General features: G+C 63.5%; 55 protein-coding genes and 1 riboswitch (1 of these 56 cut by a window edge). Of the genes, 30 read left to right on the forward strand and 25 right to left on the reverse strand.

Annotated features, from left to right (window positions below; genetic code table 11):
• The 5 genes from ACNQOP_RS07540 to ACNQOP_RS07560 all read left to right on the forward strand — a co-directional run.
• On the forward strand, nucleotides 1-77 hold the 3' portion of the coding sequence (locus tag ACNQOP_RS07540; RefSeq protein WP_284986728.1) for a LamB/YcsF family protein. The gene continues 712 nt to the left of window position 1, outside the view; only the last 77 of its 789 coding nucleotides appear in the window; its start codon lies off the left edge, out of view; it ends in the stop codon at nucleotides 75-77.
• A 1-nt stretch (nucleotide 78) separates the two neighbouring features.
• Nucleotides 79-891, forward strand: a complete 813-nt coding sequence (locus tag ACNQOP_RS07545) for a 5-oxoprolinase subunit B family protein (RefSeq protein WP_416403899.1) — start codon at nucleotides 79-81, stop codon at nucleotides 889-891.
• Nucleotides 888-1901 (forward strand): biotin-dependent carboxyltransferase family protein, encoded by a 1014-nt coding sequence (locus ACNQOP_RS07550; RefSeq protein ID WP_416403901.1) that lies wholly within the window; start codon nucleotides 888-890, stop codon nucleotides 1899-1901. The genes ACNQOP_RS07545 and ACNQOP_RS07550 overlap by 4 nt, the downstream gene beginning before the upstream one ends.
• A 56-nt stretch (nucleotides 1902-1957) precedes the next feature.
• A complete protein-coding gene (locus tag ACNQOP_RS07555; protein WP_284986725.1) occupies nucleotides 1958-3298 on the forward strand; it encodes an MFS transporter in 1341 nt (446 codons plus the stop codon).
• Nucleotides 3299-3374: 76 nt separating this feature from the next.
• Nucleotides 3375-4124, forward strand: a complete 750-nt coding sequence (locus ACNQOP_RS07560) for an SDR family oxidoreductase (RefSeq protein ID WP_416403904.1) — start codon at nucleotides 3375-3377, stop codon at nucleotides 4122-4124.
• 130 nt (nucleotides 4125-4254) lie between these two features.
• Here the strand turns inward: ACNQOP_RS07560 and ACNQOP_RS07565 are convergent, their stop codons facing one another.
• The 4 genes from ACNQOP_RS07565 to purB all read right to left on the reverse strand — a co-directional run bounded on the left by ACNQOP_RS07565 (nucleotide 4255) and on the right by purB (nucleotide 7781).
• Complete coding sequence (locus ACNQOP_RS07565) at nucleotides 4255-4689, reverse strand: acyl-CoA thioesterase (RefSeq protein WP_159706417.1); 435 nt, start codon at nucleotides 4687-4689, stop codon at nucleotides 4255-4257.
• A gap of 59 nt (nucleotides 4690-4748) precedes the next feature.
• Nucleotides 4749-5252, reverse strand: a complete 504-nt coding sequence (locus tag ACNQOP_RS07570) for a GNAT family N-acetyltransferase (RefSeq protein ID WP_211710764.1) — start codon at nucleotides 5250-5252, stop codon at nucleotides 4749-4751.
• A gap of 185 nt (nucleotides 5253-5437) precedes the next feature.
• Complete coding sequence (locus tag ACNQOP_RS07575; protein ID WP_416403906.1) at nucleotides 5438-6100, reverse strand: histidine phosphatase family protein; 663 nt, start codon at nucleotides 6098-6100, stop codon at nucleotides 5438-5440.
• 274 nt (nucleotides 6101-6374) lie between these two features.
• Nucleotides 6375-7781: an adenylosuccinate lyase gene (gene purB / locus ACNQOP_RS07580; RefSeq protein WP_416403908.1), complete on the reverse strand. Its 1407-nt coding sequence runs from the start codon at nucleotides 7779-7781 to the stop codon at nucleotides 6375-6377.
• A gap of 168 nt (nucleotides 7782-7949) precedes the next feature.
• Here purB and ACNQOP_RS07585 point away from each other — a divergent pair, with 168 nt between their 5' ends.
• Both ACNQOP_RS07585 and ACNQOP_RS07590 read left to right on the forward strand, forming a co-directional pair.
• Nucleotides 7950-8261: a hypothetical protein gene (locus ACNQOP_RS07585; RefSeq protein WP_416403910.1), complete on the forward strand. Its 312-nt coding sequence runs from the start codon at nucleotides 7950-7952 to the stop codon at nucleotides 8259-8261.
• A complete protein-coding gene (locus ACNQOP_RS07590; protein ID WP_416403912.1) occupies nucleotides 8261-9610 on the forward strand; it encodes a hypothetical protein in 1350 nt (449 codons plus the stop codon). The genes ACNQOP_RS07585 and ACNQOP_RS07590 overlap by 1 nt, the downstream gene beginning before the upstream one ends.
• A gap of 12 nt (nucleotides 9611-9622) precedes the next feature.
• Here ACNQOP_RS07590 and ACNQOP_RS07595 read toward each other — a convergent pair whose 3' ends face one another.
• A complete protein-coding gene (locus ACNQOP_RS07595; RefSeq protein WP_257370741.1) occupies nucleotides 9623-10051 on the reverse strand; it encodes a phage holin family protein in 429 nt (142 codons plus the stop codon).
• Between the two features lie 72 nt (nucleotides 10052-10123).
• Between ACNQOP_RS07595 and ACNQOP_RS07600 the strand changes: the two genes are divergently transcribed.
• The 5 genes from ACNQOP_RS07600 to ACNQOP_RS07620 all read left to right on the forward strand — a co-directional run bounded on the left by ACNQOP_RS07600 (nucleotide 10124) and on the right by ACNQOP_RS07620 (nucleotide 15911).
• Nucleotides 10124-11242, forward strand: coding sequence for a histidinol-phosphate transaminase (locus tag ACNQOP_RS07600; protein ID WP_284986720.1), 1119 nt, complete (start codon nucleotides 10124-10126; stop codon nucleotides 11240-11242).
• A 151-nt stretch (nucleotides 11243-11393) separates the two neighbouring features.
• Nucleotides 11394-12587, forward strand: a complete 1194-nt coding sequence (gene pdhA, locus ACNQOP_RS07605) for a pyruvate dehydrogenase (acetyl-transferring) E1 component subunit alpha (RefSeq protein WP_416403914.1) — start codon at nucleotides 11394-11396, stop codon at nucleotides 12585-12587.
• A complete protein-coding gene (locus tag ACNQOP_RS07610; RefSeq protein ID WP_235521133.1) occupies nucleotides 12587-13567 on the forward strand; it encodes an alpha-ketoacid dehydrogenase subunit beta in 981 nt (326 codons plus the stop codon). The genes pdhA and ACNQOP_RS07610 overlap by 1 nt, the downstream gene beginning before the upstream one ends.
• A 54-nt stretch (nucleotides 13568-13621) precedes the next feature.
• Nucleotides 13622-15235 carry a dihydrolipoamide acetyltransferase family protein gene (locus ACNQOP_RS07615; RefSeq protein WP_416403917.1) on the forward strand — a complete coding sequence of 538 codons (1614 nt, stop codon included), beginning with the start codon at nucleotides 13622-13624 and terminating at the stop codon, nucleotides 15233-15235.
• A gap of 79 nt (nucleotides 15236-15314) precedes the next feature.
• Complete coding sequence (locus tag ACNQOP_RS07620) at nucleotides 15315-15911, forward strand: phosphatase PAP2 family protein (RefSeq protein ID WP_284986769.1); 597 nt, start codon at nucleotides 15315-15317, stop codon at nucleotides 15909-15911.
• Here the strand turns inward: ACNQOP_RS07620 and ACNQOP_RS07625 are convergent.
• Nucleotides 15908-17008: an amidohydrolase gene (locus ACNQOP_RS07625; RefSeq protein ID WP_416403919.1), complete on the reverse strand. Its 1101-nt coding sequence runs from the start codon at nucleotides 17006-17008 to the stop codon at nucleotides 15908-15910. The genes ACNQOP_RS07620 and ACNQOP_RS07625 overlap by 4 nt on opposite strands.
• 222 nt (nucleotides 17009-17230) lie before the next feature.
• Here ACNQOP_RS07625 and ACNQOP_RS07630 point away from each other — a divergent pair, with 222 nt between their 5' ends.
• Nucleotides 17231-18715, forward strand: coding sequence for an APC family permease (locus ACNQOP_RS07630; RefSeq protein ID WP_416403921.1), 1485 nt, complete (start codon nucleotides 17231-17233; stop codon nucleotides 18713-18715).
• On the opposite strand, the gene ACNQOP_RS07635 is transcribed toward ACNQOP_RS07630, so the two are convergent.
• The 3 genes from ACNQOP_RS07635 to ACNQOP_RS07645 form a co-directional block, all read right to left on the reverse strand.
• Entirely contained in the window at nucleotides 18712-19023 is a 312-nt protein-coding gene (locus ACNQOP_RS07635; protein ID WP_235521227.1) for a hypothetical protein, read from the reverse strand. The two genes, ACNQOP_RS07630 and ACNQOP_RS07635, sit on opposite strands and share 4 nt — an antisense overlap.
• A 171-nt stretch (nucleotides 19024-19194) precedes the next feature.
• Nucleotides 19195-19623, reverse strand: a complete 429-nt coding sequence (locus ACNQOP_RS07640; protein WP_235521129.1) for a universal stress protein — start codon at nucleotides 19621-19623, stop codon at nucleotides 19195-19197.
• Nucleotides 19620-20927, reverse strand: a complete 1308-nt coding sequence (locus ACNQOP_RS07645; protein WP_416403923.1) for a PLP-dependent aminotransferase family protein — start codon at nucleotides 20925-20927, stop codon at nucleotides 19620-19622. Before ACNQOP_RS07645 ends, ACNQOP_RS07640 begins: the two co-directional genes overlap by 4 nt.
• Nucleotides 20928-21038: 111 nt before the next feature.
• Between ACNQOP_RS07645 and ACNQOP_RS07650 the strand changes: the two genes are divergently transcribed.
• The 3 genes from ACNQOP_RS07650 (at nucleotide 21039) to ACNQOP_RS07660 (ending at nucleotide 23537) form a co-directional block, all read left to right on the forward strand.
• On the forward strand, nucleotides 21039-21887 hold the full coding sequence (locus ACNQOP_RS07650; RefSeq protein WP_416403925.1) for an isocitrate lyase/PEP mutase family protein: 849 nt from the start codon (nucleotides 21039-21041) through the stop codon (nucleotides 21885-21887).
• A gap of 95 nt (nucleotides 21888-21982) precedes the next feature.
• Complete coding sequence (locus ACNQOP_RS07655) at nucleotides 21983-23017, forward strand: hypothetical protein (protein WP_416403927.1); 1035 nt, start codon at nucleotides 21983-21985, stop codon at nucleotides 23015-23017.
• A gap of 55 nt (nucleotides 23018-23072) precedes the next feature.
• Nucleotides 23073-23537 carry a hypothetical protein gene (locus ACNQOP_RS07660; protein ID WP_416403929.1) on the forward strand — a complete coding sequence of 155 codons (465 nt, stop codon included), beginning with the start codon at nucleotides 23073-23075 and terminating at the stop codon, nucleotides 23535-23537.
• Here the strand turns inward: ACNQOP_RS07660 and ACNQOP_RS07665 are convergent.
• Nucleotides 23534-24382, reverse strand: coding sequence for a GerMN domain-containing protein (locus ACNQOP_RS07665; RefSeq protein ID WP_416403931.1), 849 nt, complete (start codon nucleotides 24380-24382; stop codon nucleotides 23534-23536). The genes ACNQOP_RS07660 and ACNQOP_RS07665 overlap by 4 nt on opposite strands.
• Before the next feature lie 162 nt (nucleotides 24383-24544).
• Nucleotides 24545-25111, reverse strand: coding sequence for an NAD(P)H-dependent oxidoreductase (locus ACNQOP_RS07670; RefSeq protein WP_235521117.1), 567 nt, complete (start codon nucleotides 25109-25111; stop codon nucleotides 24545-24547).
• 96 nt (nucleotides 25112-25207) lie between these two features.
• On the opposite strand from ACNQOP_RS07670, the gene ACNQOP_RS07675 reads away from it, so the two are divergent.
• The 6 genes from ACNQOP_RS07675 (at nucleotide 25208) to ACNQOP_RS07700 (ending at nucleotide 33315) form a co-directional block, all read left to right on the forward strand.
• Nucleotides 25208-25813, forward strand: a complete 606-nt coding sequence (locus ACNQOP_RS07675) for a TetR/AcrR family transcriptional regulator (protein ID WP_235521115.1) — start codon at nucleotides 25208-25210, stop codon at nucleotides 25811-25813.
• Nucleotides 25814-26147: 334 nt separating this feature from the next.
• Nucleotides 26148-27131, forward strand: coding sequence for an ABC transporter permease (locus tag ACNQOP_RS07680; RefSeq protein WP_257370756.1), 984 nt, complete (start codon nucleotides 26148-26150; stop codon nucleotides 27129-27131).
• A complete protein-coding gene (locus ACNQOP_RS07685) occupies nucleotides 27131-28093 on the forward strand; it encodes an ABC transporter permease (RefSeq protein ID WP_416403934.1) in 963 nt (320 codons plus the stop codon). The genes ACNQOP_RS07680 and ACNQOP_RS07685 overlap by 1 nt, the downstream gene beginning before the upstream one ends.
• Entirely contained in the window at nucleotides 28090-30249 is a 2160-nt protein-coding gene (locus tag ACNQOP_RS07690) for a dipeptide ABC transporter ATP-binding protein (protein ID WP_416403936.1), read from the forward strand. The genes ACNQOP_RS07685 and ACNQOP_RS07690 overlap by 4 nt, the downstream gene beginning before the upstream one ends.
• Before the next feature lie 78 nt (nucleotides 30250-30327).
• On the forward strand, nucleotides 30328-32055 hold the full coding sequence (locus tag ACNQOP_RS07695) for an ABC transporter family substrate-binding protein (protein ID WP_349469244.1): 1728 nt from the start codon (nucleotides 30328-30330) through the stop codon (nucleotides 32053-32055).
• Nucleotides 32056-32268: 213 nt separating this feature from the next.
• Nucleotides 32269-33315, forward strand: a complete 1047-nt coding sequence (locus ACNQOP_RS07700) for a Gfo/Idh/MocA family oxidoreductase (protein ID WP_416403939.1) — start codon at nucleotides 32269-32271, stop codon at nucleotides 33313-33315.
• Here the strand turns inward: ACNQOP_RS07700 and ACNQOP_RS07705 are convergent.
• Together ACNQOP_RS07705 and ACNQOP_RS07710 are read right to left on the reverse strand one after the other, a co-directional pair.
• Nucleotides 33281-33781, reverse strand: a complete 501-nt coding sequence (locus tag ACNQOP_RS07705) for a hypothetical protein (RefSeq protein ID WP_416403941.1) — start codon at nucleotides 33779-33781, stop codon at nucleotides 33281-33283. The genes ACNQOP_RS07700 and ACNQOP_RS07705 overlap by 35 nt on opposite strands.
• Nucleotides 33782-33799: 18 nt before the next feature.
• Nucleotides 33800-34993 (reverse strand): WXG100 family type VII secretion target, encoded by a 1194-nt coding sequence (locus tag ACNQOP_RS07710; RefSeq protein WP_416403943.1) that lies wholly within the window; start codon nucleotides 34991-34993, stop codon nucleotides 33800-33802.
• A 282-nt stretch (nucleotides 34994-35275) separates the two neighbouring features.
• Between ACNQOP_RS07710 and ACNQOP_RS07715 the strand changes: the two genes are divergently transcribed.
• The 3 genes from ACNQOP_RS07715 to ACNQOP_RS07725 all read left to right on the forward strand — a co-directional run bounded on the left by ACNQOP_RS07715 (nucleotide 35276) and on the right by ACNQOP_RS07725 (nucleotide 37434).
• Nucleotides 35276-35965 carry a hypothetical protein gene (locus tag ACNQOP_RS07715; RefSeq protein WP_416403945.1) on the forward strand — a complete coding sequence of 230 codons (690 nt, stop codon included), beginning with the start codon at nucleotides 35276-35278 and terminating at the stop codon, nucleotides 35963-35965.
• Nucleotides 35966-36052: 87 nt separating this feature from the next.
• Nucleotides 36053-36604: an RNA polymerase sigma factor gene (locus ACNQOP_RS07720; protein WP_416403947.1), complete on the forward strand. Its 552-nt coding sequence runs from the start codon at nucleotides 36053-36055 to the stop codon at nucleotides 36602-36604.
• The gene (locus ACNQOP_RS07725) at nucleotides 36601-37434 is read left to right on the forward strand and encodes a hypothetical protein (RefSeq protein WP_416403949.1); all 834 of its coding nucleotides are present in this window, start codon (nucleotides 36601-36603) and stop codon (nucleotides 37432-37434) included. Before ACNQOP_RS07720 ends, ACNQOP_RS07725 begins: the two co-directional genes overlap by 4 nt.
• Nucleotides 37435-37563: 129 nt before the next feature.
• Here ACNQOP_RS07725 and ald read toward each other — a convergent pair whose 3' ends face one another.
• Entirely contained in the window at nucleotides 37564-38682 is a 1119-nt protein-coding gene (ald, locus tag ACNQOP_RS07730) for an alanine dehydrogenase (protein ID WP_257370766.1), read from the reverse strand.
• 209 nt (nucleotides 38683-38891) lie between these two features.
• On the opposite strand from ald, the gene ACNQOP_RS07735 reads away from it, so the two are divergent.
• Nucleotides 38892-40106 carry a PucR family transcriptional regulator gene (locus ACNQOP_RS07735; protein WP_416403951.1) on the forward strand — a complete coding sequence of 405 codons (1215 nt, stop codon included), beginning with the start codon at nucleotides 38892-38894 and terminating at the stop codon, nucleotides 40104-40106.
• Between the two features lie 159 nt (nucleotides 40107-40265).
• Here ACNQOP_RS07735 and ACNQOP_RS07740 read toward each other — a convergent pair whose 3' ends face one another.
• Nucleotides 40266-41405 carry a hypothetical protein gene (locus tag ACNQOP_RS07740; protein WP_416403953.1) on the reverse strand — a complete coding sequence of 380 codons (1140 nt, stop codon included), beginning with the start codon at nucleotides 41403-41405 and terminating at the stop codon, nucleotides 40266-40268.
• A gap of 2 nt (nucleotides 41406-41407) precedes the next feature.
• Nucleotides 41408-41553: riboswitch (cyclic di-AMP (ydaO/yuaA leader) on the reverse strand.
• A gap of 263 nt (nucleotides 41554-41816) precedes the next feature.
• Between ACNQOP_RS07740 and ACNQOP_RS07745 the strand changes: the two genes are divergently transcribed.
• Nucleotides 41817-42881, forward strand: coding sequence for an ATP-dependent DNA ligase (locus ACNQOP_RS07745; protein ID WP_416403954.1), 1065 nt, complete (start codon nucleotides 41817-41819; stop codon nucleotides 42879-42881).
• Nucleotides 42882-42942: 61 nt separating this feature from the next.
• On the opposite strand, the gene ACNQOP_RS07750 is transcribed toward ACNQOP_RS07745, so the two are convergent.
• From ACNQOP_RS07750 to ptsP, 5 genes are all read right to left on the reverse strand, one after another.
• On the reverse strand, nucleotides 42943-43206 hold the full coding sequence (locus tag ACNQOP_RS07750) for a DUF6480 family protein (protein WP_235521087.1): 264 nt from the start codon (nucleotides 43204-43206) through the stop codon (nucleotides 42943-42945).
• A 132-nt stretch (nucleotides 43207-43338) separates the two neighbouring features.
• Nucleotides 43339-44142 (reverse strand): alpha/beta fold hydrolase, encoded by an 804-nt coding sequence (locus tag ACNQOP_RS07755; RefSeq protein WP_416403956.1) that lies wholly within the window; start codon nucleotides 44140-44142, stop codon nucleotides 43339-43341.
• Complete coding sequence (locus ACNQOP_RS07760; RefSeq protein WP_284986700.1) at nucleotides 44123-44524, reverse strand: helix-turn-helix domain-containing protein; 402 nt, start codon at nucleotides 44522-44524, stop codon at nucleotides 44123-44125. Before ACNQOP_RS07760 ends, ACNQOP_RS07755 begins: the two co-directional genes overlap by 20 nt.
• 24 nt (nucleotides 44525-44548) lie before the next feature.
• Nucleotides 44549-44827 (reverse strand): HPr family phosphocarrier protein, encoded by a 279-nt coding sequence (locus tag ACNQOP_RS07765; RefSeq protein WP_235521081.1) that lies wholly within the window; start codon nucleotides 44825-44827, stop codon nucleotides 44549-44551.
• Between the two features lie 32 nt (nucleotides 44828-44859).
• On the reverse strand, nucleotides 44860-46545 hold the full coding sequence (ptsP, locus tag ACNQOP_RS07770) for a phosphoenolpyruvate--protein phosphotransferase (RefSeq protein ID WP_416403958.1): 1686 nt from the start codon (nucleotides 46543-46545) through the stop codon (nucleotides 44860-44862).
• Nucleotides 46546-46662: 117 nt separating this feature from the next.
• Here ptsP and ACNQOP_RS07775 point away from each other — a divergent pair, with 117 nt between their 5' ends.
• The 3 genes from ACNQOP_RS07775 (at nucleotide 46663) to ACNQOP_RS07785 (ending at nucleotide 50636) form a co-directional block, all read left to right on the forward strand.
• Nucleotides 46663-47385, forward strand: coding sequence for a TetR/AcrR family transcriptional regulator (locus ACNQOP_RS07775; RefSeq protein ID WP_235521078.1), 723 nt, complete (start codon nucleotides 46663-46665; stop codon nucleotides 47383-47385).
• A 66-nt stretch (nucleotides 47386-47451) separates the two neighbouring features.
• A complete protein-coding gene (locus ACNQOP_RS07780; RefSeq protein ID WP_416403960.1) occupies nucleotides 47452-49488 on the forward strand; it encodes a PTS mannitol transporter subunit IICBA in 2037 nt (678 codons plus the stop codon).
• Nucleotides 49488-50636: a mannitol-1-phosphate 5-dehydrogenase gene (locus tag ACNQOP_RS07785; RefSeq protein WP_416403962.1), complete on the forward strand. Its 1149-nt coding sequence runs from the start codon at nucleotides 49488-49490 to the stop codon at nucleotides 50634-50636. The genes ACNQOP_RS07780 and ACNQOP_RS07785 overlap by 1 nt, the downstream gene beginning before the upstream one ends.
• 335 nt (nucleotides 50637-50971) lie before the next feature.
• Here the strand turns inward: ACNQOP_RS07785 and cycA are convergent, their stop codons facing one another.
• The 5 genes from cycA to ACNQOP_RS07810 form a co-directional block, all read right to left on the reverse strand.
• Nucleotides 50972-52414, reverse strand: coding sequence for a D-serine/D-alanine/glycine transporter (gene cycA / locus ACNQOP_RS07790; RefSeq protein WP_416403964.1), 1443 nt, complete (start codon nucleotides 52412-52414; stop codon nucleotides 50972-50974).
• 161 nt (nucleotides 52415-52575) lie between these two features.
• The gene (locus tag ACNQOP_RS07795) at nucleotides 52576-53337 is read right to left on the reverse strand and encodes an ABC transporter permease (protein WP_284986695.1); all 762 of its coding nucleotides are present in this window, start codon (nucleotides 53335-53337) and stop codon (nucleotides 52576-52578) included.
• On the reverse strand, nucleotides 53334-54107 hold the full coding sequence (locus ACNQOP_RS07800) for an ABC transporter ATP-binding protein (protein WP_416403965.1): 774 nt from the start codon (nucleotides 54105-54107) through the stop codon (nucleotides 53334-53336). The genes ACNQOP_RS07795 and ACNQOP_RS07800 overlap by 4 nt, the downstream gene beginning before the upstream one ends.
• Nucleotides 54104-54469 carry a DUF1048 domain-containing protein gene (locus ACNQOP_RS07805; RefSeq protein ID WP_416403967.1) on the reverse strand — a complete coding sequence of 122 codons (366 nt, stop codon included), beginning with the start codon at nucleotides 54467-54469 and terminating at the stop codon, nucleotides 54104-54106. Before ACNQOP_RS07805 ends, ACNQOP_RS07800 begins: the two co-directional genes overlap by 4 nt.
• A 1-nt stretch (nucleotide 54470) precedes the next feature.
• The gene (locus ACNQOP_RS07810) at nucleotides 54471-54800 is read right to left on the reverse strand and encodes a PadR family transcriptional regulator (protein WP_309992658.1); all 330 of its coding nucleotides are present in this window, start codon (nucleotides 54798-54800) and stop codon (nucleotides 54471-54473) included.
• Nucleotides 54801-54904 lie beyond the last annotated feature (104 nt).

Genomic DNA, 54904 nt, shown 5'->3' on the forward strand with positions numbered 1-54904 from the left:
GCACGGAGCTGCTTGCAGCAGGCGTCCGGATTGCACCCCTTGCCGAGGTCATGGAATCCCGGGCGAAGGTGGCCTGACATGTCGCTATCCGTTGCCTCGCCCACCGAGATCCACGAATCCGGTGATTCCGCTTTGCGCGTCGTTGCCATCTCTGCGGACAGCGAAGAGAACTGGCTGACCGTCCACAGCCTGGCCCACTGGCTGGAAGGATGCGGCGCCGAAGGGCTTCATGGAGCCGTCCCCACGTACGACTCCGTGCTGGTGGAATTCGACCCGCTTTTGGTCTCTGCCCGGCAGATGCGCGCTTTCGTCAAGCTCGGCCTCACTGAGCTGGGCCGCGCAGGGGAAGCGTCAGTTGCTCCCCGATACTTCGATGTTCCCGTTGTTTACGGCGGTGAATATGGCCCGGACCTGGAAAAGGTTGCATCCCACCAGGGCCTCAGCACAGATGACGTGATCCGCCTCCACACCGGGAAGACCTACACCATCCGGTGCCTGGGAGCGCCGGCAGGATCACCCATGATGGACGGCCCGGACTTCCCCAAGCCAGTACCGCGCTTGAAGGACCCCCGGTTGAGCGTTCCCGCCGGCGCAGTATCGGTTGCTGGGCGCCAAGCCGTCATCGCGCCAGCCGTCGCTCCCGGCGGATGGTGCGTCATCGGACAGACACCCTTCTCCGTGTTGAACATCCGCCGCGAACCACTGGTGCCTTACCGTCCCGGCGACATTCTCAGGTTCAGGCAGATCAGGGCGGAAGACTTCGGCGACTTCGACGGCATGGAGCTTCAGCCCAGCACCCTTCAGCCCGGCATCCTTCAGCCCGGCGCTCTTCAGCCCAGCATCCTTCAGCCCGGCGCTCTTCAGCCCGGCGCTCTGGAGGCAAGGCCATGAGCGGCGGAATCCTGATCCAGCAGCCCGGCAACTCCGTCGTCACGGACCTTGGCCGGACCCGTGGCCCCCGCTACGGACTCCCAGTCAACGGGGCCCTGGACCAGTACTCGGCCCGGGCCGCCAACATCCTCGCCGGCAACCTGGACAACGATCCACTGGTGGAGATCACGGCCCTGGACTTCCGGATGAAAGCCACCACAGACATCCTGATCTCCGTTACCGGCGCCCCGCTCACGCTCACCGTTGGCGGACGACCGGCCAGCCAATGGGAACCGGTCTCCGTCCGTTCCGGGGAGTCCGTGTCCGTTCGCGGGATCCACCGCGGACTGCGCGCCTACCTGGCCATCCACGGTTCAATCGAGGCAGATAGCCTGTTGGGCAGCGTAGCGCCGGACACCGTCGTTGGCTTCGGCCATCAGCTCAAGGAAGGAACCAGCCTGTCCACCCGCAGGAGCGTCGGCCCGGTACGCCAGCCGTACTTCGACCTTCCGCTGTTCCGCCTCGGCTTGGAACGGCCAAGCATGAATTCAGACTTGTTGGTCGATGTGACGGACGGGCCGGACGTCGTCGATTTCGGCCGCTCCGGTGAGCTCCTCTTCACCTCCGAATACGCCGTCAGTGGCCGCAGCAACCACATCGGCCTGAGGCTGGGTGGGGAGCTACCGGAAAGAACCTCAAGCGGCGAGGTCCTTTCCCGCGGTGTGCCAGTGGGCGCCGTCGAGGTTCCTTCCCGGGACGAACTGCTGGTACTGCACAGGGGCCGCGGCGTGACCGCCGGGTATCCCGTGCTCGCAGTTGTCACCAGTACCGGACTGGATGTCCTGGCCCAGGCGAGGCCAGGGGACAAAGTCCGTTTTCGGAAAACCACAGTGGCAGATGCAACTGCCGCCCTTAGGCGCTCGCGGGCCCAACTTGAAACCCTCCGCGAATCCGTCAACACCGTCTTCGGACTCCTCGGCATCGGATGCCGTCCCCAGTGGCAGGACCTGCCAGTTGCCGCATGCAGCTAAAAGGCCTGTCGCCACACCAGTAGGCGTTGCTACGCTCATCCCAGTAAGGAAAAGTCATGACCGCAAGCACCAACGCTGCGCCAGTGCAGCATGAGCGGCTCACGGGCCGCCAAACCCGCAAGGTTGTCACCGCAGGTTGTGTTGGCATCTTCGTGGAACTGTACGACAACGGCATTTTCGCCTTCATGGCGGGAACGCTGGCGCTCGTCTTCCTCGCGCCGGGCAACCCTGACAACGCACTGCTTTTCGTGTTTGCAGGCTACGCGGTCTCGTTCTTCGTCCGGCCGCTCGGGGCAGTGGTCTGCGGCTATCTCGGCGACCGGATCGGCAGGCAAAAACTACTGGTCTTCGTGATCCTCCTGATCAGCGTGGCCACCGCGGGCATCGGGCTGCTGCCTCCGTATGCGGCGATCGGCGTTGCGGCCCCGATTCTTCTGGTCCTCCTCCGGCTCCTGCAGGGCTTCTCCGTCGGTGGCGAAGCCGCAGGCGCCATGACCTTCCTCGCTGAGCATGCCCCCGAGGGCAAACGCGGCATCATCACCTCCTACGCACAGATAGCCTCGTTCGCGGCACTGCTGACCGGTACTTTGGTGGCGTACTCCATGTCGCCGTGGCTCACCCAGTCAGCGATCGACGGCGGCGGCTTCGGTTCGTTCGCATGGCGCATCCCGTTCCTGGTCGCCATCCCCATGGGCATCATCGGGTGGTACATCCGCAAGGCCATCAGCGACACCCCCAACTTCGAGAAGCTCAAGGAAGAGGGCGGACTCTCAAAGAACCCGCTCAAGGAAGCATTCCAGTCCAAGGAACACCGCCGTGCCATGCTCCTGGCGCTCTTCATCCCCCTGATGAACGGCTCCGGCTACTACGTCCTGTTCTCCTACATGCCCACGTTCCTCAAGGGCAAGCAACTGAACTTCACGATTGGCGAGGCCCTCCTGGTGACAGCCTGCAGCCTGGTGGTCATCTGTGTCGCCATCCCGTTCATGGGTGCCCTGTCCGACCGTGTTGGCCGCAAGAAGGTCATCGCAGGATCAGCAATTGCCATGGCCATCCTCGGAATCCCGTCGTACGCACTGATCGCGACCGGCCAGATGGGCCTGGCTATCCTTGGTGCCTGCATCATGGCCGTCGTCTTCGCCGGTCACACCGCAGTAATCCACATCCTCATCGTCGAACTGTTCCCCACCCGCGTCCGCTACTCCGCTTACGGCCTGGGCTACAACATTTCCTCGGCCCTCTTTGGCGGCACGGCACCCCTGCTCATGACCTGGCTCATCGGCAGCACGGGCAACATCTACATGCCGGCCTTCTACGCAGTCATTACCGCCCTCGGCACCCTCATCGCCGTGAGTACGGTCAAGGACCGCGCCCACGAACCGCTGCGCGACGCCTAGCCCCCACGCCATTCCGGGCAGCGCGCCGGGCTTCCGGGCCCGGCGCGCTTCGCCCCACGCTTTCTTTGGAGATCCAATGTCTTTTTCTGACTACACCACAGCCCTCGTCACCGGCGCGTCGACCGGCATGGGGGCAGCAATTACCGAGCGGCTCGCCAAGCGGGGCCTGACTGTCCACGCCGTTGCGCGCAACGAGGAACGCCTCGCCGATTTGGCTGACCGCACCGGAGCCATCCCGCACGTAGTGGACCTGACCGACACAGCCGCGCTGGCCGCCGTCGTTGGTGAGCTCAAGGTGGACGTCCTGGTGAACTGTGCAGGCGTTTCCCGCCCCGGCAACATCCTGGACTCTTCCGAAGAGGACATCGACGAACTTGTGGATGTGAACCTTCGTGGTCTCCTGCAGCTCACCCGCCTGGTTCTCCCAGGCATGGTGGAACGGGATCTGGGCCACGTCATCAACATCAGCTCAATCGCCGGCGTGTACAACTTCTACGGACACACGGTTTACCACGCCACCAAGGCCGCCGTGCACCAGATCTCCCGGCAACTCCGGAACGACACCGTGGGCAAGCGTATCCGGGTCACCGAGATCTGCCCGGGACGAGTGGAAACCGAAATCTTCGGACGGAACATGGGCGGCACGCCAGAAGCCATGGAAGAGGCCTGGAAGACCTACTACGAAGGCTACGAGTCACTCACTACGGATGACATCGTCAACGCCTTGGACTACGCGATCGAGACGCCACGCCACGTTAATGTGGGCATGCTTGAACTCATGCCCACGTTCCAGGTGCCCGGTGGGTTGACGTTCGACAGGCGCTGACGCTTGTAGCCCAGTTCCCCCAGATTCCGGTGGCAAACCACTCCCGTCACCGGAAATACAAGCTGGCGGCCGCATCACCGCGGCCGCCAGCACCCGTTTAAGTCAGGACTTAAGTCACGACGCCGGCCCGTCAGTCTTCGTCGAGCGTCTCCGTCAGGTGGTGGGTTGGGATGCGGTCCCGGTCGTAGGTGATTTCGGTGTAACCGTGCGGCTGGGGACGGCCATCGGCGCCAAGGTTCACGAAGACTATTTCCTCGATGGTCAAGATGGCCTGGCGGGTGATCATGTTGCGGACTTCCGCGCGCATGGTCAGCGAGGTACGGCCGAAACGCTTCGCCGTCAGGCCCATCTCGATGAGGTCACCCTGCACCGCGGAGCTCACAAAGTTGATCTCCGAAATGTACTTCGTGACCGCCCGGCCGTTGCCCAGCTGGAGGATGGCGTAGATCGCTGCCTCTTCATCGATCCACTTCAGCAGGCTGCCACCGAAGAGTGTGCCGTTGGCGTTGAGATCCTCGGGCCGCACCCATTTGCGGGTGCGGAAGGTGATGTCTGCTTTTTCCATATCCCGAGATTATCGAACTGCCGCCGACTCCGCTTGATGTTTCGGGTCATCCGTCCCGGCTAGGCCATCGCCGTGTGCGAGGCACTGTGCGAATCAAGCCGCTTGGAGTAGCAGTAGGACTCGTCGACGCCCACATACGGACCAAAATTGGGCACGGCCGCGAACCCGGCGCTTTCATAGAAGCTCCGGCCATCCGATTGGGCCGACCCCGCCTCCGCCGCGATCACGGTGAATCCGTGGGAGTGTGCTTGGGCTTCGAGAGCTGCCAGGATGGAGCTCGCCACTCCCGAACCCCGGGCATAGGGGACCACGTACAACCTCTTGATTTCGGCTGTGTTCTCGTCCAGCATCCTGAGCCCACCGCAGCCCAAGGGCTGGCCTGAGCATTTCTCATAAGCCACGACGAACACCGCAGTGTCCGCTTCCGACGGCGGTGGTCCTGGCTCATGGTCGGTGCTACCGAAACGGGAGTCCAATTCGGCTTGCTGTGCGGCCCGGAGGTCGGCGCCCACGGGGTTGGCCCACGTGACCTGCCGGATGTTGAGCCGTGGGTTGGTCTGCATTTCTGCCTCAATTCGCCGGGTTTCGTCGGAGGTGTCTATGCGTCTCAAGCCTAAGGAGCGGTGGTTACCACGGTGTTTCCTGCGCGTAAGCGTCGGGAGAAATGCTGGGCCTTCCCGCGTTGCGGGGCCCGGTCTGCACCTTTCGGAGTGGTTTTAGGGTGAAGAGCAGGCCTCGCAGTTTCAGATCAGGGTTGGAGAGCTTCGCCCGTGGGGTCCTCGGCGGTTTGGTCCGAGAGGGCCATACCGCCCACCGGCATCTGGTCCCAGTGCAGCACCTTCCAGCCGTTCTCCGGGTCGCCTTCGAGGGCCACAATCCCGGTGTTTGGGAGCTGGTGGGTTTCGGCGAACACGGTGTCGATGTCCGTGGCCCGTCGGCCAGCCCAGCAGCGAATCGCGGCACCGTGGCTGACGATCACAGCTGTCGAATGCCCTGCGCCGGCAACTTTTTCCACCGAAGCATCGAAGCGGGCGAAGAAGTCATGGCCGTTGGAAGCTCCCGGCATGCGCACGTCCAGGTCGCCGTCCGCCCAGGCGAAAACTGTGCCCATGTAGCGCATGTGCGATTCGTGGTCGGTCTTCTTCTCAAGTGCGCCGGCCTCGATTTCGTGGACGCCCTCCAAGATCTCCGGCTCCAAGCCAGTAGCCTTCGCCAAGGGTGCCACGGTCCGCTGGGTCCGCAACAGGGTGGAGGTGTAAAGGGCCTCAATGCCTTCGCCCGCCAACGCCTCCGGCAACGCAGCCGCCTGTCGCTCCCCAAGTTCGGTCAGGCCAGGGCCCGGGAAGGCGGTATCCAACTGGCCCGCAACGTTTCCCGGGGTCTGTCCGTGCCTGATCAACAGGAGCTTCATGGCCGCTCCGCTCCTCTGCGTCTAGCTGTTCGGGTGTGGACTGGCTGCGCTCCTGCCCGGTTGCTTCAAGCCAATCAGCTGCATGAGCCCGGCCAAAGCCCGACACGCCGTGTCTCGAACCCTTGGACGGGATGCTGAGGAAAACAACTGGGAAGGAGCGCTCTTCCGCCTGCCCACTGATACGCCCCCGATGCGTTAAACGCCGACGGCGGGCCGAGGCACCCAGCCCCGGCCCGCCGTCGTCGAGCGTTCCGCTTTGCCGCAAGTGATCCACTTACTGCAGGTGGTCCACGAGTTTGTCGGCGATGCCGGTGTACTTACCCGGGGTAAGTGCCAGCAGGCGTGCTTCGGCGTCGGCTGAGAGGCCCAGGCCCTGCACGAATTCCTGCATGCGGGCACCGTCCACGCGCTGGCCGCGGGTGAGGTCCTTGAGGCGTTCATACGGGTTTTCCATGCCTTCAACACCGGCAATGGCCTCTGCACGCATGACCATCTGGATGGCTTCGCCGAGCACTTCCCAGTTGGTGTCGAGGTCGCCTGCGAGGACTTCCTCGGCCACGTCGAGTGCCTTGAGGCCCTTGGCCACGTTGGAGATCGCAAGCAGCGAGTGCCCGAAGGCCACCCCGATGTTGCGCTGGGAGGAGGAATCCGTGAGGTCGCGCTGCCAGCGGGAAGTAACCAGCGTTGCTGCCAGGGTGTCCAAAAGGCCGTTGGAGATCTCCAGGTTGGCTTCGGCGTTCTCGAAGCGGATCGGGTTGACCTTGTGCGGCATGGTCGAGGAACCTGTGGCGCCCGCAACCGGGATCTGGCGGAAGTAGCCGATGGAGATGTAGCTCCAGATGTCCGTGCAGACGTTGTGCAGGATGCGGTTGAACCGTGCAATGTCTGCGTAGAGCTCAGCCTGCCAGTCGTGGCTTTCGATCTGGGTGGTCAGCGGGTTCCAGGTGAGCCCGAGGCCTTCCACGAAGGACTTGGCGACGCCTTCCCAGTCCGCACCCGGGACGGAGGCGACGTGGGCGGCGTAGGTGCCGGTAGCGCCGTTGATCTTGCCGAGGTATTCGGTCTTGGCGATACGTGCCAGCTGGCGTTTCAGGCGGTGCGCAATGACGGCCAGTTCCTTGCCGAGCGTGGTGGGCGTAGCTGGCTGGCCGTGGGTGCGCGACAGCATGGGAACCGAGCGGTTCGCTTCCGCCATGGCCTCGATCTGCTGGACGAGGGCGGTGGCATTGGGCAGCCACACGTTCTCCACTGCACCCTTGATGCCGACGGCGTAGGAGAGATTGTTGACGTCCTCGGACGTGCAGCCGAAGTGCACCATGGCCGTCAGGTGCTCAATGCCGATGGCGGGCAGGCGGCGGGCGATGTAGTACTCGACAGCCTTGACGTCGTGGACAGTGACGGCCTCGATTTCGGCAAGCTCGTTGACCGAGGCGGCGTCGAAGTCGCTAACGATGGCGCGCAGCTTGGCGTTCTGCTCGTCCGACAGGGGACCGGCGCCCGGCAATACCGACTGGCTGGTCAGGTGGATCAGCCACTCGACTTCGACGTGAACGCGATCGCGGTTCAGGGCCGCCTCGGACAGGTAGTCGACGAGGGGCGCGACGGCGGCACGGTAGCGGCCGTCAAGGGGGCCAAGGGCGAGGGGTTCGGAAGCGAGGGACACGCGAGGGGATTCAGCCATGATGCCTATTCTTTCATGCCCGGCGCGGAGGCCGGGAGTTGGTGACGGGGCTATGTGGACGGCCCTTCGGGTTATCCACATACACGACGGCGGCGCTTCCGCCAGCTGATGGCGGTCCGTAGCGTCGTACCAACCGATCAGCCCAACAAATCAAGGGAGTACAAGGACATGAGCGTCGGCTTGATGCCTGCAGCCCAACCGCCAGTTTTCGATTCCCTGGAATGCGCGTCCCGTAGCCATGAAGTCCAGAGACTCGCATGGCGAATCAAGGCTTGCGTTGACCAGGCAGATGCTGTCCTGGCAACACTGCGACGGGCGCAGCTGGACCACTGGCTGTCCCCGGCAGGACGCGCCTACCGGACCACTATTGCGGTGCACGCGTCTGCGCTCATGCGCGCCCGGGAGTCGTTGGATTCCGCGGTGGCCCTGGTTCTCCGGCACTCGCAGAACGTGTCCGTCTCGGGCGAGAGGGGTCCTTGATGTCCGACGCAGCTCCGGTCGGTGCCGGTGAAGCTCCGAGGCCCGTGCCGCCGGCTCCCGACGGACCCCTCGCCATCAGGGGCGGTGTAGGTGGGGTGTCGTTCCAACTGGAGGAACTGCTGAGGGGCGCCAGCCAGCTTGATGATTTGGTACAACAACTTCTTCGGATCGAGGAGGAGACGCGTCGTGTCCAGGATGATTTGGAGCCCTTCCTCTACGACTCTTATGGTTCCGGCTGCGAGGCCATCAATGCGGTGGCCGATAGCCGAAAGGACGTGGGGCGAGTGCGCCAGGAACTGGTGGATGTCAGTTCCGATGTGAGGGCCAGCCACCGGGACTATGTCGAGGCGGAAGCCAAGGCTGCGCTTCCGCGGATCCTCAGCATTGACGAAATGCGTTTGTCCAGCCCGCCCTGGCCCCCGGGCCGGGAAATGACGAGCGATATCGCATCAGCCATTGTGCCGTTTTGGCTTGGAACGCGTGGGGCTGTGCGGAATGTCCTGGAGTCGCCGTTCGGTCCTGACATGCGGCCGAGGCCTGTGAGTGTGGAAAGAACCACCGAAACTGTGGAGAACGTGGAGCCGACCATGGGGGCGAGCCTCCGCCGGCTGGAGCAGCTCCATGCCCGGGGAGACGGCGAGATCGAGGTCATCCGCCTTGGGAACAATGGCCAGACAACATGGATGGTCCTGATTCCCGGCACCCAGCCCGATTCCGCGGTCACCAACCCTTTCGATATGCAGGGAATCGGGGAAGGGCTGGGTTACGACTCCGAAGCGATCATCCCGGCCGTAAGCCAAGCACTCCGCGAAGCTGGTGCCGGGACTGGAGACCAAGTCGTCGCTGTAGGGCACAGCCAAGGAGGTATCCATGCCATGAACCTCGGCCAGAACAAGGCGTTCCTCAGTGAATTTGACCTCAAGTACGTACTGACGGCCGGAGCGCCCGTTGGGGGGATCACAGCTGAACCTGGAATCAGTTCGCTGCATTTGGAACATGCCCAGGACTGGGTTCCCGGCACTGACGGCCGGATGAATCCGGACACGAAGGACAGGGTGACAGTGACGCTCAACAACGAGGTCAGGACGCCCGTAGGGGAGGGGCTCGGACTGGGGCCAGGGCACAACCAGGAGTACTACGCGGAAGGAGCGGATTTGGTGGGTGCAAGCCATGACGCATCCCTGATGGCGTCCACCGCGGTATTCGCCAGCGTCGTAGGGGCCGGCGGAGCAGCCAAGGTCACCCGCTACAAACTGACAAGGGCGCCCCTGCCGTTACCGTCATCGGACACAAACCCGGACGCGCCACCAACGGTCCGGGAGGCGAAAACGGCGGCCGGGGCACGGTAGGCCGGCCTGTATTTAGCGTTTCCGGGCTCCAGGGATGAGCCCGGCCACCATGGAAATGATGCTGATGATGATTGAGGCCAGAATGGCGGTCCAGAAGAAGGAGTCAAGGGTGAGGTGTACTGGGGTGAAGCTGCTAAGCCAAGCCGTCAGGTACAGCATCGCGGCATTGATGACGATGGTGAACAGGCCAAGTGTCAGGATGGTCACCGGGAGGGACAGCAGCCTCACCAGGGGCCGGACAAAGGCGTTCACCACACCGAATATCAGTCCGATGAACAAATACGCCAAGACGATGCCTGCTGTGTCTGCCCCTTGGGTCAGTCCGGCGTTCGTGGCGGCCTTCTCGGTGGCGTTGGTGGTGATGTCCATGCCATCCAACAACCACGTGGCTACCCAGAGGGCGAGCCCGTTGATCAGGACGCGAATGATGAATGAACCCATGGCCCTATGCTTTCACACGGACCTGTTAAAGGGCTCGGCAACTCCCACGGTTGGGCAAGTAGGCTTGAGGCCATGACTACTACTGACAACGCACCGGAAGGCGTAATCCCTCGTCCGGTCGTAGACAGGCTCCCTAAATACGCGGCAGGTAAACCACCAGCCCCGATTGAGGGCCTCACCAGCTACAAATTGTCGTCCAACGAAAACCCGCTGCCGCCGATTCCTGCAGTGTTGCAGGCCATTGCCGACCAGTCCGATATCAACCGCTACCCGGATCCGCTGGCCACAAAGCTCCGTAACGCCCTGGCCGGATTCCTTGACGTCCCCGCTGACGATGTTGTCACGGGTGCGGGCAGCCTTGGCGCACTGAACCAGATCCTCGCCACCTTTGCCGGACAAAACGACGACGGGAAGCCGGACGAAGTCATCTACGCGTGGCGTTCCTTTGAGGCCTACCCCATTTGCGTAGGTCTCGCCGGCGCCGCCAGTGTCCAGATACCGTTGCTGGCAGATGGTCGGCACGATCTCGACACCATGGCTTCGGCGGTTACAGTGCGCACAAAAGTCATCCTGCTTTGTACCCCGAACAACCCCACTGGACCGATCCTCACCGCAGAGGAAACGGAGCGCTTCATTCAATCCGTTCCCTCAAACGTGGTGGTGGTGATCGATGAGGCCTACCAGGAGTTCGTCCGCAACGGTGATGCGGTGGACGGAATCAAGCTGTACCGGAAATACCCGAATGTCGTAGTGCTGAGGACCTTCTCCAAAGCGCACGGTTTGGCTGGATTGCGTGTGGGATACAGCGTTTCAGGTCCCTCGCTGACCCAGCACCTCAGGGTTACCGCGACTCCTTTCGCTGTTTCGCAAATCGCGGAACGCGCAGCCGTGACGTCGATCGAGCATTTCGACCAGGTTGTGGAAAGGGTACAAAGCCTTGTAGAGGAGCGCGACCGCGTTTCTGCCGGGCTGAAGGAACTGGGCTGGTTCGTGCCTGAAGCCCAAGGCAACTTCGTTTGGCTGAATCTCGGCGAAAATAGTGCTGATTTTGCGGCGTTGGCGGCCGAACAGGCACTGTCGGTCCGAGCCTTTGCCAATGAAGGAGTCCGCGTAAGCATTGGCGAGGTTGAGGCCAATACCCGATTCCTGAATCTCTGTGCGAGTTATACAAAGGCGCCGCACGGTTCCTAGCGGTTAACAAATGCGCCTCCGTTACTTACTGCGGATAAAGTAAGGGACGAAAGCCAAAAGTATGCCCGTTCCGGAATGCATTCCGGAACGGGCATATATCCCAGCGACAGACATTGCCTGGCGCCCCGCCAACGGCAAGCAAGGAGACGGAATGGGCTCGACACAACTGCCCCCCGGGACGGAAGAAACTCTCGCGGCAACCACCGCGGCAGCGGCCGCGCCAGGCGAACCAGTCGAAATGGTTCAGTTGCTCGGGCCCGACGGAAAGCTCGGCACTGACCCGGTTTTCTCCGACTACGCCAAGCGAATTGATCCTGAGAAACTTCGCGTTTTCTACACGGACATGGCCAGAATCCGGCGTTTCGACCAGGAGGCCACCGCACTTCAGCGCCAGGGCGAACTTGCCCTGTGGGTTCCATTGACGGGGCAGGAAGCCGCGCAGATTGGGTCCGGCCACGCAAGCCAGGCGCAGGATTACATCTTCCCGACCTACCGCGAGCACGGCGTCGCGCTGGTCCGAAACGTGGATCTTGCCGAACTGCTTAAGCAATTCCGCGGTGTGTCGAACGGTGGCTGGGATCCGCGGGAGAACAACTTCCACCTCTACACCCTGGTCTTGGCCGCGCAAACGCTTCATGCGGTGGGGTACGCCATGGGTATCCAGCGGGACCAGAAGCTCGCGGCCGCACAGGACTCCACCGATTCCAAAGCAGCCGTGATCGCCTACTTCGGGGATGGCGCCAGTTCCGAGGGTGACGTCCACGAGTCCATGGTCTTTGCTGCGTCCTATAACGCTCCCGTGGTCTTCTTCTGCCAGAACAACCATTGGGCAATCTCCGTGCCCACGGAGGTCCAGACCAAGGTGCCCCTGGCCAACCGCGCCAAGGGATACGGCTTCCCGGGCATCCGGGTGGACGGCAACGACGTCATCGCCGTCCATGCCGTCACCGAGTGGGCACTCGAGCACGCCCGCGAAGGACGCGGCCCCGTGCTGATCGAGGCCTACACCTACCGGGTGGGAGCGCACACCACCGCAGACGACCCCACCAAGTACCGGGAAGCCGCGGAAGAAGCGGCCTGGCGTGAGAAGGATCCGCTGGAGCGCCTGGAGAAGTACCTGCGTGCCGAGGGCCTCGCGGACGAAGCATTCTTTGACCAAGTGGATGCCGACGGCGACGAGCTGGCCAAGTACGTCCGCAGCACCACCCACGGCCTGGAAGTACCGGACATCCGAGAAGCCTTTGCCAACGTCTATGCGGAGCAGCACCCGCTGATTGCGGAAGAACTTGCCTGGTTCGAGGAATACTCGGCAGGCTTCGAAAGCGATGAGGAGACAGCTAACTGATGGCTACCATGACCATTGCGAAGGCCATCAACGAGGGCCTCCGGGCGTCGCTGACGAAGAATCCGAAATCGCTTCTGATGGGCGAGGACATCGGCCACTTGGGCGGCGTCTACCGCGTGACCGACGGTCTCATCAAGGAATTCGGCGATGATCGTGTCCTGGATACCCCCCTGGCCGAGTCCGGCATCGTCGGCACCGCCATCGGCTTGGCGCTCCGCGGCTACTCTCCGGTCTGCGAGATCCAGTTTGACGGGTTCGTTTATCCGGCCTTCAACCAGATCACCACCCAGCTGGCCAAGATCCATTCCCGCAGCTTGGGCAAGCTCACCGTTCCCGTCGTTATCCGCATTCCGTACGGCGGCGGCATCGGCTCGATTGAACACCACTCCGAGTCTCCGGAGGCACTGTTCGCCCACACCGCCGGTCTGCGGATCATTTCGCCGTCCAACGCCCATGACGCCTACTGGATGATCCAGAAAGCCATCGAATGCCAAGACCCGGTGATCTTCTTTGAACCCAAGCGCCGCTACTGGCTCAAGGGCGAGGTGGACGTGGAGAACGCCGGCCTGTCCGAGGATCCCTTCAAAGCGCACGTGGTTCGTGAAGGAACCGACGCCACGATCGTGGCCTACGGACCGTTGGTTCCTGTTGCCCTCGCAGCTGCCAACGCTGCCTTGGAGGACGGTCGAAGCGTGGAAGTTATCGATCTGCGTTCCATTTCGCCCCTGGACTTTGACACCGTCGAAGCTTCCGTCAAGAAGACCGGGCGCCTGATTGTTGCCCACGAGGCGCCCACCTTTGGAGGCATCGGCGGGGAGATCGCTGCGCGGATCGGCGAACGGGCCTTCCTGCATCTCGAAGCCCCGGTGATCCGGGTCGGCGGATTCCACATGCCGTATCCCGTTGCCAAGGTGGAAGAGGATTACTTGCCGGACATCGACAAGATCCTCGAAGCGCTCGACCGCTCCCTGGCTTACTAAACCGCCCTGATCCAGCCCGGCTCGCCGCTGGGTAACCGGAAATCGAGGACCACTGTGACTGTAAAGAAATTCAACCTGCCGGACGTCGGTGAAGGCCTGACCGAGGCCGAGGTCGTGGCTTGGAAGGTCAAGCCCGGCGACACCGTTGCGATCAACGATGTCCTATGCGAGATCGAAACCGCCAAGTCCTTGGTGGAACTCCCTTCGCCCTTCGCCGGTACCGTCACTGAGTTGCTGGTGGAGGAAGGCATCACTGTGGAGGTCGGGACTGCGATCATCGCTGTCTCGGAAGGCGCTGGAACGGATGATGCCACCATTGACGGCGCTGCGCCCCAGGGGCAGCCGACCGATGCGGTAGCGGCTGCCCAGGCCCCCGCCGCCGAGGAAGTTTTCACGCCCACGTACGGAAAGCTTGTGGCGGACGACAGTTCCGACTCGGGGCTCGCGGGCGGACCGTTGGTAGGGTCCGGGCCCAAGGCCGACGCCGTCAAACGTCGTGCGCGCAAACGCCCGGCAGGGTCCGTGGTTCCGGCCGTAACGGTTGCCGAGAACGCGGAAGGTACCGTTCAGGACAACCAGGCACTGCTGGCCGCCAAAGCAGCCGAAGCACCGGTCGCGCACCGTACGACGCCGGCACGCGCCGCCGTCGAACCTGTCACGCAGGTGCCGGCATCTTCGGCGCCGCAGACGCCTGCCTCCCAACCGGCCGTTTCCCAGCCCGCCGCCTCGCGGGGTGCGGCCATCGGCGGAACCATCAGCGGTTTGGTCAGCAGGGTTCTGGCGAAGCCGCCTGTCCGTAAGTTCGCGCGTGATCTTGGTATTGACCTCGCTGATGTCGTCGCAACCGGACAACGCGGAGAAGTGACCCGTGAGGACCTGGTGAGCTATCAGGCGCAACGCGATGCCGAGCACGATCAGGCCGATTCGTTCTGGGGCGCATCGAAGAAACCGCAGGACCAGCGCATAGAACGTGTGGCCGTCAAGGGTGTGCGCAAGGCCACCGCCAAAGCCATGGTGGATTCGGCGTTCTCGGCACCCCACGTGAGCATTTTCGTGGATGTGGATGCCAGCCGCACCATGGAGTTCGTCAAGAGGCTCAAGGTTTCGCGCGACTTTGAAGGCATCAAGGTGTCTCCACTGCTCATCCTGGCCAAGGCTGTCATCTGGGCCGCCGCGCGCAACCCCAGCGTGAATGCCACGTGGGTGGAGAACGCTGACGGCAAGGGTGGTGCTGAGATCCATGTCAAGCACTTCATGAACCTCGGCATCGCTGCTGCGACGCCGCGCGGGCTCATGGTTCCCAACATCAAAGATGCCCAGGACCTCTCCCTCAAGGAGCTGGCGCTGGCGCTGAACGAGTTGGCCACCAAGGCGCGTGCGGGAAAGACTCAACCAGCGGAGATGCAGGGCGGAAGCCTGACGGTCACCAACATCGGCGCGCTCGGCATTGATACCGGCACTCCGATCATCAACCCGGGCGAAGTGGCAATCATCGCGTTCGGAACCATCAAGCAGAAGCCATGGGTCCTGGACGGCGAAGTGATTCCGCGCTGGATCACGACGCTTGGCGGATCCTTCGACCACCGGGTGGTGGACGGCGACCTGTCGGCTCGTTTCATGGCAGATGTCGCGGCCATCCTGGAAGAACCGGCGCTGCTGCTTGACTGATCGGAAAAGTGTGCCTGAAACGGCTACCCGCACGGCCACGACCACTGGCGGCGAGCCCGGCCACGTTCATCCCCAGCTGGTGGCGGGACCGTGGCGGACCGTGGCGCGGGTGCTGACGGAAGTCTTCCAACCCCCGGTCGTTGTCCTGGTACTTCTGCTGATCAGTCCAGCGGTGGAGCCCGGCTTCCCCGGGACCATATGGTTTGGCCTGCTCGGGGCTTTCTTCGTGTGTGTCCTGCCGCTGGCCTATGTTCTGGTGATGGTCAAGCTGGGCCGGATCACCGACCACCACGTCAGCGACCGGCGTCAACGACCTGCCCTGCTGCTGATGGCCTTGGTATCGGTCGTTGCGGGCCTGGTCGTGCTCCAGCTCCTGAACGGTCCGGCCAGTGTTTCCGTGATGATCATTTCACTGATCGGCGGCATCGCAGTTTTGGCGGTGGTCAGCGCTTTTTGGAAGATGAGCGGGCACGCCTCAGCCTTGTCGGCCGCGGTCGTTATCGCCATCCTGATGTTCGGACCAGCGTGGCTGCCGCTTCTCCTGCTGGTACCGGCAGTGGGGTGGTCCCGTTTGGTGTTGCGTGCGCACACGTTGGCGCAGGTCGTTGTGGGTTCTCTGTTTGGTGCCGTTGTTATTGCGGGCCTGTGGTGGCTGTTGCGTGGGTTGATGCTTTAGTCGACCGACTCCCGGGTCACCGCCTTGCCGTTCCTGATGACGGCCAGCGGAGAAGGCCGGTCAACAACCAATTCGGGGATGGATTCTGCAGGGAACTCGAGTCGGTCTGCGGATCCGGTTCCGGTAAATTCCTTGATGGCAGGCGTATCCAACAGCTCCGCCCCGGACGTGGTGGCAATCCGGAAGCACCGCTCCAAATCGGAGTCGGTCAAGGCTCCTGTCCGGTAGCCCAGCAGATGCATCCGGTCCACCATGCTGCCCGTGCCAAACGGTGACCACGCATCCCGTACTCCGTCCGACCCGAGCGCAACCCTGACGCCATGGTGCTCCAGCACATCAAGGACAGGCACGGGGTCGGCCCCGAGGGCGCACGTCGCCATCCACATTCCGGCCTCAGCCATCACATCCAAGGTAGCCCCGAGCTCCGGCTGGTTGCTGTCGCAGAGGGCAAAGGCGTGCCCCACCGTGACTTGACCCTGCATGCCCTCCGCCATGGTCCGCTGTGCAATGAGCCGCAGCTGGGCCAAACCTGCAGCTCCTGTGTCGTGCAGGTGGATGTCCACGTCCCTGCTGTGCCTTCCCGCCAGGCCGAAGACAGCATCCAGATGACCGTGGACGTCGCCGTCGAGTGATTCCGGGTCGATGCCGCCTACTATGTCGGCCCCTTCTCCCAGCGAAGCCTCCATGAGTTCCACAGTGCCGGGATTGCTCAGTAAACCGAACTGAGGGAACGCGACGATCTGTACATCCATGACTGACGACAGCCGGTCCGCTGCTGCCCTGACGCCATGGATGTTCTTCAGGCCAATCTGCGAACCGACGTCAACGTGAGCCCGCATGGCCATTGTCCCGTTGAGTACGGCTTGCCGCATCAAGGCGAAGGCGCGTTCCTCCACGCTGTCCCCGGCAGCAAGCTGTGCTTGCAGGTCATTGCGGATCAGGGTTGCCAGATCGTTCGCCGGTTGACGGGATAACCAGCCCGATCCCCAGGCAGTTTTGTCGGGGTGAATGTGTGCGTCGACAAACCCCGGCGTGGCCAGGAGGGGACCGCCGGTGGAACGGGCAGGCGACTCCGATTGAAGAGAAAGTGTGTTCATGGGACTCCTGTCGGTTGAATCCATGATGGTATACCGAAAGCTCCCAAATAAACACGTTGGCAGTCAACACCGGCATATTTCCGCGCTTGATGGCCGTGGCTGCTCCCGTTTTGCGCCCTCCGTGAGATTTGGCATACCAAAACCTGTACAAGTCGAGGCTGGGCGCCTACTCTAATGAACAACATTCATTTATGTGGCGCGGATCGCATCGAGGAGAGCGCCATGAACACCAAACCTAAGCCTGCAGCGGAAGGGTCCTCCGGGGGACCGACGCTCAAGCGTGTCCTGGGGCTGCCATCTTTGGTGGCCTTTGGCCTGACGTCCATGGGGATACTGTCCGTCGTGGCGGTTTACGGGGCCGGAACCGAGATCAGCGACGGGCACTTGCCCGCAGCGTACCTCGCGGCGTTGGTTGCCATGTTGTTCACTGCCCATAGTTACGGCCAGATGGCCCGTCACGTCCCCGTCACCGGAGGGGCGTATGCGTACGCTTCGCGGGCGTTTGGCCACCCTGTGGGGTTCTTGGTGGGTTGGGCGATGATGCTGGATTACCTGTTTCTGCCAATGGTGAATTTCCTGCTATTCGGCCTCTACCTCAACAGCCTGTTGCCCGGTATACCCCCTCAGCTCGCCGTCCTGCTCTGCCTTCTGGCGGTGGGCCTCTTTAGCGTGATCGGAGTCGGCTGGATCAAGAGGATGAACTTCGTGGTGGTGTCCGCTTCCGTTGCGGTGATCCTGGTCTTCGTTGTCCTGGCGATCCTGAATGCGCCGAAGTTATCGCTGGAAAGCGTGGTTCGTCCCCTTAGCCTTGGCGACGGCGGGATAGCGCCGGTCATGGCGGCGGCAGCAATTGTGGCTTTTGCCTTCCTCGGCTTCGATGGCGTGTCCACTTTGTCTGAAGAAGCCCGGAACCCCAGGAGGGATATTCCTCGGGGCATCATCCTCTCCACGCTCTTCGCTGGCCTGGGCTACACCCTGTTTTCCGTGGCCGGCAGCCATATCGCACCGGAGTGGCGGACGATTCAGAACCTGGATGCCGCGGGAACTGAACTCATGCAGGCTGCCGGCGGGGATGTGCTGATGGTTGTGTTCGTGGTGGTGAATCTCGGCGGCCTGGTCCTGTGTGGAACTGCGGCCCAGATGAGCGTCTCCCGTGTCATCTATGCCATGGGAAGGGACCGGATCCTGCCCTCCGTCCTTGCCCGGCTCCAGCCGCGTTTCCGCACTCCGTATGTTGCTGCTTTGGCGGTTTCGGCCGTCTCGCTGGTTGCCCTCTTCATCACTTTGGAGCAGGCCGTGTTCATGATCAACTTCGGGGCACTGATTGCTTTCGCAGTGGTGAACCTGGCAACCATCAAGGTGCTGTTCTTTGACCTGCGGAAGCGGGGAGGCGTGGGGATCCTGCGGAATTTGGTGCTGCCGCTGCTGGGGTTCGCCTCCATTGCCTGGCTGTGGACATCGCTTGCCTGGTTTACATACCTGCTGGGCGCGGCCTGGCTTGCCGTGGGAGTGGTTGTGCTGGTGCTTCGCCGCAGCAAGGCCGGGAATCAGATGGCACTGGACTTCGACGACGCCATCACCAGCGATGCCATTGCCGACGACGCCATCACCAGCCACGCCGTCACCGACGGCGACCCCACTCCCGCCAGCGGCGAAACTGGCGGCAGCACGCCGTCGCAGTCGGCCGAGGGCGCAGGAATCCGCTAGAACGCCGGGTAGTTGACCAGCAAGGCCTGGAGTTCCGTAGTGGACATGTGGTTCGCCATTTCCACGCTGATGCCCATGGCGACGGCGGCGACGGTGAGCATGGCCACGCATGCCACAGACAGGAAGCGCCAGTCCTTGCGGAAAACGCTACGAATGGTCTCCGGCATTTCCAGGCTGGGCGAGATCATGTTGGGCGCGCTGTCCCAGGAGCCGTCGTCCAGCATCGCGATGATGCGGTCGTTGGCGCGGTCGAAGCGCATGGTGCTGATGTTGTTGCCGTGGCGGGCAAGCAGGATGTCATGTCCCACGCGTTGGCGCGGCTGCAAGGTAAGCAAGAAAAATCCCCTGAAAATCGAGAAGTGAAGGTGGCACGCGCCATTGGGGGCATCTCGATTTTATAACGGTTCAGTCAGCTGCCAGGCCGAAAAGACGCCAAACGCCGGGTGAGGCTCCCCACCCGGCGGCGTGATCCAGCTCGCTTACGGCTGGTCAGTCTTGGCGATGTAGACATCGCAGGGCGCCGTGTGGGCGACAGTGTTGGCGACGCTTCCCAGCACCCGGCCCAAGCCCTGCATGCGACGGTTTCCGACGACGATCAACCGGGCGTCCTGCATCTCGGCTTCCTTGACGAGTGCCTCGCCCGGCTTGCCGCGGGCGGCTGAATAAGTCACTTCAAGGCGTTCGTCCTTGAGCCGCTCTGCTACGTCGCGGGCTACAGCCTCAGCTTCGGCGGCGTCGGAAACGATCCACCTGTCGGTGCCGATCTCCACAACTTCTGTCCGGTTGCTGTCGAAGGCGCTCACGACGCGCAGGCTCGCCCCCAAGCCGATGGCCAATTGCTGGGCTGCCTGGGCCGCCCTCATTGCCGTTTCGCTGCCGTCTACTCCTACAATCACAACTCCGGTCATTGTGCTGCTCCTTCAGTGGTGGCTTCGATGGCTTCCGCCAGGACGGGGGCCAGGCGGCGGACGCCTTCGGCTATCGTATCCGGAGGCACGGCGCTGAAGGCGAGCCGAAGCTTGTTGGATGGTCCGTCGGCGGGTGAGAAGGCTGCGCCGGGGATGAAGACAACGCCGGCGTCGATCGCTTTGCCCAGCAGCGGGTAGGTGTCCACGCCGTCGGGCAGGGTGACCCAAACGAAGAACCCGCCGTCGGGCCGCGTCCATGAGAGTCCGGACGGCATGTAGGTGTCCAGCGCCGACAGCAGGGCCTCGCAGCGTTCTGCGTACAACGACCGGTACGTGTCGATTTGGCCTTTCCAGTCGTAGTCCCGAAGGTAGGCCGAGACGAGCATCTGGTTCAACGGCGGTGGGCACAGTGTTACAGCCTCGGAGGCGAGGTAGAAGCGGCGTTGGAGGTGCGCGGGTACCAGCGCCCAACCGATACGCAGGCCCGGGGCGAAGATCTTGGAGAATGAGCCCAAATAGATGACGTCGTCGGGGTTGGCTGCGCGTATCGGCGCAATCGGATGGCCGTCGAACCGCAGCAGTCCATAGGGGTTGTCCTCAAGAACGATAATATTCGAACTGCGGCATATATCGACGATGCGCTGCCTGCGTGCTTCTGCCAGCGTGATCCCGGAAGGATTGTTGAAGTTGGGGATCGTGTAGAGGAACTTGATGTTCTTGCCCTCTGCCTGGAGCGCCGCGATCCTGGCCTCCAGAAGCTCCGGTACCAGACCGTCGTCGTCCATTTCGATCGGTTCCACCTGCACCTGGTACGCCTCGAAGGTGTTCAGCGCGCCAACGTAGGTGGGGTTCTCAACCAGGACGACGTCGCCGGGGTTGCAAAAGACCTTCGTGGCGACGTCCTGGGCGGACTGGGAGCCTGCAGTGATCACCACGTTCTCGGGTAGTGCATCAGTGATGCCTTCAGCTGCCATGATCTCGCAGATTTGCGCGCGCAGTTCCTCGGTACCCTGGCCGCCACCGTACTGCAGGGCGGTCATGCCTTCTTCTGCGATGATGCGGGCGGCGGTCTGTCCAAGCTGCTCCAAGGGCAGCGATTGCAGGTACGGGTTGCCGCCTGCAAGGGACACAAGCCCGGGCCTCATCGAGATGTCGAAGACATCGCGGACTGCGGACTGCTTAATGTTGGCGGCCCGCGCGGAGAACAGTTCCTCGTGCGGGTGGGCGGCCGTGGCGGCCCGCTCAATGGCGTCGATGGCTTCAGCGGGCAGTGTTGCGCCGGCATCCAATGTTTCGTGGGTCACAGTGAAAGGATACTCCTCGAGGTTGCTAATTAGGCAACATTTGTTTTCGCCTGCCGTGCCATTTTGACGGTCGCGCTTTACGACGCGGACGTGAGGGGCTGGAATGTAGCTATGACAGCACATCGGGCATCCGTGACCAAAGCCGAACACTTCCACAAGCTCCACGACGCAGGCCCCGCGCCCTTGGTGTTGGTGAATGTGTGGGACGCCGCTTCCGCCCGCGTGGTCCAGGAAGCCGGTGCTGCGGCCATTGCCACCTCAAGCTCGGCAGTCTCCTGGAGTTTGGGATATCGGGACGGCGACCACGTGCCGTGGGGGCTGGCGATGGCAGCCCTCGGCCGCGTGGTTGCGGCCACCACGCTGCCCGTGACGGCGGATATAGAGACAGGCTATGGACGTACCGATGACGAGCTCCGGGCAACGGTCCACGCCGTTTTGGATGCCGGTGCCGTTGGCATCAACATCGAAGACTCCGGTGCCGAGCCGCTCACCGACATCAACGAGCAGTCCCGCCGCATCGCCTTGATCCGTGCAACGGCGGACGACCGCGCCATCCCTTTGTTCATCAATGCCCGCACTGACACGTACCTTTCGGGGCGTTTCAACGAGGCCGCCTACGAGGAAACCCTGCGCCGCGCCGAGACCTACCTGACCGCCGGGGCGGACGGAATTTTTGTCCCCGGAGTCGTGGATTTGCATGTTCTGCACCAGCTTTCCAGCCGGATTCCGGCGCCCCTCAACGCGCTGGCAGGGGTCGGGGCGCCGTCGCCTTTGGAATTGCACGACGCCGGCGTCCGCCGTGTCAGTATTGGCGGCAACACCGCCAAGGCGGCGTACGCCAAGGTGGCCAAGGTCGCCACGGAAATTCTGGGTGACGGAAACTGGGCCGGCCTGGCAGGGACGCGCAGCCACGACCAAATGGACGCGTTGTTCGCGGAGGGCCCCAAGTACAGCCTGTAGTTCCGGTAGGGCAGTTGGGGCACGACGGCGGCCCCTGGCTTTAATGTCGGTCCTCGCCGGTAGCTTTGGTTCCGTGGAGGACGAGGGGAGGGTCCATGGCGCGACGCAGCGTGCAGTTCTGGCGGATCGAGCAACTGAATGGTGACGAGCTCAACCGGCCGTTTCCCGCCCGGCGGGTTGCCGAGGTCTTGAAGAATGCCCAGGACGCCGGGACTGACAGGCACTTCACCAGTGCGGATGGCACGGTGTTGCTTGCCCAGGCGGCGTCGATGGCACCCCATCCCGTCCTTCTCCTGGACCGGGTCCGCGACACCAACCTGCCGAGCGTGGGTGACGTGCTGGGGCGCCGCAAACCGCTTCCCCTGGCACCAGGCGACCACCTTTTGGAGACCACATATTTCGCATTCCTCAAACGGAATGTCATCGCAGTCCTGACCAGTGGCAACGGTCCGCGGGCGTCCCGGATGGCCGAGTACCTGGAGGGCATGCTGGGGTTGGAACCCGGCCTTGTCCCGGTGGTCAGGGAGGATATCGAGGAAATCCTTGCCCGGCTGGAGGTGAGCCGGTTCGAGTTTGCCCTTCCCGCGGAACGGTTGTCCGGAAAGCTCATGGAAGGTGAATGGGCTGAGGTGCTGGACAGCGCCTCGCGCCTCATGAATGAGGGCACGTTCCGGATTTCCCTGAGCGTCGGCAGGTCAGGCAAGGCTGAGGATAAGCAGAGGATCCGCGACCGCATTCAGCAACTGATCGACCTCTTCCGCAGGGCTGGATCAGTGGAGCACTTCGATTATGTGGTGGCTGAGGGCAAGGATTCGCTGACGGGAGACCGGGAAGTGGTGGACCTCTTGAAGGAAAGGTTCATCTCGCATGTCGAGGTGGACCCGGATGTGTTCAACGATCCCCAAAAGTCGGTGGCGGAAGCTATCGCCATCCTCAACAAGCAGGCACGGGACAACGAGCCGTTCTTCGCAAGGACGTTGCCTGACCTCAAAGGGCCGGCGGACGCAGGCCTCGTCCCTGACCTTGTCAGTGGGGGCCTGTCGGCGATGCGGGCTGCCCTCGCCGACGCCGAAAGCCCGGACGCCGAGGAAGAGGCGGGCGGTGCCGGCCATGAGCTTGTTCGGGGTTGAGGTGGAGTCAACCGGTCCTCGGCGAACCGCCTGGCGATGGTTTCTGTTGCATCCCATGGCCGACTATCTTTGGGCGGCCGGGGCGGTGTCGCTGTGGTTGGGCGTAGCCCTGACCGCGGCTCACCCGCTGATGCTGGAAGATGTCGACGCCGGTGCGCGCCGGGCACTGTTCCAAACCCTGGCCACCTTGGCGGGTGCGACGGCGGGCCTGACGCTCACCAGTGTTTCCATGCTGATCAACGTGCTTGGCAAGAAGTCCGCCCCGGGGCAACGGGAGCTGCCCCTCGAGAGGCTCTCACCCCTTCATCGTCGCCAGATTGGTGAAGTGTTCCTTTTCGCCATTCCCGGACTGGGCCTGTTGGTGGTTGGTGCGCTGGTCACCGTCGTCCTTGAGGGTGATGGGCCCACGGGGCTGTGGATTCCGGAAGCGGTGGTGTTCGTCCTGGCGTTTGCCTCGGTCCTGGCCCTTCTGCGGGTGGCATGGGCACTCCGCCGGGTGTTGGCAATCGCCACTGGCTAGCGCACGCTCAGCGCCTCCGTGAGTGTCCTGCCGTTCACGTAGATCTCAGCTCGCGAAGCCCCGCTGGCCGCGACGGCGGTGTGTGTCAGTTGCGCCTGGATGCGGGGCACGTCGCAGACACCTCCGGGCCGCAGCGCTCCGCTGAGGTTCACCACGACGGTTGAGCCGCTCATATAGCCGGACAGGAAATGCAGCGATGAGCCAGCGAGTGCGTCGTACAGGGCTGCGTCACCGTCCACGGGCAGGCCCCCTTCAAGCAGCCGTCCCAGCGCCACGGACAGCGGGTCGCCTGGGGTGGTTGCTCCACGCACCGGAACCAGGCTGTCGTTGCAGCCGAACCGCACGCCGTGGGCGCCGCCGTCGTTTATTGCAACGTAGTAGACCGCGGGACCCGCAGCGTCGACGTCGTCCGGCACGCGGGGGGTGCGGTTCGAGGGGAGGGGGACCGGCGGTGGGGTCGCCGGGTCGGTGGAAGGCGCGACGGCGGAGCCCGGCCCGGTCGCGGCCGGCGCGGGAGTGTTGGCGGCAGGAGTGGGTGACGGGGGAGTGGCGGTGACCGGGCTGGCAGGAGCTAGCGAGGCTGATGGGATGGCAACTGAAGGCATGGCGGGCACCGACGAAAATGACGGGCCCGGCGAGGCAGGGGCCGCAGGACTGACCGGCCGGGGAGGTGGTGTCACGGAAACTGTGGGCAGCGGCTCGGCGCTTTGCTGAGGGAGGGTGCCGGGACCCGTCGTGCAGCCAGCCACCCACAGGGCCAGCGCCACGCAGGCAGCCGCGATCGTCGTCGTACCTTTGAGTCCCCGTCCGGCATGCATGACAGCCCCGCGCTCCTGTCCGTCCACCTGTACATCCAACGTTAGGGCCGCAGGCCGCACCGCAACATGCCGTAACGGTGACGGTTCGGACAAGAGTTGATCACGCCTGCCGGGTCGTGGGCAGGTGGCCAGGTACGCAAATGCCCCCACGCCACAAGCTGCGGCGCGGGGGCATTGAAAGCGGAAAGACTAAGCGGCTGCTTCTTCGTCCTGGGCAGCTGTCAGGGGCTCGAAGATGCCCTTGATCTGCTCAACGATCTCGGCGTCGTCCTTGGGGTGGAGTTCCGCGAAGCGGATCATGGAACCCGGCACGGCGAGCTTGACGTCTTCGAGGACCTTGGCACCGGCGATGCCGACAGCCTTGCGGGCCTCGTCCTGCGCCCACACGCCACCGTACTGGCCAAAAGCGGTTCCGACGACGGCGGTCGGCTTGCCGGAGAGGGCACCGGCGCCGAACGGGCGGGACAGCCAGTCAATGGCGTTCTTCAGGGAAGCGGGAACGGTGCCGTTGTGCTCGGGGGTGACCAGCAGGATGGTGTCGGCGTCGGCTGCCGCTGCGCGCAGGGCGGCGGCTTCGGCGGGGACCTGGCCTTCGACGTCGATGTCTTCGTTGTAGAAGGGGATGTTGCCCAAGGAGTCGTGGATCTGGACGTCCACGTTCTCCGGTGCGTTCAGCTGGATGGCCTCGGCGAGCTTCTTGTTGTGGGAATCGGCGCGGAGGCTGCCGACGAGGGTAAGAACGGTGCTCTTGGACATGGTGTCTCCTTTGGGAAGCGATGTAAGCGTTGGTGCCTTCATCGATACTAAACGGACCGCAGTCCGCTTTCTATTCCCGGGTCTAGAATATTTCTTGTGAGCTTCGTCCCCCTGCAGCCGGACCTGCCTCTCGGTTCACCGCATGAGCGCAGCGATGCCGCACGGAACCGTGAGCGGCTCCTCTGTGCTGCACGCGAGTTGGTGGACGAGTTCGGGGCTGAGGCATTAACCATGGATGCCCTGGCGTGCAAGGCGAAGGTTGGCAAAGGGACGGTCTTCCGCCGCTTCGGCAGTCGCGCGGGCCTCATGATGACCCTGCTGAGCGATGCGGAGTCCGACTTCCAGCGGGCTTTCATGTTCGGGCCGCCGCCCTTGGGCCCCGGAGCCTCGCCAGCGGAGCGACTGACGGCATTCGGTGAGGGCCGCATCTACTTCGTTCTCGAAAACGGCGAACTTCTGAAGGCGGCTGGTGCTGCCACCCGGAACAGGTTCGACGTCCCCGCGACGAAGCTCTCGCATCGGCATATGGAGGTCCTGCTGCGCGAAGCCGGTATCGCCGACCCCTGGGTCATGGCCATGTCCCTGACCTATGCCTTGGACCCTGAGCGAATTGTCGATGACGTGCGGGTGCGTGGCATTTCCCCCAAGCGGCTCACCGATTCGTGGCGCGATGTCGTGGCCCGCTTGATGCGCCCTGCCTAAAGCGCCCTGCCTAATGCGCCCTGCCTAAAGCGTCCTGCCTTGTAGCCGGCATCGCGGCGCCGCAAAGAAACACTAACGGTCCAATTCGTGACGCAGCCTGTACATAACAATCTGGCAGCAGGCGGGAAACTGGCCCCGCCGAAGCAAAACGTGAAGCAGTTATTGTGGTAGTTTCCTCTTGAATGTGACGCATGCCATACATGGCTGGTGATCACTGAAGGGGTGTGGGGGCTCAACAAACCACTACGCCAATTCGTAGCTGACGCCGGCCACAGCCGGGAACCGCGGAAGGACGAGCTTTGAGTTTTGCCACGATTCGGGGCAGCAACCCGACATGCTGAAATATCTGATGAAGCGGTCGGGAATCTACCTGATCATGATCTTCCTGACCACAAGCGCCGGCTACTTCCTGGCCGTCTCGTCGCTTAAACCAGCGGTCCTCGAGCAGGAAAAGATTCCCCGGCCCACCCCCGAACAGGTGGCAGCATCCTTCAGGGGTCTCGGCCTTGACCCCGACAAGAATGCGTGGGAACGCTACGTCGAATGGCTCGGCGGCATCGTCACCAGGTGGGACTGGGGACGAAGCCCGAACGGCGCATACGTTAACGCCGAATTCGCGGATCGCGTGCTGGTTTCCACCCGGCTCTTCATTGCCTCGATCATCCTGACGCTGATCATCGGCGTCGCACTTGGCGTCTACTCCGCAGCACGCCAGTACAAATTCCAGGACCGTGTCATCACGTCCTACAGCTATCTGGTCCACATTCTCCCGGCGCCCATCGCTTACTTCCTGGTCCAGCTTGGTGCCATCAGCATCAACGAAACCGTTGGGCAGCGCATCTTCTTCGTGACGGGAATTTCGACGCCGGGAATCGACCCCGGTTGGCCCGCTTTCGTTGACCTTGTGGCCCACTACGCCGTGCCCACCTTCGCGATGACCATCTTCGGTTGGGCCGGCTACCAGATCGCCCAGCGGCAATACCTGCTGGACAACGTCAACGCCGACTTCGTCCGCACCGCCCGCGCCAAAGGCCTCACCCGTAACCAGGCCATCACCCGCCACGCCCTGCGTGTCTCCTTCATTCCCGTGGCTCAGAGCATCGCGTTCACCATCCCGGCGATCTTCACCGGCGGCTTCTTCGCCGAAGCCATCTTCGCGTGGCCAGGCATTGGTTTGTGGAGCATCCAGTCGATCGGTCTGCAGGACGTGAACGTAGCCACAGCCACGTTGGCTTACGGCTCGGTGATCTTCGCGATCGGCGCTATCCTGGCCGACTTCGCCACAACGCTGGTTGATCCACGAGTGAGGGTCCAGTAATGACGAACATCATCGATCCCATCGCGGAAATCGACGAGTCCCGGGTTGCCGACCAGGACGTCGTCATTGGGAAATCCCGCATCATTTTCCGCCGGTTCATGCGGAACCGGACCGCCGTCGCAGGTTTGTTCATTTTTCTGGCACTGTTCCTGTTTTCCATTTTTGGCGGGTTCCTGACCCCGTGGGACAAGGAAACCCTGGATCCGTTCAACATCGGGATGCCGCCGTCCCCGGACCACCTGCTCGGTACGACGCAGGCCGGCATCGACCTCATGGCGCTGATCGTTGATGGCACCAGGACCTCCATCCTCATTGGCCTGATTGTGGGTGGTCTGTCCGTCCTGATCTCCGCCGTGTATGGATGCACCATGGCTTTCTTTGGCGGCAAGGTGGATGCCACCATGCTGTTCATCCTGGAAGCACTCATCATGATGCCCGCCATCCTGGTGGTTGCCGTGGCGACCAGTGGCAGCGGAGGACTCAAGAACCTCCCCAGTTGGCTTCTGCTGGTGATCGTCCTGCTCTTCTTCAGCTGGATGGGTACTGCCCGCCTGGTGCGCTCGCTGTCCATGTCGCTCATGCAACGCGACTACGTCAAAGCCGCCAAGTACATGGGCGTCCCCTCCCGCCGCATTGTGTGGCGGCACCTGGTTCCGAACATCGGCTCGCTGCTGGTGCTGGACTTCACCCGCGGCATCACCGGCGCCATTTTGGCTGAAGTGGCGTTCTCGTTCATCGGCATCGGCATCAAGCTCCCCGACGTCAGCCTCGGTGTCCTGATCGGCCAGGCCACAGGCCAGGTCTCGTCGTTCCCCTGGATGTTCTGGGTTCCCTTGACCGTCATGTTCCTGCTGACAGGCTCTCTGGCCATGATGAACGACGGACTCCGTGACGCTTTCGATCCCAGCTCCAGTTCCATTGGCCGGGCGAAGACCAAGACTGCGAAGAAGATCACCAAATGAGCACGAACATCTCCCAGAACCCCGCCGAACGCCTCCGCGATGCCGGACTGTACGCTCCGGGTGACGCCGTCCTCAGCGTCCGTGACCTCAACGTCCGCTTCAACTCGGAGAACGGGGTGGTCCACGCGGTCCGCGGCGTGGACTTCGACCTCATGCCCGGCAAAACCCTGGGCATCGTGGGTGAGTCCGGCTCCGGCAAGTCCGTCACGTCCATGGCCATCATGGGGCTCCTCCCCGAGACCGCGGACATCACCGGTTCCGTCCGGTACAAGGGCAAGGAACTGCTGGGCCTGAGCGATAAGGCCATGTGCAAGCACCGCGGCAGCGACATCGCCATGGTCTTCCAGGACCCGCTGTCCTCGCTGACCCCCGTCTACACGGTGGGCCACCAGATCATCGAGGCGCTCACGGTCCACAATCCCACCATGACCAAGCAGGCAAAAGAAGCCCGCGCCGTCGACCTCTTGCGGATGGTGGGCATCCCCAGCCCGAAGGACCGGCTCAAGGCGTTCCCGCACGAGTTCTCCGGCGGCATGCGCCAGCGCGTCATGATCGCCATCGCGATTGCCAACGACCCCCGCGTCCTCATCGCCGATGAACCCACGACGGCGTTGGACGTCACCATCCAGGCGCAGGTGCTCGAAGTCCTGCACACCGCGCAAGAGGAAACCGGCGCCGCCGTCGTCATGATCACGCACGACCTCGGCGTCGTGGCCGGCATGGCGGACGACATCATGGTGATGTACGCGGGCAAGCCCGTGGAAACCGGCACCGTCGAGGACATCTACTACAACCCGCGCATGCCCTACACGCTGGGCCTGCTGGGAGCCGTGCCACGCGTGGACTCCTCGGACAAGCAATCGCTGGTGCCCATCGAAGGGACGCCGCCCAACCTGGCGCAGCCCGTCATCGGATGCTCTTTCGCGGCCCGCTGCCCGATGGTCAGCGACGCCTGCCTGCACGGCGAACCGGAGCTGCTCGCGGTACCGGGTGTGCAGGGGCAGACACTTGGACACAAGGCAGCCTGCATCAAGGCCGATGAACTTTCCGGCGACGCCGATGCGCACAAGATCTTCCAGGCACCGCCCAAGCCCGTTTCAAAGTTCGACGGCGTAGCGCGCCTTGAGCGCGCAAAGGTCCTGGAACTCAAGGACGTGAAGAAGCACTTCCCGCTGCTCAAGGGTGCACTCATCAAGAAGCGCATTGGCACGGTCAAGGCCGTTGACGGGCTGAGCTTCGACATCCGCGAGGGCGAGTGCGTCTCGATCGTGGGCGAGTCCGGCTGCGGTAAGACCACCACTTTGCTTGAAATCATGGAGTTCCACCCGGACCAGGTGGGCGAGGTGGTCATTGGAGGCGTCAGCAACAAGGTAGCCACCGACCACAAAACCAAGATGGCCATGCGCAAGGAAATGCAGATGGTGTTCCAGGACCCCACGGGCGCCCTGGATCCGCGCTTCACTGTTTACGAAGTCCTGGCCGAGCCCCTGGAAAACCTGGGGATGCCCAAGGCCGCCATCAGGAAACGCATCATGGAGCTCATGAAGCTGGTGGGCCTGCAGCCGGATCACGTGAACCGCTTCCCCAACCAGTTCTCCGGCGGCCAGCGCCAACGCATCGGCATTGCCCGGGCGCTCGCCGTCAATCCCAAGTTGGTGGTCCTGGACGAGCCGGTCTCTGCTTTGGACGTTTCAGTTCAGGCTGGCGTGATCAACCTGCTGGACAAGCTCCGTGCCGAACTGGGCCTGAGCTACCTCATGGTGGCCCACGACCTCTCTGTGGTCCGGCACATCTCGGACCGTGTGGCCGTGATGTACCTGGGCAAGATCGTGGAAACCGGCCACGTGGACGACGTCTTCGACAACCCTCGCCACCCGTACACACGGGCGCTCCTGTCCGCTATCCCTGTTCCGGACCCGAACCTGGAACGTACCCGCGAGCGCATCATCCTGCAAGGCGACCTGCCCAGTCCGCTTGACGCACCCAAGGGATGTAACTTCGCTACACGTTGCCCGGTGTTCGCCGCGCTTCCCGCAGGGAAGCGGGAGAAGTGCCTTACTCTGGAGCCGCCACTGGCTTCTGAAGGTGCACAGGACTTCGCATGCTTCTACCCGGACGGAGAAATTGATGCCGACATGCTGGTGGTGCATGCCTGACAACACATGACGCATTGACATATATCCCTGGTCTCAACTCGCAAAAATATTCCAAGTCGTAAACATGAAGGGCAAACCATGAAGAAGTACACGACGATCGGTGGCGTAGCACTCGCAGCAGCGCTCATGCTCACCGCTTGCGGCGGGGGAACGCCGTCGGGTCCTGCCTCCCAGAAGGCAGAAGAAAGTGGCGGTGACATCAGTAAGCTGATCAGCGTCAACGCCAAGGAAACGAAGGACCTGGACCAGGGCGGCACGGTCACCCTGGCGACAGGCAGCATCGGCCCAGACTTCAATAACAACTCCAATGTGGGCAACAGCGCAGACACGTCGGCCCTGCTGACTCCGGTCAATCCGGTAGGCATGAGCAGCGGCGGAATCGGTGGTTGCTGGAAGCTGGACTTTGACGGCAAGGCTTCGCCCAACAAGGACTTCTGCGAGGACGTCAAGAGCGAAGTCAAGGACGGCAAGCAGACCATCACCATCAAGGTCAATGACAAGGCAACCTGGAACGACGGTACGCCGATCGACGTCAAGACCTTCCAGAACACCTGGAACATGCTCAAAGGCGAGGACAAGTCCATCGACATCGTCACCGCCGGCGCTTACGCCTTCGTTGATTCCGTCAAGGCTGGTGCCAACGACAAGGAAGTCATCGTCACCACCACTCAGCCCGTCTACCCCCTGGAAAGCCTGTTCTTCGGCCTGATCCACCCCGCGATCAACACCGCCGACATCTTCAACAAGGGCTTCGCCGGCGAGATGCACCCGGAGTGGATGGCCGGTCCGTTCAAGGTGGAGAAGTACGACTCGACGGCGAAGACCGTCACCATGGTTCCCAATGACAAGTGGTGGGGCCAGAAGCCGGTCCTGGACAAGATCATCTGGCGCCAGATGGAACCGAGTGCAACCATCGCGGCGTTCAAGAACGGCGAAATCGACGCAACCAGCGGCCGTACCCTGGGCCGCTACAAGCAGCTCGAAGGCACCAAGGACTCCGACGTCCGCCGCGGCCAGCGCCTCTTCGCCGGCGGCTTGAACCTCAACGCCAAGAAGCCCGCGCTGACTGACGTGGCCGTGCGCAAGGCGATCTTCACCGCCGTCGACCGCAAAGCCATCCGCGACGTCCGTTTCAACGGCTTGAACTGGTCGGAAGAGAGCTCGGGCTCCATGATGCTGATGCCGTTCTCCCAGTACTACCAGGACAACTACCCGGTGAAGGACACCGGCGCCGACGCCGCCAAGAAGGTCCTGACCGATGCCGGCTACACGGCCAACGACAAGGGCATCATGGCGAAGGATGGTGTTCCTGTTGCTTTCAAGATCACCAACTTCGGCGATGACCCCACTACCGCTGCAACTTCACAAACCCTGCAGAAGCAGCTCCAGGCTGCCGGCATGGACGTGACCATTGACCAGCGCGGCGACGCCGACTTCGGCAAGGTCATTGGTACCCGCGACTTCGATGTCACCATTTCCGGGTACACCGTTGGTTCGGATGCCACTGATGGTGTGAAGCAGTTCTACGATTCCTCCACGAACGAGAACGGTCTGGGCGACGCCGAGCTGGATGCTGAAATCAAGCGCCTGGCCTCCATTGCCGACGACAAAGAGCGCAACAAGGCAGCCATGGACGTGGAAAAGAAGCACATGGAGAAGTACTTCTCCATGGGTACGGTGCTGAATGGCCCGGAGATCCAGTTCGTGCACAAGGGCCTGGCCAACTACGGCCCGGCCCTGTTCAAGAGCAACTCCAACGTTCCGGACTGGACCACCATCGGTTGGGAAAAGGGCACCAAGAAGTAGCCCGCCCGCTGTAGTTTCCTGAAGGCCGGGAACCACCCCCAACCTGTTGATCGGTTTATCCGGTTCGATCGGTTCGGGGTTGGTTCCCGGCCTTCGCCATACCCCGATCCCTCTCTCACATCCCTCCCGTTTGGGCCGATTCCTCTCTCACCCGGTGAGAGAGGGATCGCGGGAAGGGGCGGTTACGTGAGCGAGGGTCGGTAGCCTAGGGGCATGACTTCCACGCCTATCCGCACAGCCGTTGCCGGTTTCGGGCTCTCCGGCAGTGTTTTCCATGCTCCGTTCATCGCCGCCAGCCCCGCGTATGAGCTCGCCGTCATTGCAACATCGGACGCGGCACGCCAAGCCAAAGCGAAGGACCGGTACCCGCAGGCAAAGATCGTCGACACTCCCGATGGCATCCTGGCCCTCGCGGACCACCTGGACCTCCTGGTTATCGGCACACCTCCCGCAACCCACTACCCGCTCGCCAAAGCGGCGCTGGAAGCCGGCCTCGACGTCGTCGTGGATAAACCGTTCGTGGTCCACAGCAACCAAGGCGAGGAACTGATCCGGCTCACGGCGAAGCTGGGTCGGGTGCTCACTGTCTACCAAAACCGGCGCTGGGACGCCGACGCCCTTACCGTGCAGAAACTGCTCGACGCCGGCACGCTGGGGACGGTGACCCGTTTCGAAGCGGGGATGGAGCGGTGGGCGCCGGCAATCGCGAAGGAATGGAAAGCCAGTGCGACGGCGGAGGACGGGGGCGGGGTGCTGTTCGACCTCGGCACCCATGTGCTGGACCTGGCTTTACGGTTCTTCGGGCCGGCGGAAGTGACTCACGCGGAGATCCGGGCCCGCCGCCCCCAGGAGAGCGCCGACGACGACGTATTCCTGGTCCTCGACCACAGATCGGGAGTGGTCAGCCACGTGACTATCAACCTCAACAGCCAGCTTCCCGGTCCACGCTTCCGGATTCTGGGTACCCGCGGCGGTTTCGTGAAGTTCGGGGCGGACCCGCAGGAACCCTACTTGTCCGAAGGCGGGCTCCCCACCGACCCGGAGTACGGCGTCGAGCCCGCGCAAAACCATGGGACCCTGGCAGTAGACGGCGAGCGCACCACGGTCCCCACCGAACGTGGGGCGTATCCGGAGTTCTACCGGTTGCTGGCGGACAAGATCGACGACGGCGGTACGGCGTCGTCGCGTCCGTTGCCTGTTGATCCGGCTGATTCGGTGGCCGTGCTCAAGCTGATTGAGCAGGCCCGGGGGCTGGTGTGATGTCGGCGCTCGCAACCACCGAGTAGATCGCTTTCAGGTCAGCATTGCCCTCGCGCGGCTGGCAGCTTCCCGTCAGCTGGATGACATCCGCCGCAGCGTTTTGCTCAACCACGGTGACCGCGGTGAACTGCGCCAGGGATCCAGCCTGGGGGTGGGTGTAACGGGCTTCCCGCACGTGCCAATCCCGGCCGTTGATGGTCACCGGCTCTGTACCCAGGAGGACAGCCTCGGGCAAGGAACCCAGGAACTGGTCTACCGATGCGGCAATGTCCTGCAGCCCGTACCCGGGGCGGCGGCGCGAGACGGAGATGACGACGTTCGCGGTGTAATTTCTTTCCACGGCCGGTGCCATCAACGCTCCCACCGCTTCGGGCACAACGTGCTGGGTCCAACCGGCCGGTGGGTTGAGTTTGATGGTGGGGTACGCGGGGAATGCTTCGGACGGGAAAACCTGCTGCGATGTCACGGAGAGCCCTTTCGGAGCCTAGTTGTTGACGAAGTCGATGAAACCGGTGACGGAGTCCATGAAGCCTTTGGGGCTGAGCGTAATCTGGCCGCCTGCGCCCAGGCCCAGCTCTGCGGTGATCTTGGCACCTGCGCCGAGCGTAAGCCCGTCCTCGTCCAAGGAGACGGTGTAGTAGTGACTCTCACCTGCGCCCGCAGCGACTGTGCCGTTGAGCGTTATCTTCTGCCCCAGCACTTCCACGTATTGGCTCCCGGTCAGTTCAGCACCCGCACCGGCGCTGAACGCGCTGCCTGTGACGTCCTTGTTCTTGACGCTGACTTCGCCTTCACCTGCGCTGGCCCATGCCCCGGCCCGCAGCTCTCCGCCTTGGCCCACACTGAACAGGCCTCCGGCAAACTCGGTCTCATTGTCCGTGGTGATCTTTTGACCGGCGAACCCCTCACCGCCGCCGGAAAAGAGGAAGGGGCTGCTTGCGTTGGCATGGGCGCTGGCCTCTACCCCGGTCATGGCCCGGGTTGTGGAGGTGTTGGTAATCCAACCGTCAAAGAACTCAGAGCGAACCGTGGTGGTGTTCTCGGCCCCTGCAAACGCTTCACCGTTGGCGCTGGCGTGGGGGAGTCCGAGCCCGAACGGCACGCTGGCCTCAAACTCGCCGTTGGCGCGGGCTCCCACGAACGTTTCGTTGGTGACAGTGGTGTCCATGGGCCCGTATCCGCCCTTGGCCGTCCACGTCATCTGCCCGCCGGTGGATGCTTCGCCGGAGCCGCCCACTGTGATCCCGCCCGGTCCCATGGAGCCATGCGTTTCACCCGTTGCCTGGCTGTCGAAAGAACCCTCACCTTCAACTGTGACGGGGCCGTAGGTTGTTGGATCAAACGTGAAACCCAGTGTCCCTGAGCCGCTCCTGCCCTTTCCATCACCCAGCCCACGCCCCGGCCCGCCCAGGGAGGCTTGCTCCTGCTGTTCGGCATTGAGTTTCAAGGCCCGGGCGTTCTCCTTGAGGCATGCTGCTGCGGCGCCCAGCCGGCCCTGGAGATCACTGTGCCAGGCACTGCGGAAGCGGTCGGCGTCGTTGCCCCGCCAGTAGTTGCCTTGCTGGATCAATGCGTTGAGCTGCTGCCGCAGGCCACTGATCTTTTGTGCCTCAGAGTCCATTACTGCCGAAAGCCGCCGGAGATCTCCGACGTCGGCGCCCACCAATCCCTGCGCCATTACCAAACCAGTCCCATCACGTATCCCCTGAACGTAGCGACATTTGAAAACCTGCAGGCCAGTTTGGCGCCAGGCGTCTCCCGAGCATAACCAGTGCCAGGCAGGGCTGCCATGGGGAGAACTGCCGGTGTGAATAAAGCCCGCCAAAAAAACTTTCAGCAGGTGCGTAACCTCGTCGCGGTCCCCAGCGATGTAGGGGGTGTACGGGTCATGCCCGTGCATTGATCATCCGGCAGCGACCCAACAGCTGCCGGGGCAATCCCAAGTTTTTCGGAGGGTTTCATGTCCTTGTTCACTGTCCTTGCCACCAGCAAAGTCGCCGCGGGCGTCCTGGCCGCCGGAGCCGTGGCCGCCGGCGGAACAGGCGTAGCTGCCTTCAACGGCGCGCTTCCCCACGGTTTCCAGCAGACGGCGCATGATTTTGTTGGCGCTCCGGCCCCGGTCGACGGGAACACCGCCAAAGCAGTCACGTCTGAAGCAGCCGCCGCGACCGAAACGGCCAAGTCCAAGGTGACTGACGCCGTCGGGACCGCGCAGTCCAAGGCCGCCGACGCTGTATCCGACGCGAAGGCCACAGCCCAGCGCGCCCTCGCCACCTCACCGGAGGCCTTCGGCCTCTGCACGTCATTCCTCAATGGCGGACTGAGGTCCGACACCACGGTCCAGGGCTTCAAGTCCCTGGCGATTGCCGCCGGCGGCGAGGCAAAGGTTGAGGCGCACTGCCATGCCGTCGTCGACGCCGGTAAGGCTGCCGGTCTGAAGGTGGACGGCTCCGCGAAGGCAAACGCCGACGTCGATGCTGCCGCCACGTCCGGACTGCCGGCAACGCCCGCGGTCCCTGCCGTCCCCGCGGTTCCGGCTGTTCCTGGTGTCCCCGCGGTCCCCGCCACCCCGGCTGCCCCCGCAGTCCCGGTGCAGGTTCCCAGCCACGTTCCGGCCGTTCCAGGAGCTTCCCTCGATTCTGTCCGCTAAGCGGGCAGGGGCTACGGTTTAAAGGCGGGGCTCCTTGGCTTAGGACAAGGAGCCCCGCTACGTAACGTGGGATGGAGGCGTCCACGGGTGCTTGACCCTTTGGCTGATGAATATGTGCAGGCGGATCAGGACGACCCCGCGCTGCTCTTCACGGCTGCCTACAACAGCTACGCGGGGCCGGTCTTCGGCTACCTCCGTGCCCGGGGCGTGGACGACCCCGAAGCCGTCACGCAGGACGTCTTCCTGGCCCTCCATCCGCAACTCGAAACACTGCAAGGCGGGCTGCAAGGGGCAAAATCCCTGCTGTTCTCCATTGCCCACGCCCGCATGGTGGACTACTACCGCAAACGTGCACGAACACCCGCTTCCACGCCCTACGAACAGGACCTGGATGGCCGGCGCGCCCCCTCGGCTGAGGACCAGGCGTTCGGGCGGGACGCTGGCCTGGGGGTCTCGGACCTCCTGGAGGGCCTCGCGGACGACTACAGGGAAGTGCTGGCGCTGAGGGTCGTTGCCGATCTTTCCGTTGAGGAGACAGCGGCCATCATGGGCAAGTCGCAAGGAGCGGTGAAGCAGTTGCAGCGCAGGGCATTGGGCGCACTGAAGAAACGGGCACAACAAACGAACGGCACATCATGAGCGAACATTTTCCGCCCCGCGGGCGGCACGACGCGGAAGCGATCGACCACCTGTTGGCCGGTTCCGGGTTGGAGGGCGATGCCGGGGTCCGCGCCGAACTGCTCGAACTCCGCTCACTGGCGGCCACGGCGCCTCTGCCGTCTGAAGCCGTCCGGGCGCTGATGGTCCCGGCCCCCGCGGTGCGCGACCAACCTGCCGCGCACAACGAACTTGCCGCACACGACGAACTTGCCGCGCACAACGAACTTGCCGCACACGACGAACTTGCCGCGCACAACGAACCTGCCGCACACGACGAACTTGCCGCGCGGAGACGGAAGAAGCGCCGCGCCGCCATTGCCGGCCTGGCCGTTGTTGTCTCCCTGGCTGGCGGTGCTACGGCTGCGGCCGCGTCCGAGGGTGGCATCCCGGGCGCCTTCCAGCATCTTGGGGCAGCCATCGGTTCGGTGGTTTCACAGCTGGCGCCCGGCGCGGGATCCGCTCCGAAACAGGGCGGACCGGCGGGTTCGACCACTGAGTCGCCTTCCGGGGACGTCAGGCCCACTCCTGTGCAGAGCCAACCCGGCCAGGCGCCCGCTTTGCCGGAGCCAAGCGCCCATGAACGCGGTTCCCAGGCGCAACCCGGCGGGAGCGCAGCAACAAAAGCACCCAAGGTTCCCTCGCGGGGCGAGCCCGGCAACGGAGTCATTCCCACACCCCCGGCAGTACCCGTGACGCCTCCGGCCGTGGTTCCTCCCACCATCGACCCGGGAAAGCTTCGCCCATCGGACCTCCCGGTACCCGTTCCCATCCGCCTGGAACCCTCACCGCCCGTCATCCCCTCGAAGTGACGGAAAATGCCAATGTTCGTCAGGAATATTGGCATTTTCTGCCATCTCGGCACGCCTTAAACCACGACGGCGGGGTGCGGCGTCGGGTGGGAGCCGCCCCCCGCCCGCGGGCGGGTGTGGTTTTGCCCGTTAGGCGGAAACCAGGCTGTGCCAGTCGTTGACGAGGGGCAGGTTGTGCGCCTCGGAAACGGAGTGGTGTGCCACGTGGCCGGCGGCGATGTTGAGGCCGGCTGCCAGGGCGGGGTCGCGGTCGAAGGCGGCCTTGACGCCCAGGTTGGCCAGTGCCACGGCGTAGCGCAGGGTGACGTTGGTCAGTGCGTACGTGGAGGTGTTCGGAACGGCGCCAGGCATGTTGGCAACGCAGTAGAAGATCGAGTTGTGGACCTTGTACGTCGGTTCCTGGTGGGTGGTGGGGTGCGTGTCCTCGAAGCAGCCGCCCTGGTCCACGGCGATGTCCACCAGGACCGAGCCCGGCTTCATGCGGGCAACGAGCTCGTTGGTCACCAGCTTGGGAGCCTTGGCGCCCGGGATCAGGACGGAGCCGATCACGAGATCTGCATCGATAACTGACTTCTCGATCTCGTAGGCGTTGGAGGCAACGGTCTTCAGGCGGCCCTGGTAGAGGGCGTCGAGTTCGCGCAGCCGGTTGATGTTGATGTCCATGATGGTGACATCAGCACCGAGGCCCAGCGCCATGGCAGCGGCGTTGGTTCCAGCAACGCCGGCACCCAGGACAACAACCTTGGCCGGACGGACGCCCGGTACGCCGCCCAGCAGGACGCCCTTGCCGCCGGCCGGAGCCATCAGCGAGGAAGCGCCGACCACGACGGAGAGGCGGCCTGCGACCTCGGACATCGGTGCCAGCAGCGGAAGGGCGCGGCCTTCCTGCACGGTTTCGTAGGCGATGGCCGTGACGCCGGAGTTGATGAGCTCTGCAGTGAGTTCGGGCTCTGCGGCAAGGTGCAGGTAGGTGAAGAGGATCAGGCCCTTGCGGAAGCGGTGGTACTCGGCCGCGATGGGTTCCTTGACCTTCATGACCATGTCCGCACGGCCCCAGACGTCATCGGCTTCGTTGACGATTTCGGCGCCGGCGATCGAGTATTCCTCATCGGTGATGCCCGAGCCGAGGCCTGCGCCGCGCTCAACCAGAACGGTGTGTCCGTGCGTGCGGAATTCGTGGACACCTGCGGCCGTGATGGCTACGCGGAATTCGTTGTTCTTGATTTCTTTGGGGACGCCGATGATCATTTGTGGGCTCCATCGTTAGCGGCCTCTTCGGCCGAAAATGTGTTGCGGGCTGTGGTTCCAGAATAAATCCGGCTGTGAGGCAGGCGACATGGAAGCCCAGGGCTACCAGTCAGCAAAAGGCCGGAAATTCAACGATCTTCTTCATATGGACTCGACATTTGTCGAGCACTCAAGCGTCAGGTGTCGCCTCCTGTTGGTACGCTTTCCAGATGCAGCAGGACGTGGAACAGATCGTAGAACGCGTCGCGTTGAAGCTCGGCCGCGGCTTGTCACTGGAAGACCTCGATGGCGTGCTCCTCGCCTACAGCTCCAACCAGTCGCACGCCGACCGCGTCCGCGTGAACTTCCTGCTCAGCAAGCGCGTCCCCACCGACGTCAGCGCCTGGCAGCTGTCCCACGGCATCTCCACGGCAGTACGCCCGGTGGTGGTTCCCGCCAACGACGAACTCGGGATGTTGGGCCGGGTCTGCGTCCCGCTACTGGTCCGCGGATTCCGGGTCGGCTACCTGTGGGTGCAGTTGGACGTTGAAGAGCAAAGCGCGACGGCGATACTCGCCGAACTGCCCGGCGTACGGGACGAACTGGACCTGTTGGCGGGACTGCTCCTCGACTCCAACACGGCCGAATCAGAGTTTCGGCGCCGCCGCGAGCAGGAATTCCTTTCGGCCTGCAACGGCGAATCCAACGCGGTGGCTGCCGTAGCCGGGTGGAAGGAAATCCAGGGGCGGGGTCCATGGCAGCTGGTGACCATCCTCGACCCGGACGGTGCCGGGTCCGCCGTCGACCCCATCGCAGCAACCCTCACCCACCGCTCAGCGGCGCTGCAGTCCACGATCGGTGTCAACGCCGCCTTGTTCAGTGCCGGAACCGAGACGCATTCGGTGGTCCTGTTCCGGGAATCAGGCGGGAGGGCAGACCACGCACAGGTACTGGTGCACTACCAACTGGAACTCGCCAAGCGCGCCGGAAGGACGGTGGACCGCGTCATCCTTGGCATCAGTGAACCATTCCAGGTGATCCGGCAGATCTCCAGCGCCTACCGCCAGTCCAAAGTAGCGGCCCAGGCTGCCGCGGTTGACCTGCCGCTCGGCGAGCTCGTGGAAAGCCGGGCGGTAGGGGTTTACCAACTCTTTGATCGCCTTTTGGCGCCCGGTGGCTGGGATGACACCGGATCGGTCCACTACCGGACGCTGGAGGATCAGGACAGGAACGGCGAGCTCCTCCCGGTCCTGGAGTTGCTCTACGACAATGACGGTTCCGTCCAGGACGTCGCAGCGAAGCTCCATCTCCACAGGAGCAGCATCTACAACCGGCTGGGCCGGATCCGCCAGCTCATCGGGGCTGACCCGTTGAGCGGCGCGATCCGGCTTGAACTGCATGCGGCCCTGAAAGCACACCGCTGGGCACGGCGACCCAGGATCTAGGCGGCCTGTGCTCCCTGTTTTGGGGATCCGAGGACTAGGAACGCCTCAACCGCTGGCAGCTCCAGCGGCCCATCCTTCGCCTGAACGTGGCGGTCCGGCTGCTGGTGCAGTACCGGCCATGCCATCCGATCGGCGTTGCCGTACGGGGTAGCCGGGTGCTCACTTCACGGCCTTCTTGGCGGCGTCCAGGATCGCGTCGAGGGCGGTCCCAGTGGATTGCGGGTTCGTTCCGGCGGTGGGGTTCCCGGTGGGGCGCGGCTTGGGAGTGGCGGTCGACGTCGACGTGGGTGTCGGCGCGGGCGTCGGGGTGGTGGTCGGCGTCGGCGTGGTTGTCGGGGCCGGAGACGGCGCCGTCGTGACTGTATCGGTGGGGGCCGGGGCAGGCTGCGTCGGGACGGCCGCGGAGGCACCCGGCGCTGGGTTAGCCGCCGACGGCGCCGCCGAAGGAACCCAAACCGGGGCCGCAAGCGAGACGTGCGGGGCCGGAACCGACGACGGCGACACTTCAGAAGGTGCCTCGGGGACGGTCGCCGGCTGACCGGCTGCCGATGAGGATGACGCTGTTGGCGCTGCCGACGAGGCCGACGGTGAGGACGCGGTGGAATAGGAAGCCCGAGGCCCGGGCGCAGCCGAGCCCGACTCCCTGTCCCCATGGGCGCTCGCATCCTGGGCGGGGGTTTCATGGCCGAAGAACGGCAGCTCAAGGGCCTGGCCGAGGCCTCCCGCCGTGAGCACCAGCCCGACGGCGCCGGCGACCACGGCCATGCGCTGGCTCATGTGCTTGACCGATGCGGCCTTTCGAAGCACGGCTTGGGGTTCGCGGTTGAACGACGACGACGAGCCAAAGCCGGTCCTGGCGGGGACGGGAATAGGTGCCGGCCCGGCAACGTCGACGATGGGGATGGCTGCCGTGGCGGGCTCCGATGGTGTGGACTGCTGCGTGTCCGGCTTGGGTGCCGGCTTGGCAACGTCGACGATGGGGATGGCTGCAGTGGGAGGGCCCGGTGTGGTCGACCGCGGTGCCGCGGCTTGGGCTGCCCGTACTGCCGGGATCGCGGCGGTGGCCGGTTCTGCGGGTTCGGCTTCAGCCCGGGCTGCCCTTTCCCGCTCCGCTGCACGGGCGGCCGCGCGCGTGGTGGGCCTGGCAGCAGCGGTGGGTTCCGGCGTCGTGCTTGGTGCCTCAGGCGCCGTTGCTGGTTCTGTGGCGGATCCGCTGGCTTCGGCCCGACGGCGTCCGGTTGGCTTGGTGCGCTCGCGTTCGATGAGGGCGCGGCGCGGCTGATCCATGGTTGGGGACATGGTGGTTGCCTCTCAACGCCTTCGAGGTTAGCTGTCGGGTTCGGACGAGGCCGTCCGGCCGCCTCAGCGGCTTCACCCCGAGGGCTTGGAAACAAGCCCGGGAACTGTGGGTCCCCCGCCTCTGCCGCGGGTCTGGCGGATCCCGGATTGCGGCAGAGCTCGGCGTCAATCCGGAAGCGGCCCAGCGGAGATACGGGTCGCCCTACGACGGTACATGAGCCGGAAAGTAAAGTCACATTAATGTAACGGACGGTAGGTCGGGCTAAACCGGAGGCTCCGGGCGCCTACGCTTCGGGGCCGGTGCGGGAGCCGGCAGCTGGTGCTGGATCTCCGAGTACTGCCCCCAACACGGCCAAGATATCCACCGCCTAAGACTAGCTTCGGCGTCCGACGGCAGGGTAGACATTTCCTATGGACCTGCCAGTGATGCCGCCCGTCTCGCCCATGCTTGCCAAATCAGTTCCGGACATCCCCGATGTGGGTCACTACGAGCCGAAGTGGGATGGCTTCCGGACCATCGTTTTCAAGGATGGGGACGAGGTCATCCTGGGCAGCCGCAACGAGAAGCCCATGACGCGCTACTTTCCCGAGCTGGTTGAGGCGCTGAGGAAGAACCTCCCGGAGAAGTGTGTGATCGACGGTGAGATCGTCCTGATCGAGGGCAACAGGTTGGAATTCGAGGTCCTCCAGCAACGGATCCACCCCGCGGACAGCCGGGTCAGGATGCTCGCCGAGAAAACGCCGGCTTCCATGGTCGCGTTCGACATTCTTGCCCTGGGCGAGGAAGACCTGATGGGCAGGCCGTTCTCAGAGCGCCGGGCCATCCTGGAATCGGCCTTGGCCAAGGCCGAACCGCCCGTCTATGTGACTCCGGCGGTAACAGACCTCGAGCGGGCCAAGGAATGGTTCGTGCAGTTGGAGGGCGCCGGCCTGGACGGGGTTCTCTCCAAGCCGCTGGATGGAACCTACCAACCCAATAAGCGCGTGATGTTCAAGACCAAGCATGTTCGGACCGCGGACTGTGTGGTGGCCGGGTTCCGCTGGCACAAAACTGCGAAGGTGGTGGGTTCCATGTTGTTGGGGCTCTACGACGACGCCGGTCGGCTGCACCACGTGGGGGTGGTGGCATCGTTCCCCATGGCCAAGCGGGAAGCACTGGTTGCCGAGCTTGAGCCCTACCAGGTGGATCTCGCTGATCACCCGTGGGGCGAGTGGGCCAAGCAGGACGAGGTTGCCGGTGGTTCGCGGATGCCTGGTGCGCAAAGCAGGTGGAGCGGGGGCAAGGACTTTTCGTTTGTGCCACTGCGCCCCGAGCTTGTGATCGAAGTGGCGTACGACTACATGGAGGGCGACAGGTTCCGCCACACCACGCAGTTCCGCCGCTGGAGGCCGGACCGGACTCCGGAGAGCTGCGCGTACGCGCAACTGGAGGAGCCTGCCGATTACGATCTCGGGGAGATCCTGAGCCTGCCGTAGAACGTTGCCGGCCCGCTGTCACGTTGTCGGCCCGCAACGTAACAGCGGGGTAGCGACGAAATTACTCTTCGTGTCCCTGGTCGCTGCTCATGCTGCCTTCGGCCGGCGGTGTTTCGCCCGGGGGTACCCCTCCGCCTGGCTCCAATCCCGTGACGTTGCCGTCCAGGGGATCAGGGTTGGCCGAAGCCGCGGGATCGTCGTCCTCGTCCTGGCGCATGTCCGGATCTTCGTGGATGCTGTCCGCATCGGCGGTGGTGTCGAAGGGTCCGGTCGCGCCGCTCACGCCGAAGGTTTGGGGATCGTCTTCCGGGTCATAGCTGGTCATGGTCAAACCCTTTCGTAAGCAGACTTACTATTCACTTGCCTGGCCAGCCTAGCGTGATCCCGCCGGAGCCAACAAGGGCACCCAACCCAGGCTCCGGCGTCGTGCCCCCGGCGCCTAACTGCGGTGGGTGGCCTAACTGTGCTGCGTGGTCGCGGCGACGAAGCTGCGGATGGCGTCCGCCACCGCTTGCGGCCGCATATGCTGCGCTACGTGCCCCACCCCGGGAATCTCCACCAAGCGCCCTTGGTCCACGGTTCGGGAGAGCCGGAGCGACCAGTCGGGGCCTGCCACCTGGTCCCGGCTTCCGCGCAGGACCAGCACGGGCACCTTGATGCCGGCCAGCCGCTTTTCGGTGGGATAGCCCATCATCACCGGGAGTTCGGTGAGGTACCAGCGGAGCCCGCAGCGGAAGTAGTCGGAGATGACGATCCAATTGGACGAGGGACTCTCGCGCAGGACGCCGTCCAAGGTAAGCGCCAGCGATTGCCGGAGGATACTCTTGTGCCTCGAATCCACCACCGGCCCCATCAACACCAGGCGCTGGACCTGCTCGGGCGCATGCAATGCCGCTTCGATGGCAAACTGCACACCCATGGAATGACCCACCAGGACGTACCGATCGATGCCCCGGGACGCCAAGGCTTCCGCGATGAAGGCGCCATAATCCTCCACCTGGAGCTGCCTGTCCGGCTTGGCGGTCCCCGCGAAACCGGGCAGGTCGAAAGAGTAGGTTGGTGCGTGGGCGGCGAGAACGGCGTGGAGCCGCGACAAATACCGGTGCGACACCCCGATGCCATGGATCAGGACGTACGCCGGTTCGTCCCCGGAGCCAGTCGCGGGTGTCCCAGCGGTCCAGTGGATCCGGCCGGTCAGGCCCGAAACCTCGACGTCCGCCGCCTCAAACGTGGGCCGCTGCCTACTCGCTGATGTGGTCATCGCCATCCCCGGACTGATTCTTTCTCTGCGTTTCCAGCCACTCCATAATTGCTGCCTGCCGGATCCGACGATGCGTGCCCCGGTACTCCACGGGAATCTCGCCACGATCGGTCATGTTGCGCAGGTACGTGTGCGAGATGCCCGCGAGCTCCGCTGCCTGGGATGTGGTGAGCATTTCCTCCACGCTGCTGACCGTCACCGTATCGCCCCGGCCCAGCCGGGCAAGGAGGTCGACGACGGCGTCCCTCGCCTGATCGGGCAGGCGGTGGACTGTGCCGTCCACGAACACAGTGATGTCGTTGCTGTCCTGGAGGGAACGCGCGAGATTCCGGGCGTCGTCGGCGGGGAGGCCGGCCGTGACGCGGGGAGCTATCAGTGCCATGCCAGAAGCGTAGCCCGGAAGGACCTATTCCGCGTCCAGGTCCGTCTCCAGCAGCTTTACCAGTGCGTCCAGCGCGGCATCGGCGCCATCGCCCTCGGCCCGCAGCACCACAACGTCCCCCTTCGCTGCGCCGAGCGTCATGAGCGAAAGGATGCTGGCGGCGTCGAGCGCGTCATCGGCAGGGGCGCCCTGCATGGCAATGGTGACCTCCACGGGCTGTTCGCCGGCTGCCTCCGCGAAGAGTGCGGCCGGGCGGGCGTGCAGGCCGGAGCGGCTGGCGATGGTGGCTGTGCGTTCAGGCATGGTTTTCTCCTGGTGTTCCGGACGGATAGGGGCTAGAGCCCGAGCTCTTCAAGCACGGGAAGCTTGGCGCGGACCCAGTCGCGCGCTTCGGTGGCGCTGGGAGCTGACAGGGCAAGGCGGGCCAGCTCCTGTGCTTGTTCCAGCGTGACGGTCTTCAACACGGTGCCGACTGCAGCCAGGGAGCGCGCAGTCATGGACAGCGTGGTGACACCCAGTCCGGTCAGTACGACGGCGAGGGCCGGGTCCGCGGCTGCCTCACCGCAGACACCCACCGGCTTGTTGTTGCCTTCCTGGGCTGAACCTTCCACCGTGAGCTGCACCAGGCGGAGCACTGCAGGTTGCCAAGGAGTGTTGAGCTCGGCGAGGGGGCCCAGTTGGCGGTCGGCGGCCATGGCGTACTGCGTGAGGTCGTTGGTGCCGAGGGAGGCAAATCCGACTTCGCGAAGGACGGTGGCGGATGTGAGGGCGGCTGAGGGAACCTCCACCATCACGCCCGGTGTCTTGATCCCGGCAGCAGCACACAGCGAGGCGAAGCGTCCGGCTTCGGCCGCCGTGGAGATCATGGGAGCCATGACCCAGACGTCGGCCTCGGATTCGGAAGCTGCCCGGGCGATGGCTTCGAGCTGGCGCTCAAGGACACCCGGCGTGGTGAAGTCCGTGCGGTAACCACGCACACCCAGCGCGGGGTTGGGCTCGGTGGCATCCGTGAGGAACGGGAGGGGCTTGTCGGCGCCGGCGTCCAAGGTCCGCAGGACCACCTTCTTGCCCGGGAACGCATCAAACACGGCCTTGTACGCTGCGGCCTGCTCGTCCACGGAGGGTTCGGTGTCGCGTTCCAGGAAGCAGAATTCGGTGCGGAAAAGCCCGACTCCCTGTGCTCCGAGGCCGGCGGCAGCCACGGCATCCTTGGCTCCACCAACGTTGGCGAGGAGCGGTACCAGGTGGCCATCCGCCGTCGTACCGTTTCCGTCGAATTCGGCGAGGGTGGCGGAGGTTTCCGCCCAGGCGGTCGCAGCTGCGCGCTGTTCCTCGCCGGGTTCAAGGGTGACAGATCCGGCCGCGCCGTCCACGTACACTTCGGAGCCGTCGGCGATCGAGTCGACGCCGTGGGCGGCAACCACTGCCGGCAGGCCGAGCGAGCGCGCGATGATGGCGGTGTGCGACTGTGGTCCGCCTCCGGACGTTACCAAGGCGAGCACCACGGCCGGATTCAGCGTCGCGGTGTCGGCGGGGGCGAGGTCCTCGGCTACCAGGATGAAGGGGGTTTCGGAGGACGGGATGCCGGGAGCGGGCACGCCACGAAGTTCGGCCACGATGCGGGCCCGCACGTCCAGGACGTCCGTGGCGCGTTCGGCCATGTAGCCCCCGAGGTTGTGCAGCATTTCGGAGACGGATGCACCGGCTTCCCAGATGGCGCGTTCAGGGGAGGAACCGGCGTTGATCAGCTTGGCTGCCGATTTCAGGAGCATGGTGTCCTTGGCCATCAGGGCCGTGGCCTCCAGGACGGCTTTGCCATCGCCTGAGGCAGTGTCCGCGCGGCCCTTGAGCTCGTCGTGGACGGATTGGGCTGCCGCCTTCAAGCCGGCGACGGCGTCTTCCGGACTCAATCCCGCGGCCAACTGTTCGCCCGACGGCGGTTCGCTCACCGGCTTGGGCATCTGGCGGACGGAACCAATGATGCGGCCAGGGCTTACCCCTACGCCTTGGAAATTCTGCACTGAATCCTCTGTTCCTGCTTGTTGGTTCAGACCCGCCGGCGACGGCACCGGGAGCCCCATAAATAACTCTTGTGAGCCACTTCATATAGCAACGCTATAGGTGCTAGGGTAGCGGTTATGAGTTTCGATGACCAGCTTCCGCCCAAAATTCGGTTGCTTCGCGCAGCTGCCGAATTGCTGGCGAATTCGGAAGGGTCAGCGGTCTCAACGCGCCAGATCACCAAGCTTGCCGGGGTCACGGCGCCCACGCTCTACCACCACTTTGGCGACAAAGAAGGGCTTTTCGACGCCGTCGTTTCCGCCGGTTTCGAAGAGTACGTGGCGGGGGAGCGGGATTTTGCACCGTCCGGCGAGCCCTTGGAGGATGTCCGGCGGATGTGGGACAACCACGTCCAGTTCGGCCTGACCCAACCCCATCTGTATCTGGTGATGTTCGGCAACATCAGGCCGGAAAGCCGCCCAGCAATCGTGGCCGATGCTGAAGCGCTTCTGGAAGAGATGCTGAACAAGGCCGCTATCTCCGGTCAGATCAACGTGCCGCCCCGCGAAGCGGCACGAAGCATCCTTGCGGCCAACGTGGGCGTCACGCTCATGCTGATCGCAGAACCGGTGGAAGAACGGAACCTCGAGCTCTCAACGATGACCCGGGATTCCATGATTTTTGCCGTCTCCACGGACACCGCCCGTGGCGCCGCAGCGGACGACTCCGGCAAGTCCTCGGTTGTTGTTGCGGCAATCGCCCTGAATGCGGCACTGCAGGCCTCGCATTCGGACCAACTATCCAGCTCTGAACTGAAGCTTTTCCTTGAGTGGCTTCACCGCATTTCCAGCAGCTCCTAAGGCTGTTCTCGCTCGATCTGTATCGACTGACCCCGCGCCGCCGCGGGATACACGTTAGGAATTCACATGGCAACAGAGACAGTTGCGAAGCCCCGCACCAGCGCCCGTGTTGGTGTCCAAAAGTTCGGAACATTCCTGTCCGGCATGATCATGCCCAACATTGGCGCTTTCATCGCGTGGGGCCTCATCACGGCTTTGTTCATCAAAGTCGGCTGGATTCCGGTCCCGGAACTGGGTGGTTTCGGCACCAATGACAAGGGTGCCCCCAACGTCGGCATCGTTGGCCCCATGGTCACGTACCTCCTTCCGCTCCTGATCGCTTACACCGGCGGCCGGATGGTCTACGACGTCCGTGGTGGCGTCGTTGGCGCCATTGCCACCATGGGTGTCATTGCCGGTACGGACTCGCCCATGTTCATCGGTGCCATGATCATGGGCCCGCTGGGTGGCTGGACCATGAAGCAGATCGACCGCCTGTGGGACGGCAAGATCCGTCCGGGCTTCGAGATGCTGGTGAACAACTTCTCCGCCGGCATCTGGGGTGCAGCGTTGGCGTTGGGTGGCTTCTACGGCCTCTCCTGGGTCGTCAAGCGTTTCACGGAAGGCGCAGGCAGCGTGGTCGAATTCCTGGTCAACAACGGCCTGCTGCCGTTGACCAGCATCTTCATCGAGCCCGCCAAGGTACTCTTCCTCAACAACGCAATCAACCACGGTGTGCTGACCCCCTTGGGTATCCAGCAGTCGCTTGAACACGGCAAGTCCATCCTGTTCCTGCTCGAAGCCAACCCCGGCCCGGGCCTGGGCATCCTGCTGGCGTACATGTTCTTCGGCCGCGGCGCCGCACGGGCATCTGCTCCTGGCGCTGCCATCATCCAGTTCTTCGGTGGCATCCACGAGATCTACTTCCCGTACGTCCTGATGAAGCCGATCCTCATCCTCGCTGCCATCGGTGGCGGCATGACGGGCATCGCAACCCTGGCCATCACCAACTCCGGCCTCGTTGCTCCGGCAGCACCGGGTTCCATCATTGCTGTCATTGCCCAGACCTCACGCGATAGCTACATCGGCGTCATCCTCGCAGTTGTCCTTGCAGCGACGGTGTCCTTTCTCATTGCCTCGCTGATCCTGCGAACCTCCAAGAACAAGGGCGAGGACGATCTTTCCGCGGCCACGTCCCGCATGGAGGCCATGAAGGGCAAGAAGAGCTCGGTCTCCTCGGCACTGGTGGGCGACGGCGGCGGCCGCAGCGATGTGGCAGTACTGACCCGTCCCGTACGGAACATCGTGTTCGCCTGCGACGCCGGCATGGGCTCCAGCGCCATGGGCGCTTCGGTCCTGCGCAACAAGATCAAGGCGGCCGGCTTCCCGGACGTGAAGGTCACCAACTCGGCCATCGCCAACCTGAGTGACACTTACGACGTCGTCGTTACCCACCAGGACCTGACCGAACGCGCCCAGCCGAAGACCTCCAGTGCAGTGCACTACTCGGTGGACAACTTCATGAACAGCCCCAAGTATGACGACATCGTCGAACTCGTGAAGACCAGCAACGCCGAAGGCTCTGCCGCCGGTTCAGGCCCTGCCGCCGCGGACGCTAACGGAACTGCCGAAGCAACAGCAGTCGCCGCCCATGGTGCGCATGCCGCCGAGCCGACCGCCGACGTCGAAGGTAAATCAGTACTGCTGCGCGAAAGCGTGATCCTCAACGGCAAGGCTGGAGACCGCGACTCGGCGATCGACGAAGCCGGGCAGCTCCTGCTGGACCGTGGCGCAGTGGACATGAGCTACGTCCACGCCATGCACGAGCGCGAAGAATCGGTGTCCACCTACATGGGCAGCTTCCTGGCCATTCCGCACGGCACCAACGACGCCAAAGAGCACATCATGCACTCGGCAGTGTCCATCATCCGCTACCCCGAGGGCATCGATTGGGGCGGCAAGCAGGTGAAGTTCGTGGTCGGCGTGGCCGGCATCAACAATGAACACCTCCACATCCTGTCCTCCATCGCGAAAATCTTCACCAACAAGGCACAGGTTGCCCAGTTGGAGGAAGCCACCACGGTTGAGGAAGTCCTGGAACTGTTCGGAAAGGTCAACGCATAGTGAAGGCAGTCCATTTCGGGGCAGGTAATATCGGGCGCGGCTTCGTGGGGTTGCTGCTCCACGAAGCGGGCTATGAGGTGGTGTTCGCCGACGTCGCGGACGCCCTGATCAGCCAGCTCGCCGAGGCCACTAGCTATGACGTCCACGAGGTTGGCGACAACCCTGCGGTGAAGACCGTGGAAGGCTTCCGGGCTTTGAACTCAGCGACGCAGGAAGCCACAGTTGTGGAGGAAATCTCGACGGCGGATGTGGTCACCACCGCGGTGGGGCCCCACATCCTGAAGTTCGTCGCTCCGGTGATCGCCCGCGGGTTGGCCGCCCGCCCCGTGGACCTGCCGCCGCTGCAGGTGATGGCATGCGAAAACGCCATCAATGCCACTGATGTGCTGCACTCCGAGATCCGCGCCGCTTGGGATGACTCCGCCGGGGACCTGGACGCCGTCGCTGTTTTCGCGAACACGGCGGTGGACCGTATTGTCCCCAAACAGGCACCGGGCCAAGGCCTGGATGTCACGGTGGAGACGTTCTACGAATGGGTCATCGACCGGACCCCGTTCGGCGGCAACGCTCCGGTCATTCCCGGGGCTACCTTCGTGGACGAGCTTGGACCGTACATCGAGCGCAAGCTCTTCACGGTGAACACGGGCCACGCTTCCGCGGCCTACTTTGGCTACGCGGCCGGCATCGAGAAGATTTCGGACGCCATGGCTGATCCTTCGGTGGCCGCCAAAGTCCGGGCTGTGCTGGAGGAGACCAAGGAACTCCTGGTGGCCAAGCACGGTTTCGATGAGGCTGCGCAGGAGGCGTACGTGCAGAAGATCCTGCAACGCTTCACCAACCCGCACCTTCCCGACACCGTGAACCGCGTGGGCCGCGCGCCCCTGCGGAAACTCAGCCGGCACGAGCGGTTCGTTGGTCCGGCGGCTGAGCTGGCCGAGCGCGGCGTCACCCCCGTGGCGTTGCTCGAGGCCATGTCAGCAGCCCTTCGGTTCGACGATGCTTCGGATGTCGAAGCCGTGGAGCTCGGAAAGCTGCTGTCCGAGCTGGAGGCGGCCGCCGCCGTCGAACGGATCACGGAACTCACGCCTGCGCACCCCCTGTTCCCCGCGCTCCAGAAACTCGTGGAGGACCGCCAAGCGGAGCTCTGACGCTCTCTCACGTTCCACCCGGTTGGGCGTGATGCTCTCTCATGTTCCGCCCGGTTGGGCGTGACGCTCTCTCATGTTCCGCCCGGTTGGGCGTGACGCTCTCTCACGTTCCACCCGGTTGGGCGTGATGCTCTCTCATGTTCCACCTAAAGGCCCGGCGTCGAGCACTCACCTGAGTGTCCGACGCCGGGCCTTTCCGCGCCGGTGAGTGAGGGTTGGTGGGAAGTGGTTGGGATGTGAGTGAGGGTTGGAAACAGAAAAGCACGACGGCGGGCACCCAACCGGGTGGCCGCCGTCGTGCTTTTCGGTGTGCGGGTTTAGCGCGCTGCCGCCGTTTAGGCGTCTGCCACCGCCTTCCATTCGGCCACGCGGGCCTGATGCAGGGGCGATTTCCGGACCACGGCGTAGGCAACGCCGAGGATTGCGAACCAGATGGGCGTCACCAGCAGGGCGGTGAGTGTGTCCGGCTGCGTGGTCAGGGCCCACACCAGGAATGCGAAGAACGCGAAGACCACCCAGACCATGGGGATGCCGCCGGGCATCTTGAACGGTGAAGCGGCGTGCTGCTCGGGGCGGCGATTGCGGTACACCAGGTAGCTGGCCAGGATGATGGACCAAACGAACATGAAGCAGACGGCGGACACGGTGGTGACCATGTCGAACGCCACGCCAACGTCCTTGCCCGCGTAGAGAAGCGCGACGCCGGCCAGCAGCAGGACGCACGAGAGGAACAGTGCGTTCTGGGGTACTTTGCGGCTGGAGAGCCGACCGAAGAGCTTGGGTGCGTCGCCGTCGTTGGCCAAGCCGTAGACCATGCGCGACGTCGAGTAGATGCCGGAGTTGGCCGAGGACATGGCAGAGGTAAGGACCACGAGGTTGACCACTGTGGCGGCCATGCCGAGCCCGGCAAGGGAGAACATGGCGATGAACGGGCTTTGGCCTGCTTTGAACTCGGTCCATGGGGTGACGGACATCAGGATGATGAGGGCGCCTACGTAGAAGAGCATGACGCGCAGGGGGATGGCGTTGATGGCGCGGGGGAGGTTGTGCTCCGGGTTCTTGGTTTCAGCGGCGGCTGTGCCCACCAATTCGATGCCCACGAACGCAAACACGGCGATCTGGAACCCAGCTACGAAGCCCATGAATTCCTTGGGGAAGAACCCGCCGTGGCTCCAGAGGTTGGTGAAGCTGGCTGTTCCCGCGTGGGACTGGAAGCCGGTGAAGATCATGACCAGGCCCACCACGATCAGCGCAACGATGGCCACGATCTTGATGAGCGCGAACCAGAATTCGGTCTCGCCGAAGGCTTTGACGGTGGGGAGGTTCAGGAGCAGAAGGATGATGATGGTGGCCAGGCCCGGGATCCAGAGCTGGATTCCCGGCCACAGCTCGTTGGCGTAGCCTGCGATCGCGATGACGTCCGCAACGCCGGTGACTACCCAGCAGAACCAGTAGGTCCAGCCGGTGAAAAAGCCGGCCCACGGGCCCAGGAGATCGCCCGCGAAGTCGCTGAAGGACTTGTAGTTCAGGTTCGACAGCAGGAGCTGGCCCATGGCCCGCATCACGAAGAAGAGCATGAAGCCGATGATCATGTATACGAAGATCACGGAGGGGCCGGCAACCGAGATGGTCTTGCCGGAGCCCATGAAGAGGCCCGTACCGATGGCGCCGCCGATAGCCAGGAGCTGGATGTGGCGGTTGCTGAGCGAGCGTGACAGGTGGGGCTCGCTGTCCCTGCTTGAGGAGCGGAGTCGCCCTTGTGTTGTCTGGTCGGACATTAGTTCAAGAACCCTTCGAAGGACCCGCCATAATAGTGACGGCCGTTACAAATGTGTTCGATAAAGCTATAGCTAATGTCTGACCAATTGCGAATCGGTCTGCATGGCGAAAGCTCCCCTGGTGAGAAAGGGAGCTTAGGCCGTTGTTTTGGTTGCTCGGATCAGGCGATTTGGCGCTTGTAGGCTGCGGTGGCAAATACGTAGGCGAGGACCAGGATTCCCAAGCACCAGGCCAAGGCGACCCAGATGTCGCTGCCTACCGGGCGCTGCGCGAACAGATCCTGGATGGTGTTCACAATCGAGGTGACCGGCTGGTTCTCCGCGAACCAGCGAACCGGTCCCGGCATGGTCTCCGTGGGGACGAAGGCCGAGCTGATGAAGGGCAGGAAGATCAGCGGGTAGGAGAAGCCGCCGGCGCCATCCACCGACTTGGCAGACAGGCCTGCGATGATGGCGATCCAGGTGAGCGCCAGGGTGAACAATGCCAGGATTCCTGTCACGGCGAGCCACTCCAGCACGCTGGCTGAGGTGCGGAACCCCATGAGGAGCGCCACCAGCACGATGATCACCAGCGAGAGTCCGTTGGCAACGAGCGAGGTCAGGACGTGCGCCCACAACACCGACGAGCGTGCGATCGGCATGGACTGGAATCGCTCGAAGATTCCGCTCTGCATGTCGGTGAACAAGCGCACCGCGGTGTAGGCGATGCCTGAAGCGATGGCGATGAGCATGATTCCGGGGAGCAGGTAGTTGACGTAGTTCCCCGTATCGGTCCTGATGGCGCCGCCGAAGACGTAGACGAACAGCAGCATCAGGGCGACGGGTGTGATCGCGGTGGTGATGATGGTGTCCACGCTGCGGAAAATGTGCCGCATGGACCGCCCCAGCAGGACAGAGGTGTCTGCGAAGAAGTGGGTGTTCATGACCTGTCCTTTACTGAATCGTTGCTGCCTGTGCCCACGAGAGCCAGGAAGATGTCCTCCAGGCTGGGCTGCTTCTCGACGTATTCGATCTTGGCCGGTGGAAGGAGCTGCTTGAGTTCGGCGAGCGTTCCGTTCGCAATGATGCGGCCCTCATGAAGAATGGCAATGCGGTCTGCGAGTTGTTCGGCCTCGTCGAGGTACTGCGTGGTGAGCAGAACGGTGGTTCCCTGGTTGGCGAGCTTCTTGACGATATGCCAGACCTCCAGCCGGGCTTCGGGATCGAGGCCCGTGGTTGGCTCGTCGAGGAAGATCACTTTGGGGTCGCCGATCAAGCTCATGGCGATGTCCAGCCGGCGGCGCATGCCGCCGGAGTAGGCCGCCACTTTCCGGTTTCCGGCGTCGCTGAGGTTGAACTGGGCCAGCAACCCGTCCGCGATCCGGCCCGGATTCTTCAGGTGGCGGAGCTTCGCCACCAGGACCAGGTTCTCCTTGCCCGTGAGGATCTCGTCCACCGCGGCGAACTGTCCGGTGAGGCTGATGGACTCCCGCACCCGCTGCGGCTCTGACGCGACGTCAAAACCTTCGACGGCGGCCGTTCCGCCATCCGCTGTGAGCAGCGTGGACAGGATCTTCACCATTGTGGTCTTGCCCGCGCCATTGGAGCCGAGAAGGGCGAAGATGCTGCCTGACGCTACCTCGAAGTCCACCCCGCGGAGAACATGGAGATCCTTGTAGGACTTCTCGATGCCTTGGACGCTGATGGTCGTCATGATTCCGCTTCCTTTGCTTTATCGATGGCCTTGATGAGGCGCTCGCGTTCCTTGTCAATCCAGCGCTTTCCGCCGTATGCCTGGGCGAAGGACTCGGCGAACTCCACCGGATCTTCGCCGACGATCTCGCTGACAGGTGTGCCGTCGACGGCGGCGCGCTCCCACAGGTCTGCGAAGTCCGTGAACATCTGGACCATGGTGTCTCCCTCGGTCACGCCGCCGTAGTACATCAGGTACCGGTTGAAGGCGGTTGCCACGGTGAGGTATGGCTCGGGCAAGGCATCCAGCCGTGCCTTGGCTTGCTTGTACTGCTTCTTCTGTTCGAGCGATCCGGTGACGAGCTCGATCCATTTTGCTGCCATGTCAGTTCCCTTCCTTGCGGAGCTGTTCAAGCCGTTCGGACAAGAAGCTCCATGTGTTCCAGAATTCGTTCAGTTCGGTTTTGCCTTGAGCGTTGAGCGTGTACACCTTCCGGGGTGGCCCCTTTTCGGACGGCCGCTTCTCGACGTCCACCAGCCCCTTTTGTTCGATCCTGACCAGCAGCGCGTACACGGTGCCCTCAGCGATCTCGGTGAAGCCCTGCTCCCGGAGCAACGTGGTGATTTCATACCCGTACGCTGCCTTTCCGGTCAGGAGGGCCAAGACGATGCCCTCCAATGTGCCTTTGAGCATCTCCGTCATTTGCTTGCCCATCGGACACCTCCCTCGCTACTCAGTATTACTAGCTACCACTACATAGTAGAACTAAGTACCGGTACTTAGCAACACTAAGTTCCGAGCAAATGGCATGCTGGGGT

This window comes from Arthrobacter sp. LFS091, from assembly GCF_047977885.1.
Lineage (GTDB): Bacteria > Actinomycetota > Actinomycetes > Actinomycetales > Micrococcaceae > Arthrobacter.

Bases quoted from the DNA above. Each gene is read 5' to 3' on its own strand.
- ACNQOP_RS07780 (WP_416403960.1), top strand. From the start codon at position 47,452: ATGGCAACAGAGACAGTTGCGAAGCCCCGCACCAGCGCCCGTGTTGGT.
- ACNQOP_RS07735 (WP_416403951.1), top strand. From the start codon at position 38,892: ATGCAGCAGGACGTGGAACAGATCGTAGAACGCGTCGCGTTGAAGCTC.
- ACNQOP_RS07565 (WP_159706417.1), bottom strand. From the start codon at position 4,689: ATGGAAAAAGCAGACATCACCTTCCGCACCCGCAAATGGGTGCGGCCC.
- ACNQOP_RS07670 (WP_235521117.1), bottom strand. From the start codon at position 25,111: ATGTCCAAGAGCACCGTTCTTACCCTCGTCGGCAGCCTCCGCGCCGAT.
- ACNQOP_RS07800 (WP_416403965.1), bottom strand. From the start codon at position 54,107: ATGACGACCATCAGCGTCCAAGGCATCGAGAAGTCCTACAAGGATCTC.
- ACNQOP_RS07590 (WP_416403912.1), top strand. From the start codon at position 8,261: ATGTCCGACGCAGCTCCGGTCGGTGCCGGTGAAGCTCCGAGGCCCGTG.
- ACNQOP_RS07795 (WP_284986695.1), bottom strand. From the start codon at position 53,337: ATGAACACCCACTTCTTCGCAGACACCTCTGTCCTGCTGGGGCGGTCC.
- ACNQOP_RS07575 (WP_416403906.1), bottom strand. From the start codon at position 6,100: ATGAAGCTCCTGTTGATCAGGCACGGACAGACCCCGGGAAACGTTGCG.
- ACNQOP_RS07690 (WP_416403936.1), top strand. From the start codon at position 28,090: ATGAGCACGAACATCTCCCAGAACCCCGCCGAACGCCTCCGCGATGCC.
- ACNQOP_RS07550 (WP_416403901.1), top strand. From the start codon at position 888: ATGAGCGGCGGAATCCTGATCCAGCAGCCCGGCAACTCCGTCGTCACG.
- ACNQOP_RS07810 (WP_309992658.1), bottom strand. From the start codon at position 54,800: ATGGGCAAGCAAATGACGGAGATGCTCAAAGGCACATTGGAGGGCATC.
- ACNQOP_RS07725 (WP_416403949.1), top strand. From the start codon at position 36,601: ATGAGCGAACATTTTCCGCCCCGCGGGCGGCACGACGCGGAAGCGATC.
- ald (WP_257370766.1), bottom strand. From the start codon at position 38,682: ATGATCATCGGCGTCCCCAAAGAAATCAAGAACAACGAATTCCGCGTA.
- ACNQOP_RS07755 (WP_416403956.1), bottom strand. From the start codon at position 44,142: ATGACCACATCAGCGAGTAGGCAGCGGCCCACGTTTGAGGCGGCGGAC.
- ACNQOP_RS07560 (WP_416403904.1), top strand. From the start codon at position 3,375: ATGTCTTTTTCTGACTACACCACAGCCCTCGTCACCGGCGCGTCGACC.
- ACNQOP_RS07805 (WP_416403967.1), bottom strand. From the start codon at position 54,469: ATGGCAGCAAAATGGATCGAGCTCGTCACCGGATCGCTCGAACAGAAG.
- ACNQOP_RS07710 (WP_416403943.1), bottom strand. From the start codon at position 34,993: ATGGCGCAGGGATTGGTGGGCGCCGACGTCGGAGATCTCCGGCGGCTT.
- ACNQOP_RS07740 (WP_416403953.1), bottom strand. From the start codon at position 41,405: ATGTCCCCAACCATGGATCAGCCGCGCCGCGCCCTCATCGAACGCGAG.
- ACNQOP_RS07685 (WP_416403934.1), top strand. From the start codon at position 27,131: ATGACGAACATCATCGATCCCATCGCGGAAATCGACGAGTCCCGGGTT.
- ACNQOP_RS07595 (WP_257370741.1), bottom strand. From the start codon at position 10,051: ATGGGTTCATTCATCATTCGCGTCCTGATCAACGGGCTCGCCCTCTGG.
- ACNQOP_RS07745 (WP_416403954.1), top strand. From the start codon at position 41,817: ATGGACCTGCCAGTGATGCCGCCCGTCTCGCCCATGCTTGCCAAATCA.
- purB (WP_416403908.1), bottom strand. From the start codon at position 7,781: ATGGCTGAATCCCCTCGCGTGTCCCTCGCTTCCGAACCCCTCGCCCTT.
- ACNQOP_RS07555 (WP_284986725.1), top strand. From the start codon at position 1,958: ATGACCGCAAGCACCAACGCTGCGCCAGTGCAGCATGAGCGGCTCACG.
- ACNQOP_RS07715 (WP_416403945.1), top strand. From the start codon at position 35,276: ATGTCCTTGTTCACTGTCCTTGCCACCAGCAAAGTCGCCGCGGGCGTC.
- ACNQOP_RS07700 (WP_416403939.1), top strand. From the start codon at position 32,269: ATGACTTCCACGCCTATCCGCACAGCCGTTGCCGGTTTCGGGCTCTCC.
- ACNQOP_RS07765 (WP_235521081.1), bottom strand. From the start codon at position 44,827: ATGCCTGAACGCACAGCCACCATCGCCAGCCGCTCCGGCCTGCACGCC.
- ACNQOP_RS07760 (WP_284986700.1), bottom strand. From the start codon at position 44,524: ATGGCACTGATAGCTCCCCGCGTCACGGCCGGCCTCCCCGCCGACGAC.
- ACNQOP_RS07655 (WP_416403927.1), top strand. From the start codon at position 21,983: ATGGCGCGACGCAGCGTGCAGTTCTGGCGGATCGAGCAACTGAATGGT.
- ACNQOP_RS07775 (WP_235521078.1), top strand. From the start codon at position 46,663: ATGAGTTTCGATGACCAGCTTCCGCCCAAAATTCGGTTGCTTCGCGCA.
- ACNQOP_RS07630 (WP_416403921.1), top strand. From the start codon at position 17,231: ATGAACACCAAACCTAAGCCTGCAGCGGAAGGGTCCTCCGGGGGACCG.
- ACNQOP_RS07750 (WP_235521087.1), bottom strand. From the start codon at position 43,206: ATGACCAGCTATGACCCGGAAGACGATCCCCAAACCTTCGGCGTGAGC.
- cycA (WP_416403964.1), bottom strand. From the start codon at position 52,414: ATGTCCGACCAGACAACACAAGGGCGACTCCGCTCCTCAAGCAGGGAC.
- ACNQOP_RS07650 (WP_416403925.1), top strand. From the start codon at position 21,039: ATGACAGCACATCGGGCATCCGTGACCAAAGCCGAACACTTCCACAAG.
- ACNQOP_RS07680 (WP_257370756.1), top strand. From the start codon at position 26,148: ATGCTGAAATATCTGATGAAGCGGTCGGGAATCTACCTGATCATGATC.
- ACNQOP_RS07600 (WP_284986720.1), top strand. From the start codon at position 10,124: ATGACTACTACTGACAACGCACCGGAAGGCGTAATCCCTCGTCCGGTC.
- pdhA (WP_416403914.1), top strand. From the start codon at position 11,394: ATGGGCTCGACACAACTGCCCCCCGGGACGGAAGAAACTCTCGCGGCA.
- ACNQOP_RS07625 (WP_416403919.1), bottom strand. From the start codon at position 17,008: ATGAACACACTTTCTCTTCAATCGGAGTCGCCTGCCCGTTCCACCGGC.
- ACNQOP_RS07660 (WP_416403929.1), top strand. From the start codon at position 23,073: ATGGCCGACTATCTTTGGGCGGCCGGGGCGGTGTCGCTGTGGTTGGGC.
- ACNQOP_RS07585 (WP_416403910.1), top strand. From the start codon at position 7,950: ATGAGCGTCGGCTTGATGCCTGCAGCCCAACCGCCAGTTTTCGATTCC.
- ACNQOP_RS07545 (WP_416403899.1), top strand. From the start codon at position 79: ATGTCGCTATCCGTTGCCTCGCCCACCGAGATCCACGAATCCGGTGAT.
- ACNQOP_RS07640 (WP_235521129.1), bottom strand. From the start codon at position 19,623: ATGACCGGAGTTGTGATTGTAGGAGTAGACGGCAGCGAAACGGCAATG.
- ACNQOP_RS07610 (WP_235521133.1), top strand. From the start codon at position 12,587: ATGGCTACCATGACCATTGCGAAGGCCATCAACGAGGGCCTCCGGGCG.
- ACNQOP_RS07695 (WP_349469244.1), top strand. From the start codon at position 30,328: ATGAAGAAGTACACGACGATCGGTGGCGTAGCACTCGCAGCAGCGCTC.
- ACNQOP_RS07570 (WP_211710764.1), bottom strand. From the start codon at position 5,252: ATGCAGACCAACCCACGGCTCAACATCCGGCAGGTCACGTGGGCCAAC.